The 41,716-nt window shown below is 66.3% G+C and carries 31 protein-coding genes and 1 tRNA gene; 10 read left to right on the forward strand and 22 right to left on the reverse strand.

Annotated elements, in window-relative coordinates:
* Positions 1 to 175: 175 nt before the first annotated feature.
* Positions 176 to 1,096, reverse strand: a complete 921-nt coding sequence (locus O0K41_RS12735) for a LysR family transcriptional regulator (RefSeq protein ID WP_005409044.1) — start codon at positions 1,094 to 1,096, stop codon at positions 176 to 178.
* 140 nt (positions 1,097 to 1,236) lie between these two features.
* Here O0K41_RS12735 and O0K41_RS12740 point away from each other — a divergent pair, with 140 nt between their 5' ends.
* Positions 1,237 to 1,938, forward strand: a complete 702-nt coding sequence (locus O0K41_RS12740) for a pirin family protein (RefSeq protein ID WP_005409043.1) — start codon at positions 1,237 to 1,239, stop codon at positions 1,936 to 1,938.
* A 44-nt stretch (positions 1,939 to 1,982) separates the two neighbouring features.
* Here the strand turns inward: O0K41_RS12740 and O0K41_RS12745 are convergent, their stop codons facing one another.
* The gene (locus O0K41_RS12745) at positions 1,983 to 4,187 is read right to left on the reverse strand and encodes a TonB-dependent siderophore receptor (protein WP_149500922.1); all 2,205 of its coding nucleotides are present in this window, start codon (positions 4,185 to 4,187) and stop codon (positions 1,983 to 1,985) included.
* A gap of 131 nt (positions 4,188 to 4,318) precedes the next feature.
* Positions 4,319 to 5,014 (reverse strand): alpha/beta hydrolase, encoded by a 696-nt coding sequence (locus tag O0K41_RS12750; RefSeq protein ID WP_149500921.1) that lies wholly within the window; start codon positions 5,012 to 5,014, stop codon positions 4,319 to 4,321.
* A 184-nt stretch (positions 5,015 to 5,198) separates the two neighbouring features.
* Here O0K41_RS12750 and O0K41_RS12755 point away from each other — a divergent pair, with 184 nt between their 5' ends.
* Positions 5,199 to 6,338: an MFS transporter gene (locus O0K41_RS12755; RefSeq protein ID WP_012479749.1), complete on the forward strand. Its 1,140-nt coding sequence runs from the start codon at positions 5,199 to 5,201 to the stop codon at positions 6,336 to 6,338.
* Positions 6,339 to 6,419: 81 nt separating this feature from the next.
* Here the strand turns inward: O0K41_RS12755 and O0K41_RS12760 are convergent, their stop codons facing one another.
* Positions 6,420 to 7,538 carry an alpha/beta fold hydrolase gene (locus tag O0K41_RS12760; protein ID WP_164223061.1) on the reverse strand — a complete coding sequence of 373 codons (1,119 nt, stop codon included), beginning with the start codon at positions 7,536 to 7,538 and terminating at the stop codon, positions 6,420 to 6,422.
* A gap of 184 nt (positions 7,539 to 7,722) precedes the next feature.
* On the opposite strand from O0K41_RS12760, the gene O0K41_RS12765 reads away from it, so the two are divergent.
* Together O0K41_RS12765 and O0K41_RS12770 are read left to right on the forward strand one after the other, a co-directional pair.
* Positions 7,723 to 9,069 carry a cytochrome c gene (locus tag O0K41_RS12765; RefSeq protein WP_111118522.1) on the forward strand — a complete coding sequence of 449 codons (1,347 nt, stop codon included), beginning with the start codon at positions 7,723 to 7,725 and terminating at the stop codon, positions 9,067 to 9,069.
* The gene (locus O0K41_RS12770) at positions 9,066 to 9,992 is read left to right on the forward strand and encodes a c-type cytochrome (protein WP_149500920.1); all 927 of its coding nucleotides are present in this window, start codon (positions 9,066 to 9,068) and stop codon (positions 9,990 to 9,992) included. Before O0K41_RS12765 ends, O0K41_RS12770 begins: the two co-directional genes overlap by 4 nt.
* Before the next feature lie 12 nt (positions 9,993 to 10,004).
* Here O0K41_RS12770 and O0K41_RS12775 read toward each other — a convergent pair whose 3' ends face one another.
* Entirely contained in the window at positions 10,005 to 11,531 is a 1,527-nt protein-coding gene (locus tag O0K41_RS12775) for an OmpA family protein (protein WP_149500919.1), read from the reverse strand.
* Between the two features lie 150 nt (positions 11,532 to 11,681).
* On the opposite strand from O0K41_RS12775, the gene O0K41_RS12780 reads away from it, so the two are divergent.
* Both O0K41_RS12780 and O0K41_RS12785 read left to right on the forward strand, forming a co-directional pair.
* Positions 11,682 to 14,060: a TonB-dependent receptor gene (locus O0K41_RS12780; protein ID WP_164223063.1), complete on the forward strand. Its 2,379-nt coding sequence runs from the start codon at positions 11,682 to 11,684 to the stop codon at positions 14,058 to 14,060.
* An 8-nt stretch (positions 14,061 to 14,068) separates the two neighbouring features.
* A complete protein-coding gene (locus O0K41_RS12785) occupies positions 14,069 to 16,177 on the forward strand; it encodes a phospholipase C, phosphocholine-specific (RefSeq protein ID WP_197592493.1) in 2,109 nt (702 codons plus the stop codon).
* A 23-nt stretch (positions 16,178 to 16,200) separates the two neighbouring features.
* Here O0K41_RS12785 and O0K41_RS12790 read toward each other — a convergent pair whose 3' ends face one another.
* The 4 genes from O0K41_RS12790 to O0K41_RS12805 form a co-directional block, all read right to left on the reverse strand.
* Complete coding sequence (locus tag O0K41_RS12790) at positions 16,201 to 17,796, reverse strand: alkaline phosphatase D family protein (protein ID WP_164223066.1); 1,596 nt, start codon at positions 17,794 to 17,796, stop codon at positions 16,201 to 16,203.
* 10 nt (positions 17,797 to 17,806) lie between these two features.
* Positions 17,807 to 20,740 (reverse strand): TonB-dependent receptor, encoded by a 2,934-nt coding sequence (locus tag O0K41_RS12795; protein ID WP_164223069.1) that lies wholly within the window; start codon positions 20,738 to 20,740, stop codon positions 17,807 to 17,809.
* Positions 20,741 to 20,881: 141 nt separating this feature from the next.
* Positions 20,882 to 21,904 carry a FecR domain-containing protein gene (locus tag O0K41_RS12800; protein WP_164223072.1) on the reverse strand — a complete coding sequence of 341 codons (1,023 nt, stop codon included), beginning with the start codon at positions 21,902 to 21,904 and terminating at the stop codon, positions 20,882 to 20,884.
* On the reverse strand, positions 21,901 to 22,416 hold the full coding sequence (locus O0K41_RS12805) for a sigma-70 family RNA polymerase sigma factor (protein WP_005409031.1): 516 nt from the start codon (positions 22,414 to 22,416) through the stop codon (positions 21,901 to 21,903). The genes O0K41_RS12800 and O0K41_RS12805 overlap by 4 nt, the downstream gene beginning before the upstream one ends.
* A gap of 38 nt (positions 22,417 to 22,454) precedes the next feature.
* Here O0K41_RS12805 and O0K41_RS12810 point away from each other — a divergent pair, with 38 nt between their 5' ends.
* Positions 22,455 to 22,853 carry a hypothetical protein gene (locus O0K41_RS12810; RefSeq protein WP_043035001.1) on the forward strand — a complete coding sequence of 133 codons (399 nt, stop codon included), beginning with the start codon at positions 22,455 to 22,457 and terminating at the stop codon, positions 22,851 to 22,853.
* A 245-nt stretch (positions 22,854 to 23,098) separates the two neighbouring features.
* A complete protein-coding gene (gene aceE / locus O0K41_RS12815; RefSeq protein ID WP_049449790.1) occupies positions 23,099 to 25,771 on the forward strand; it encodes a pyruvate dehydrogenase (acetyl-transferring), homodimeric type in 2,673 nt (890 codons plus the stop codon).
* A 58-nt stretch (positions 25,772 to 25,829) separates the two neighbouring features.
* Here the strand turns inward: aceE and O0K41_RS12820 are convergent, their stop codons facing one another.
* Positions 25,830 to 26,312, reverse strand: a complete 483-nt coding sequence (locus O0K41_RS12820) for a hypothetical protein (RefSeq protein WP_033834139.1) — start codon at positions 26,310 to 26,312, stop codon at positions 25,830 to 25,832.
* 226 nt (positions 26,313 to 26,538) lie between these two features.
* Between O0K41_RS12820 and O0K41_RS12825 the strand changes: the two genes are divergently transcribed.
* Positions 26,539 to 28,869 (forward strand): TonB-dependent receptor, encoded by a 2,331-nt coding sequence (locus tag O0K41_RS12825; RefSeq protein WP_049449789.1) that lies wholly within the window; start codon positions 26,539 to 26,541, stop codon positions 28,867 to 28,869.
* Positions 28,870 to 28,989: 120 nt separating this feature from the next.
* Positions 28,990 to 29,451 (forward strand): DUF4189 domain-containing protein, encoded by a 462-nt coding sequence (locus O0K41_RS12830; RefSeq protein WP_080353081.1) that lies wholly within the window; start codon positions 28,990 to 28,992, stop codon positions 29,449 to 29,451.
* Between the two features lie 74 nt (positions 29,452 to 29,525).
* Here the strand turns inward: O0K41_RS12830 and O0K41_RS12835 are convergent.
* From O0K41_RS12835 to folP, 12 genes are all read right to left on the reverse strand, one after another.
* Positions 29,526 to 29,618, reverse strand: a tRNA-Ser gene (locus tag O0K41_RS12835).
* Positions 29,619 to 29,696: 78 nt separating this feature from the next.
* Positions 29,697 to 29,900 carry a carbon storage regulator CsrA gene (gene csrA / locus O0K41_RS12840; protein WP_004152909.1) on the reverse strand — a complete coding sequence of 68 codons (204 nt, stop codon included), beginning with the start codon at positions 29,898 to 29,900 and terminating at the stop codon, positions 29,697 to 29,699.
* 147 nt (positions 29,901 to 30,047) lie between these two features.
* Positions 30,048 to 32,696 (reverse strand): alanine--tRNA ligase, encoded by a 2,649-nt coding sequence (gene alaS / locus O0K41_RS12845; protein ID WP_033834136.1) that lies wholly within the window; start codon positions 32,694 to 32,696, stop codon positions 30,048 to 30,050.
* 109 nt (positions 32,697 to 32,805) lie between these two features.
* Complete coding sequence (gene recX / locus O0K41_RS12850) at positions 32,806 to 33,297, reverse strand: recombination regulator RecX (RefSeq protein WP_005409024.1); 492 nt, start codon at positions 33,295 to 33,297, stop codon at positions 32,806 to 32,808.
* 110 nt (positions 33,298 to 33,407) lie between these two features.
* Positions 33,408 to 34,445 carry a recombinase RecA gene (recA, locus tag O0K41_RS12855; protein WP_005412937.1) on the reverse strand — a complete coding sequence of 346 codons (1,038 nt, stop codon included), beginning with the start codon at positions 34,443 to 34,445 and terminating at the stop codon, positions 33,408 to 33,410.
* A gap of 204 nt (positions 34,446 to 34,649) precedes the next feature.
* Positions 34,650 to 35,285, reverse strand: coding sequence for a transcriptional repressor LexA (lexA, locus tag O0K41_RS12860; protein ID WP_005412936.1), 636 nt, complete (start codon positions 35,283 to 35,285; stop codon positions 34,650 to 34,652).
* A 118-nt stretch (positions 35,286 to 35,403) separates the two neighbouring features.
* A complete protein-coding gene (gene ubiB / locus O0K41_RS12865) occupies positions 35,404 to 37,086 on the reverse strand; it encodes a 2-polyprenylphenol 6-hydroxylase (protein WP_108270689.1) in 1,683 nt (560 codons plus the stop codon).
* 34 nt (positions 37,087 to 37,120) lie between these two features.
* Positions 37,121 to 37,615 (reverse strand): nicotinamide-nucleotide amidohydrolase family protein, encoded by a 495-nt coding sequence (locus O0K41_RS12870; protein ID WP_005409020.1) that lies wholly within the window; start codon positions 37,613 to 37,615, stop codon positions 37,121 to 37,123.
* 120 nt (positions 37,616 to 37,735) lie between these two features.
* Entirely contained in the window at positions 37,736 to 39,046 is a 1,311-nt protein-coding gene (hflX, locus tag O0K41_RS12875) for a ribosome rescue GTPase HflX (RefSeq protein ID WP_032128411.1), read from the reverse strand.
* A 14-nt stretch (positions 39,047 to 39,060) separates the two neighbouring features.
* Positions 39,061 to 39,336, reverse strand: coding sequence for an RNA chaperone Hfq (gene hfq / locus O0K41_RS12880; RefSeq protein ID WP_004152891.1), 276 nt, complete (start codon positions 39,334 to 39,336; stop codon positions 39,061 to 39,063).
* A gap of 96 nt (positions 39,337 to 39,432) precedes the next feature.
* Entirely contained in the window at positions 39,433 to 40,386 is a 954-nt protein-coding gene (miaA, locus tag O0K41_RS12885; protein ID WP_049449787.1) for a tRNA (adenosine(37)-N6)-dimethylallyltransferase MiaA, read from the reverse strand.
* Positions 40,386 to 41,282 carry a dihydropteroate synthase gene (gene folP / locus O0K41_RS12890; protein ID WP_049449786.1) on the reverse strand — a complete coding sequence of 299 codons (897 nt, stop codon included), beginning with the start codon at positions 41,280 to 41,282 and terminating at the stop codon, positions 40,386 to 40,388. Before folP ends, miaA begins: the two co-directional genes overlap by 1 nt.
* Positions 41,283 to 41,716: the final 434 nt, after the last annotated feature.

A 41,716-nucleotide genomic window follows, 5' to 3' on the forward strand; every position in this document is an offset into this window, starting at 1 on the left:
GCATGGATGCCGCGGCCAAGCCCCCAAGGACGGGTTTACGGCGTCTCCCGCAACCGGACCCACCCCGCCATCCCTCAGGAAACCAGCTTCTGCTGTTGCTGTTGCTGTTGCTGTTGCTGTTGCTGTTGCTGTTGCTCTGGATCGTAGCGGGTGCAGGGCGCAGCCCTGCCAAACCTTACCCCCTGGCCATCGCCTGCCACCACTGCGACAACAGCTCCGGCCTGCGCAGGCGCTCGCGCCACCAGCGCAGTGCGGCGCCATCCTCTCCGGTGCGCCAGGCCAGCCAGAAGGTCTCTTCCGGCTTGTGTTCCTCCACCTCGCGGATCACCAGCTGGCCGCGCGCCACCGCAGCGCGTGCGCACGGCTCGGGCAGGAAGCCGAATCCCACGCCTTCGCACTGCAACTTCAATTTGCTGGCCATGTCCGGCACCGTCAGCATCTCCTGCCCCATCAACAAGCCGACCGTGCGCGGCAGCAGCCTGCGCGCGGAATCAGAAACCGCGATCGCGCAGTGCTCGACCAGCTGCTCGCGACCGAGCACGCCTGGCACTGCGGCCAACGGATGACCGGGCGCGACCGCGAACACGAACTCCACCGTGCCCAGCGGCTCGACCACGTAACCACCGCCACTGGGGCCCTCACCCGGCGCGCCGACCAGCAGGTCGGCACGGCGGTCCAGCAGGGCCTCCCAAGTGCCGGACAGGGCCTCGCCGATCAATCGCAGCCGGGTCGGTGCCTCGGCCTCACGAAACGCGGCGATATCCGGGCCGAGCAGCCAGGTCGGGAACACCGAATCCACCGCCAGCGTCAGTTCGGTCTCCCAGCCCGACGCCACCCGGCGCACCCGCAGTTCCAGCTCGCGGGCGGCGCGCAGCAGGTGCCGACCTTCGTCCAGCAGCGCGCGGCCAGCCTCGGTCGGCTCGGCGCGCGGACCGACCCGGTCGAACAGCTGAACGCCCAGGTCCTCCTCCAGCTTGGCCACGGTGTAGGAGATGGTCGAGGGCACCTTGTGCAGGGCCTTGCCGGCGCCGGCAAAGGAGCCGCGCCGGTCGATGGCATCCAGGATCTGCAGGGCATCGAGGCTGAGCTTGAGCATTCGAATTTTTCGATGATGACTGTCAAAACTATCCGTTTTTCAAACCCAAGGCGCAAGCGGATACTTCTCTCCAACGGGGAAACACAGCGGCTGCCAGCCCACCCCGCCCCATCGAAACCATCGAACAAGGAGATTCCATCATGCTGCAGATCCGCAAGAGCGCTACCCGTGGCCTGGCCGAGCATGGCTGGCTGTCCTCGCGCCATACCTTCTCCTTCGCCAACTACTACGACCCGCGCTACGTCAGCTTCGGCCCGCTGCGGGTGATCAACGAAGACAAGGTGATCGGCGGTCAGGGCTTCGGCACCCACGGCCACAGCAACATGGAAATCATCTCCTACGTGCTGGGCGGTGCGCTGGAACACAAGGACTCGATGGGCACCGGCTCGGTGCTGCGTTACGGCGACGTGCAGCGCATGAGCGCCGGCAGCGGCGTCACCCACAGCGAGTTCAACCACTCGGCCGACGAGACCGTGCACTTCCTGCAGATCTGGATCTTCCCGGACACCGAGAACATCACGCCGTCCTACGAGGAGACCCACTTCGCGCCGGAGACCAAGCGCGGCCAGCTGCGCCTGATCGCTTCGCCGGACGGTGCCGACGGTTCGCTGCGCATCCACCAGGATGCCCGCATCTTCGCCACCATCCTCGACGGCGGCCAGAAGCTGCACCATGCCCTTGGCAACGGTCGTGGCGCCTATGTGCAGGTGGCCCGTGGGCAGCTGCAGGTCAACGGCATCACCCTGGAAGCCGGTGATGCGCTGCAGGTCAGCGACGAAGCCCAGCTGACGCTGGAAAACGGCAACGATGCCGAAGTGCTGGTGTTCGACCTGCCGCTGTAACCACATCGCCCGCGATGCTGCAGAGCATCGCGGGCGCATCTGCGTCAGAACCTGTAATTCAAGCTCAACCGCACGTTGCGCGGCTCGCCCCAGGTGTAGGTGCTGTACCAGTTGAAGATCGTGTAGTAACGCTTGTCGAGCAGGTTGTTGACGTTGACCGTGGCCGACAGGCGATCGTTGAACTGGTAGCGCGCCATCGCATCGAGCAACCAGTACGGCTGCGTGCGATGCACCACCTTGGCCCGCGTGGCCGGGTTGGTGATCTCGCCGAAAGTCGAATCCTGCCAGCGTGCGCCACCACCCAGCGTCAGCGCCTGCCAGGCGCCACGCAGACGGTAGCGGGTGTGCAGGCTGAACTGGTTCTCCGGTTCCAGCGTGGTCACCTTGGTGCCCGCCTGGCGGGCGATCTTGTGGGAGAACCCACCCTGCACCTGCCAGCCCTCGGCCAGCTGACCCGACATTTCAAGCTCGTAACCCTTGGTGCGCACGCCCATCAAGGCGCGGTAGGCATCCTGGCCATCCGGTGTCTTGCCGCCGGTGGGCTGGGCGAAGTTGTCCTGATCAAGCTGGAACAGCGCCGCACTGGCATTGAGGCGTCCATCGAAGAACTCAGCCTTCAGGCCAACCTCGTAGCTGCGGCCCTCCAGTGGATCCAGTGCCTTGCCCTGCTCGTCACGCTCGCCCTGCGGCTTGAAGATGGTGCTGTAGCTGGCATACACCGAGTAATGCTCGCCGAGGTCGTAGACCACGCCGGCATAGGGCACATGGACACCGGTCTCTCGCGTGTCCGGCGAGCGGTAACTGGCCAGGCGGCTGCCGACGATCAGCTTCAACGGATCGGCCAGATCGAAGCGGCCAACCACGTACAGCCCATTCTCGCGGGTCACTTCATTGTTGTCATAGGTGCGCTGCCACTGCGGTTCGGCAATGTCGCCATTCCAGGTCCTGTAGTCCGGCACGGTATCCGGGAACCCCGCCTGCGGGCCGTAGCCGGTATTGGTCCAGCGCTTGCGCGAGGCACTGCCACCGACCACCAGCTCATGCTCCCGCCCGAACAGGCCGAAACGCCCGCTCACATAGAAGTCGGCGGCATTGCTGACGGTCTTGCCAACGTACTTGCCGAGCCACAGGCTGACGCCCTCGCCGGTCAACGGATCAGGATTGCCGGCGGCGGCACCGGCCAGTGCGGCGTCATAGCCGTTGACCTGGTGGTTGAGCTGAAGCTTGGCAATCCAATCGTTGGCGAACGTGTGCTCCAACGTGGTGAAACCGGTACGCACGTACTGGCGCCAGCCGGCCCATTGCGCACCATTGTTGAACGAGCGCGGCATGCGGTTGAAGTTGCCGGCGCTGTCCAGCAGCGGAATGCCGCCCCACGTCGACCCCTTCGGGTCGCTGTCCATCACGTCGCCACCAACCGACAGCAGCGTGCGTTCGCCCAGATCGGCTTCCAGCACGGCATAGCCGACCTTGCTGGTGCGCTGGTAGTTGTCCAGGTTGGAGCGCTTGTCTTCCCAGGCACCCACGGCGCGGCCACGCACGCGGCCATCGGCAGTCAGCGGGCCACCCACATCGAGCTCGGCGCGATAGTCGTCCCAGCGGCCGACACCCAGTGAGGCACTGCCGGCGAAGTCCTTGCCCGGCTTCTTGCGCACCAGGTTGATGGTCGCACCCGGATCGCCCATGCCGGTCAGCAGGCCGGTCGCGCCCTTGAGCACTTCGATGCGGTCGTAGATGGCAGTATCGCTGAGCGTGTTGCCGGCGGAGTACGCCGAATTGCGCGACATCGGAATGCCGTCGTACTGGAAGTTCTGGATCGCGAAGCCGCGCGCGTAGTACTCGGTGCGTTCGCTGTCGTAGGTGACGATGCTGATGCCGGGGGTCACCCGCATCACGTCGTCGATGCCGTGCAGGCCGAAGTCATCCATCTGTGCGCGGGTGATCACGCTGATGGTCTGCGGGGTCTGCCGTGGCGTCAGCACCAGGCGGGTAGCGGTGGCAATGGTGCCGGGCGTATAGGCGTCGCTGCCCTCGGTGATGGTACCGAGCAGGTTGGCGGTGACCTGCACGGTCTGCAGGGTCTGTGATGCAGGCGCCTGCGAATCCTTGGCTGGATCCGTACTGGACTGCGCAACAGCAATACCGCTGCTGCCCAGAGCAGCGATCAGCAAACCCCGGGCCAGCGCCTGCGGCAACGCGCGGCGACGCGGCAAGGGGGACGGCGTATGGACAACAGGCACAGGCAGCACGGCGGGACCTCCACGATAGGGTGGGATCCTCTGGCGGCGGCTGGAGGGAAGAGAGGGACGCGGCCGGACAGCCGCGGCGCAGGAGTGTACTCCCCTGCGCCGCGGCTGTCGTGCGGAGTGCTGGCGCGGGATCAGCCGCCGATGGCGGCGCAGGCCTCCAGGATCAGCGCGGTCACTTCCTTCGGCTGCGAAGCCAGCGAGGCATGGCTGGCATCCAGCTCCAGCAGGCGCCTGGGCTGCATCCTTGCGGCCATGGCCTTCTGGTTTTCCGGCGCGATCATGCGGTCCTGGCGGGACAGCTGGTACCAGCTCGGCATTTGCTTCCACGCCGGGTCGCTGACCGCATCACCGAAGGTGCTGGCCAGCGGTGCCTTCTGGGTAACGGCCATCACCCGGCCTTCGTCTTCGCTCAGATCCTGGCAGAAGCTCTCATGGAACTTGTCCGCACGCAGCCACAGGTAGCCATCGCTGTCTGGTGCCAGGTTCGGCGCCGCCTCCGGCAGGTGCTGCTGGGTGATCCCACCGGGGCTTTCGCCTGCATCAGGCGCGAAGGCAGCGATGTAGACCAGGCCCTTCACGTTGGGCTCGTTGCCGGCCTGGCTGATTACCGCGCCGCCATAGGAGTGGCCGACCAGCAGCACCGGCCCGTCGATCTGCCGGATCATTTTCCGGGTGCGCCCTGCGTCGTCGGCCAGCGAGGTCAGTGGCAGTTCCACCGCCTGCACACGGTCGTGGCCCTTGCGATGCAGTTCCAGGATCACCTTGGCCCAGTGTGCGGCCCCGCCCCAGAAGCCGTGGACGAGGAGGATGGTCGGTGTCGTGCTCATGTACAGGTCTCCGGCAGCGGCCGGCGGAATGCAGACCGTGCAGCCACTGTCCGCGCGTGGCGTTAATCGCTGGTGACGCAATCGGGTCACTGCAATCGTATGCGTCGCCCGATGTCGCGCATGGCACTTGCCGAGTCAGTCTGAAATCGTTTTCATGACTGTTCCCTGGAGCTTCGCATCGCGCATGACGCCTTCATCCCCCCGTGCCCAGCAGCACGCCACCCGCGCCGCCTTCTTCATTCCCGGATTCGCCACCGCCGCATGGGCGCCGATGGTGCCCTACGCCAAGGCCAAGGCCGGGCTGTCCGACGCCAGCCTCGGCGCCGTGCTGCTGTGCCTTGGGCTCGGCTCGCTGCTGGCGATGCCGTTGGCGGGCGCGCTGACCGGGCGGCTGGGCTGCCGCCGGGTGATGGTGATCACCTGCGCGATGATGCTGTGCGCCCTGCCCTTGCTGGTGCTGGCGCCCTCGCCGGTGGCGCTGGGTGCGGCGCTGTTCGTGTTCGGCGCCGGCGTCGGTGCGCTGGATTGTGCGATGAACATGCAGGCGGTCGCGGTCGAGCGCGACGCCGGGCGCGCGATGATGTCCGGCTTCCACGCCTTCTACAGCATCGGTGGCTTCGTCGGCGCCGGCTGCATGACCGGCCTGCTGATCCTGGGTACACCGCTGTGGCTGGCCGCGCTGGTTTCGGTGGCGGCACTGCTGCTGGTCGCGGTGCTGTCGGCGCCGCACTGGCGCCCGCAACGGATCCTGCACGACGGCCCACTGCTGGCGCTGCCGCACGGCGTGGTGCTGTTCATCGGCGTGCTGGCCTTCGTGGTGTTCCTCGCCGAGGGCTCGATGCTGGACTGGAGCGCGGTGTTCCTGGCCGAAGTGCGGCAGGTGCCGCGTGACCAGGCCGGCGCCGGCTTCGCGCTGTTCACCCTGGCGATGACCGCGATGCGCCTGTTCGGCGACGGCATCGTCGAGCGCCTCGGCCGCACCCGCACCCTGGTCTTCGGCGGCATCACCGCCGCAGCAGGCTTCACCCTGGCCACGCTGGTGCCCTCGTTCCCGGTGGCGCTGGCGGGCTATGTACTGGTCGGGCTGGGCTGCGCCAACATCGTGCCGGCACTGTTCTCGATGGCCGGCCAGCAGCGGGTGATGCCGGAGAGCATCGCCATCACCGCAGTCACCACGCTGGGTTACGCCGGCATCCTCGCCGGCCCGGCAGCGATCGGTGCACTGGCACACGGCACCAGCCTCGGCTTCGCCTTCCTGTGCGTGGCCGCGCTGCTGCTGGGCGTCGCGGCGTCTGCCCGCTCGCTGGCACGACGCGTGGCCTGACAGAAAAAGGGGACGGAGGGGATTAAGTCGTTCATGGCCCAGCTGTGCGGGAAACGACTTAATCCCCTCCGTCCCCTTTTTTCAGCGGTGGGCCAGCCACTCGGCCTGGGCCGGCAGCTGTGGGGCCGGGCAGGCGCTCTTCGGGTGGTGCTCATCGCGCGCCATCCAGTCATCGACCACGCCGGCCAGCAGGTCCAGCCGCAGCGGCAGTGTAATGTGGTCCTCGCCGCGCATCTCGATGTAGTGCGCGCGCGGGTTGGCCTGGGCCAGTTCGCGGCCCTGGCTGACCGGAATGTGCTGGTCGCCCTGGCCATGCAGCAGCAGCACGCAGGCGCGGGTATCGGCCAGCGCGCGCGCTACATCCACGCGGTCCAGATCGACGTCGATACGGCGGCTGGCGGCGGCGATCACCTGGTTGATGTCCTGGCCGCCGTAGCGCCAGCGCGCGTACGACGCCATCGCCTGCGCCTTCAGGCCTTCCGGCTGCAGTCCCATCAGGTGCGGAATCATCGTGCGGATCGCCACACCGGCATTGGCGAACGATTCCATCGCCACCACCCCTTCCACCTGGTCGCCGAGCTTGTCGGCGGTGAATACCGCTGTGGCGGCGCCATAGGACACGCCGAACAGGTACAGCGGGCCGGTTACTTCACCACGGGCGCGCAGCTCGCCGATCACATCCACCACATCGTCGGATTCATAGGTGCCATAACCCGACGGCCCGGTACCGGACTGTCCATGGTTGCGCAGGTCGAGCGTGACCACGCGGTAGCCGGATTCGGCCAACTGCAACGACCACGGCAGCATCGAATCACCATTCATCATCCAGCCGTGCAGCACCACCACGGTGCCGCGCGGCGCCTGCGCGCGGAACGGCTGCGGTACTGCCAGGCTCAGGCCGGTATCCAGCGGCAGGCCGTTCTCGTGGCGCTGCGGCAGGTAGTGGTAACGCGCGCCGTAATCGCCAGGATCGAACACACGCCAGAAGATCGGCACGCCATCGCGGCCCGGCGCGAAGCCGTGGCGATTGGGCAGTTCGGCAATGGCCGCGGCAATGCGCGGACGATCGAGCAGGGTCGATACGCCACCCGGCGCGATCAGCCGATCGGCGAGCGAGGTGGACGAGGCATTGATCGAGGACGAGCATGCAGCCAGCCACAGGCCGGCGCACGCCAGCAACAACAGCAGCAGGCGCTTCATGGGCAATCGGGGAAAAAGGTGCGACAGCGTGGCAGGTTAGCGACGCGCGCGTGGGCCATCTATCGCGCGTGGATGACGACTTGATGACAACGCAGGAACGATTCAGCTTGGTGTACAAGCTGTATCTGTTCAGTCATTGATCCGGATCAATGAACGCCCGCGCGGGATTGCCCACAGTGCCGTCATGCGCACCTCGTTCAAGCTCGCCATTGCCCTGGCCGCCACGCTGGCCGCCGCCTACGGCGTCGCCCGCACCACGCCCTACTGGTTCGCACCGCGACAGGCCGCGCAGGTCGACATCCACGATCCGGCATTGATCGCGCAGGGACAATACCTGTCGCGCGCGGCCGACTGCGCGGCCTGCCACACCGCGCCCGGCGGCAAGCCGTTCGCCGGTGGCCTCGGCATGCAGACGCCGATGGGCACGATCTACTCGACCAACATCACGCCCGATCCGGACACCGGCATTGGCGCCTACGACTACGCCGACTTCGAGCGCGCGGTACGTCGCGGCATCCGTCACGATGGGCAGCCGTTGTATCCGGCCATGCCGTACGCCTCGTACGTGATCGCCAGCGACGCCGAGATCAAGGCGCTGTACGCCTACTTCATGGGCTCGGTGCAACCGGTGAAGCAGGACAACGCCGACAGCACGATCCCGTGGCCGGCCAACATGCGCTGGCCACTGGCCTGGTGGCAGCTGCTGTTCGCACGCCCGCGCACGTTCAACCCGGATCCGTCGCTGGATGCCAGCCAGCAACGCGGCGCCGAACTGGTGGAAGGCCTGGCCCACTGCGGCGCCTGCCACACGCCACGCGGGTTGGCGTTCCAGGAAAAGGCGATGGCCGATGATGGCAGCCGCCAGTTCCTGTCCGGCTCGGTGCTGGAAGGCTGGTATGCGAAGAACCTGCGCAATGAATCGACCGGCCTGGCCAGCTGGAGCGAGGGCGAGATCGTCGATTTCCTGCGTACCGGCCGCACCGATCGATCGGCGGCCTTCGGCGGCATGGCCGACGTGGTCGAGCACAGCACGCAGTACCTGTCCGATGCCGACCTGCTGGCGATGGCCCGCTACCTGAAGCAGCTGCCCGCCCGCGAAGGACGCAGCGCACAGTGGTCGCCCGGTACCGACACCACCACCGCCGCACTGCGCAGCGGCGACTACCGCGTGGCCGGTTCGCTGGCCTATGCCGAGCACTGCCAGGCCTGCCACCGCGCCGACGGGCGCGGCATGCCGCGCGTCTATCCAGCCCTGGCCGGCAACTCGATCGTGTTCGCCGATGACCCCAGCTCGCTGGTGCAGGTGACCTTGATCGGCGGCCGCACGCCGCATACCCCGCATGACCGCATGGCCTTCACCATGCCCGGCTTCGAGCAGCTGCCGAACGCGCAGCTGGCACAGATCCTGACCTTCATCCGCAGCAGCTGGGGCAACCAGGCCAGTGCCGTGAGCGAGGTCGACGTGGCGCGCATTCGCCGGGTGGTGCGCGACAAGCCGGTGCACTACGTTCCGCAGGAGGCAGCACGATGAAACGTTCGCGCAAACGCTCCCGCCTGCTGATCGCCAGTGCGATCACCCTCGTGCTGCTGGCCGGCGCCGGTACCCTCGCTTACCGTCATCTGTACCCGGACCTGGATGCCGCCGTGGCCAGCACGATCGATATCCTCGATGCGCAGGGCAAGGTGGTCGGGCACTACCATGCGCCCAGCGCCGAAGAAATCGCCGGGCTCGGCAATGCCGAATCGGTGATGCTCGGCCGCCGTATCCTCAACGAGACCGCACGGCTGCTGCCGGACAATGTCGGCAACGATCTGAACTGCAACTCGTGCCACATGGCCGAGGGCAAGCGGCCTTTCGGCAATCACTACTTCAATACCGGCGGCGGCGCCTATCCGCGCTACATGCCGCGTCCGGGCAAGGTGATCGGGCTGACCGAGCGCATCAACGGCTGCCTGCAGCGTTCGATGAACGGCAAGCCGCTGCCGAAGGACTCGCCGCAGATGCGCGCGATGCTCGATTACATGGCGTGGCTGAGCAGTCCGGTGCCAGAGGGTGCAAAGGTGGCCGCCCCCAGTGAGGGGCCGATCGACAGCACGCTGACCCCGGACCCGGTCCGCGGCCAGGCGCTGTACGCCGTGCAGTGCGCCGCCTGCCATGGCGACAACGGCGAAGGTCGGCGCGACGCCAGCGGTGACATCGCCTTCCCGCCGCTATGGGGCGACCACAGCTTCAACATCGGCGCGGGCATGGCGCGCCTGTACAAGGCCGCCGGCTTCGTCAAGCACAACATGCCACCGGCGGTGACCCGCAAGCCCCCGCTTGGGCAGCAGGTGATGCCCGACCAGGATGCGGTGGACATCGCCAGCTACTTCATCAACCAGCCACGCCCGGACTTCGCCAACAAGGCCAAGGACTGGCCGCGCGACCCGAAACCCAAGGACGCGCGGTACTGAGCACCCCGTGGGTCAGCGCTTGACCAGCTCGACCCGCCGGTTGCGTGCCTTGCCTTCTCCGCTGCCGTTGTCAGCCACCGGCCTGTCGGCGCCGAATCCGACCGCCTGCAGGCGGTCGGCGGCGATGCCCTTTGCGGTGAGCGCGGCCACCACCGACCGCGCCCGATCCTCGGACAAGCTGCGGTTGTGCGCGGCCGCACCGCTGTTGTCGGTGTGGCCTTCGATCGACAGTTTCAGCGACGGGTCGGCGCGCAGCAGGTCCAGCACCTGCGCCAGCTGTGGTTCGGACGCCGGCAGGATCTGCGCCTTGTCGGTGGCGAAGTTGACCTGGATCGCCACGCGGCCATCGCTGTCCAACTTCTTCCTCAACGCATCGGCCGGCAACAGCGCCGCGGTCTGGGTGAAGCCCTTGCGCTCGGCCACCACCCAGCCTGCGCTGAGGTATTCCAGGCGCGCGTGCACCCACACCTGGCGACCATCAGCCAGATCCACGCGGTAGACCACGGTGTCGTAGTTGTCCCAGCTGTAGCTGGCCGCATTGCCGTAGGACGACTGCACCTGCTTCGGTACGTCCTCGGCCGCTTCGTGCGGGATGCGCCCCTCGAACAGCTTGGTGCCGTTGACCTGGGCCATCATCGCCTCAAGATTGCGACGGACTTCCTGCATCGAGTACTCGCGCTCGCCCTTGTCGAAATCGGCAGCGAAGGTGCGGCCCTCAACCTGTTCGAACTGATCGCCGGTCCAGAACGGGAAGGCATCGAAATCACGCTGCTCGGGCTTGTTCCGGTCACGATAACCGGCCGGCAGGGACAGGTGCGGGAAGCTGTCCGACCACTGCGCGGTGGCCTTGAACGGCACTTCGTCCACGACCACAAGTCCAGCGCCATTGCTGTCCACTGCCAGCTGCAACCACACGGTGCGATTGGCCTGGCGTAGCACGTACACCGTGGTGGGAGCCTCCTGCTCGCCGTTCACCGCATCGATGAAACCACCTCCGATCTCACCTTCCAGCTGCGGGCCGTAGTAGATGTCGCGCAGCAGCGCGCCTTCGAAGACCTTGCGGCCACCGGCGGCGGTGATCACGCCGTCGAAGTTGCGCTGTACTTCCAGTGCGGAAAACGCTTTGTCCGGTGCGCCATCGCCGTCGGTCACGATACGTGCCGACCAGCTCGGGCCTTCCACCCAATGCACGCCGTTGCCCATCCGGAACGGGAAGCGCGCCCAGGCGCGTGGGTGGGCGTTCTGCGACGCATAGCCCGGCGGCAGGCTGAAGAACGGCAGTTTGCCCAGCGGGGCGTCGCTCAGCGGCACGCTGGCTGGGTCGAAGGGCACCAGCGGCACAGCCTTGCCCTCGCGGTCGGTGAGTGCGGCGCCATCGGCGGCGGCTGTTGAACCGGCTGGGGCGGCGGCCGGTGCTGCGGTCTCGTCCGCCGTAGCTGGCACAGGCGGTACCACCTCTCCATCCGAGGGCGTCCGGTTGCATCCTGCCAGCAGCACCAGGGCTGCGCCGCCCAGCCAGATCGTCGATCGCTTCTGCATCGCCACCACCTCAGGTCCATTGAAGCGCCGAGCATACCCGAAGGTCGTGACAGCCCCCACAGTGCCATCGTTCCTGCGCTGGCACGTCATGCCGATGTCATTGGCGCTGCCGACACTCCGGGGTTTCCTCCCTCTGAAGGTCCGGTTTCGATGCGAACGATTGCGCGCTTTCCCCGTGTTTCGCTGCTTGCCCTGCTGATCGCCCCCACCCTGGACGCCCTCGCAGAAGCACCGCAGGGCGATACGGGCGAAGCGCGCAGCAGCGATGCGCGTACCCTCGACCAGGTGCAGGTGATCGGCCAGGCCACCAGCTACGCCAAGACGTCGGTGCGCGCAGAAACACTGAACAGGCAGACCGTGATGAGCAGCGTCAACGATGCGCTGAACGAAGTACCCGGCGTGGTGGTCAGCGAGGCCGACGCCACCGGCTCGTCGGTGTGGGGCACGCAGATCAGCATGCGCGGGTTCGTCACCAATCGTGATACCCAGCAGATCGGCACCACCATCGACGGCCTGCCCAACGGCGGCTCCGGCTACGGCGGCGGCTCGCTGGCCAACCGCTACATCGACACCCTCGACCTGGAGACGGTGGAAGTCAGCCAAGGCACCGCTGACATCTCCTCGCGCTCGAACGAAGCCCTCGGCGGCACGCTCAACTTCCTCACCAGCGATCCGCTGCAGGACAGCCGCCTGCGCTTCGTGGTCGGTGCCGGTGACAACGAGGCGCGCAAGTACTACGTGCGCTACGACACCGGCCTGCTCGGCGGCCACACCCGCGCGTGGATCAGCGCCTCCTCGTCGAAGGTGCACGACTGGATCGACGGCACCGGCCACGCCAGCAACGACCACATCGCCGGCAAGTTCATCACCGAACTGGATCGCTGGACCCTGACCGGCTACCTGTCCTACAACGATGCCGACGAGCCGGAATACACCAGCGTCTCGCCGAAGGGCTTTGCCACCAATCCGGATCGCGACAACCTGGTCGGCACCCTCACCGGCATTCCGTATCTGGACCAGAACTTCCGTTCCGGCTCGCGTGCACTGCGCGAGAACACCTTCGGTTACCTGCGTGCGGCCTTCGACGGCGGCAACGGGTTCAAGGCCTCGGTGGCCGCCTACGGGCACCGCATGCAAGGTCGTGGCGACTGGCTGCCACCCTACCTGGCGCAGGTCAGCGATGAGGGTGCGGGCCGCCCCGAATCGGAATATCTCGGTGGCAAGACCGTGTACGGCGGCAGCAACCGTGGCCAGATCTTCTTCGTCAATCCCGATGGCAGCGCCGCGCAGCGCCTGGCCAGCTGCACCCCGCGCCTGGGCTTCACCGCCGAGTACGATCCGAACTGCTACGCGGGCAACGTGCTGGGCGCGCAGTCCTACCGCCACACCCACTACGACAACGACCGCATGGGCGTGACCGCCGACGTCGAATGGCGGCAGACCTTCGGTGCGATCGACAACACGATCCGTGGCGGCCTGTGGGTGGAGAAGCTGGACCGTTCGGCACGCCGTGACTGGCACCGCCTGCTCAATGTCGGCCAGGACATCGCCTTCGACCATCAGCCGTACTGGGTGCAGTTCGAGGACAAGTACAAGGTTGACGAGCAGATGTACTACGTCGAGGACGTGGCCCGCTTCGGGCCGTTCAGTGCCCGCCTGGGCGTGAAGCAGTTCTTCGTCGACCAGTCGCGCCGCCGCGTGATCGGTGCCAGCGAGCACGTCAAATCCGATTCCAGGTCCGATCCGCTGCTGTCCACCGGCTTCACCTGGGCACCGGGCGTGGAAGGCATGGAGCTGTTCGCCGGCTTCTCGCAGAATTTCGCCGCCATTCCTTCAGGCGTACTTGGCGAAACCGACCCGCAGCGCTTCCGCAATGTCGAACCGGAGACCGCCGACAACATCGAAGTGGGCATGCGCATCAGCCGCTGGCCGCTGACCGCCTCGGTGACCCTGTACAACATCAAGTTCGACAACCGCATCGTCTACCTGCCGGCGGGCTTCGTCAGCGGCATCGACTACCTGGGCGAGACCGACGGCGTCTACGAGAACTTCGGTGGCGTGGAAAGCAACGGCCTGGAAGCGGCGTTCGGCTATGGTTGGGACAATGGCTGGCGGATCAACGCGGCCTACACCTACAACCGCTCCAAATACCTGGGCAGTGGCAATGCCGCCCGCGATACCCAGCTGGGCATCGTCGATGGCGCCAAGGTGATCGGCCAGCCCGAACAGACCCTGGTGCTGTCGGCCGACTGGCAGGGCGCCAACTGGAACTTCGGCCTGTCCGGCCGTTACCTGGGCACGCGCTACCTCGACGCCGCCAACGTCAACAAGCTGCCCTCGGCCACCGTGTTCAATGCCAACATCGGCTTCGACCTGCAGGGCCTGTCGCCGCGCCTGAAGGGCATGGGTGCCAACCTGGTGGTGAGCAACCTCACCGATAAGCGGTATCTTGCGGGGGTGGACGGCCGCGACAACGCCTTCATCGGCGCCCCGCGCACCGTCGGCATCTCCTTCCGCGTGGACCTGTGAGTGAGCCCGTGACCGATATCGGCCGACGCCGGTTGTTGCAGGCCGGCGTTGCCGCCGGCCTTGCCCCGCTGCTGCCCAGCATCGCACGGGCCGCAGCGATCGCCCCCGCCGCGCAGACGCGCAGCCTCGAAGACCTGCAGCACATCGTGGTGTTCATGCAGGAGAACCGTTCGTTCGACCACTACTTCGGCACGCTGCCGGGGGTACGTGGTTTCGGTGACCGCTTCGTGGCCCCGGCCGCCGCGCTGCAGGCCGGTGGCCGCGCGCGCAGCCTGTGGCTGCAGCCCGACGCGAGTGGCACGCGGGCGATCGCACCGTTTCCGCTGGATACCGCCGCGCACTTCGGCTACATGCGGGTGGAAGGCACGCCGCACACCTGGCCAGACGCCCAGCGTGCCTGGGATCACGGCCGCATGGGGCACTGGCCGAAGGCCAAGCAGAACCACTCCATGGGCTACTTCCAGCGCAGCGACATGCCGTTCCAGTTCGCGCTGGCCGATGCGTTCACGATCTGCGACGCCTACCACTGCGCGATGCAGGCCGGCACCAATCCGAACCGGGTGTTCCTGTGGACCGGCCACAATGATGCACAGGCCCGCGCCGGCGGCCCGGTGATCGCCAACTCGCATGACAACTTCCCCGAACACGGCGGGCATCCGGCGTCATACCGCTGGACCAGCTATGTCGAGCGCCTGCAGACGGCCGGCGTGTCCTGGCAGATCTACCAGGACATGGCGGACAACTTCACCGACAACCCGCTGGCCGGCTTCGAGGCGTTCCGTCGGGCGTACAGTGCTGCACCCGGGCATGACCCGCAACTGCGCGCACGCGGGGTCAGTACCCGTGGCCTGCCACAGCTGCGCCAGGACGTACTCGACGGGCGCCTGCCGCAGGTCAGCTTCATCATCGCCGACGCGGCCGGCAGCGAGCACCCCGGACCCTCCAGTCCGGCGCAGGGCGCGGCCTATACCGCGCGCGTGCTGGATGCGCTGACTGCTGATCCGGAAGTCTGGAGCCGCACCGCCCTGCTGCTGATGTTCGATGAGAACGACGGCTTCTTCGACCACATGCCGCCACCGGCACCGCCTTCGCCGGTGGATGGCGGCTGGGCGGGTGCGTCCTCGGTCAGTACCGAGGGCGAGTACCACCGCCATCCCGCGCCGGGCGACGAGAAGTACGATGCCGCCGAACTGCGCGGCCGCCCGTATGGACTGGGCCCGCGCGTGCCGCTGTATGTGATCTCGCCGTGGAGTCGGGGCGGCTGGGTCGACTCGCAGGTGTACGACCACACCTCGGTCATTCGACTGATCGAACGCCGCTTCGGTGTGGTGGCACCGGACATCTCGCCGTGGCGCCGCGCGGTCTGCGGCGACCTCAGCAACGCCTTCGACTTCGCCCAGCGCGATACCCGCCCGTTCGTACGCGGCCTGCCCGACGTGAGCGCGGTGGCCGCACGCGCCGCTGCGTTGCCAGGGCGAACCGTGCCGGCGCTGCCGGAGGGGCTGAAACCAGCGAAGCAGGAAGTCGGCATACGCCCGGCGCGCGCCCTGCCCTATCGGCCGCAGGCATCGATGGCTGCGGTGGACGCCTCGGGCGTGGATCTGGCGTTATCCTGCGAAGGCGCGGCGGCAGTGCTGCATGTCTACGACCGGCTGCGGCTGGATGCGGTGCCGCGCCGCTACACGCTGCTCCCGGGCATGGCGCTGCGCGAGCGCTGGCCGCTTGATGCCCAGGGCCGCTATGACCTGTGGCTGCTCGGTCCGAACGGCTTCCACCGCCACTTCCAGGGGGCGGCCAAGGATCCTGCGCTGCAGGCTTCAATTGATCGCACGGATGGCCAACTGCGGCTGCGGCTGCGCAACCTGGGTGACGGCGCGCAGCAGGTGCGTGTGCAGCCTGGTGCCTATGCCGGGCACATGCCCGATCAGGCGCTGGTACTACCCGCACACGCAGAAACCGCGTTGGCGTGGGACGCAACGCCCACGGCGGGCTGGTATGACCTGCAGATCGGCGCGGGCGAGAGCATGCTGCGCCTGGCCGGTCGCGCCGAGGATGGGCGCCCCGGCACGAGTGACCCGGCGATGGGCAGCGAACCACTGCGGTTCGAGCAGGATTGAAGGATCTCTGTAGAGCGGTAGATTCAGGCCTCCTGCAGCCCCGGCCGGCCGTGCTCCACCGCATAGCGCTTCCAGCTCTGCACCGCGCCATTCGGCTGCATCACTGTATCCAGCGTCTTCATGTCGCCGATCCACGCATCGCGGGTGACATCGCACAGCACGTAGCCACGCTTGTCGGTGGTCGCCTTCAGATAGGGGCTGTGCGCAAGCTGGTTCCTGGCATACGCGTCCACACCCTGGCCATCGGCGCCGGAGGTGATCGACGTGGCGAGGAACTCGCTGGAGACCACGCCCGAGTCACGGTGGTCCTGCACCAGATCGCTGGCATAGTGGCGATGCGCGTCGCCGCAGGCGGTCACCACGTTGCCGAAGCCCACCTTCTGGATGTGGTCGAGCAGGCGCCGGCGGCTGTCCAGATAGCCCGACCACTGGTCGTCGGACGACTGCACCACCCCATCCTTCTCGCGCATGTAGTTGCCCAGCGCCACCTGGTGGGCGATGGTGTGCCAGCGCGGTGCGGCATCGGCCAGGCCGTCGAACAGCCAGCGCTCCTGCTTCGCCCCCACAATGCTGCGCTCCGGCGATTCCACCTCGTCACGCAGCGCCATGTTCACCTGCTTGCTGCGGTACTGGCGGGTGTCGAGCAGGTGCAGGTCCATCAGCGTGCCGTAGCGTGCACGTCGGTACATCTGCATGTGGCCATCGCGCGGGAATGCCGAACGGCGCAACGGCATGTTCTCGTAGTAGGCCTGGAACGCCTGTGCGCGGCGCAGCAGGAATACTTCGCTGGGCGTGTCATCCTGGTCTTCGGCGCCGGCCCAGTTGTTGTCCACTTCGTGGTCGTCAAAGGTGACGAACCACGGTGCCGCCGCATGCGCGGCCTGCAGGTCCGCATCGCTCTTGTACTGGGCGTAGCGGCGGCGGTAATCATCCAGCGTGTAGATCTGCGGGCCGACGTGGTTGCGCAGGTTGGTGAACGGCTGGCCGTTCATCTTCCGCAGGCCCGGCTGGCTTTCGCCTTCGTAGATGTAATCACCATAGTGGAAGACGAAATCGAGCGGTTCCTCGGCAATGCGCCGCCACGCGGTGTAGTGGCCTTCTTCGTAGTGCTGGCAACCGGCCACCGCAAAGCGAACGCGATCCACCGCGGCCGTGGCTGCGGGCAGCGTGCGGGTGCAACCGACCGCACTGGCGTGGCCACCGACGCTGAAGCGGTACCAGTAGGGCCGTCCGGGCGCCAACCCGTCCAGCTCCACGTGCACGGCGTGGCCGAGTTCGGGATGCGCCATCGCCGTCCCCTGGCGTACCACCCTGCGCATGCCTTCGTCTGCGGCCAGTTGCCACTCGACCAGCATCGGCCGGGTCGGCATGCCGCCGCCGAACACCAGCGGTTCGGTCGCCAGGCGCGTCCACAGCACAATGCCATCGGCCGAGGGATCACCCGAGGCCACGCCCAAGGTGAAGGGTGTGCTGGCAAAGCGCGGCTTGGCCAGCAGGTTGCGCGGGTTCAGCGCGGTGGCATCGGCCTGCGCGGCCAGCGCGTGTGCCGTGCCCATCCAGGCACCGGCAGCGGACAGGCCGGCCAGGGCCAGGAATCGCCTGCGATTGATCGTCTCCACGGCTGTGCCCTCAGTTGTAGATGATGTGGAAGTAGAAGAAGCGGCCGTAGTCGTCGATCTCGGTACGGAAGCGCCCGTTCGGGCCGGTGCTGTAGGTCGGCTGGGTGTTGAACAGGTTCTTGGCCTCGTACTTCAGCGTCACGTGCTTGCTGACCTTGTGGCTGAAGCCCATGTTGAAGGTCATGTACGTGTCGTAGTACGAATCCAGCCACTGGGTGTCGCCGAAGTCGACCAGCATCCGGCTGCGGTAGGTGCCGGACAGGCGCAGTTGCGCGCTCTTCCACGGCATGCGCCAGATCACCGAACCGTTGAGCGACCAGTCCGGCTGGTACAGCAGCCGGTCCAGGCGGCGCTCGGTGCCATCACTGATGCGGTAGTTGGTCTGGCCTTCCAGCCGCGTGGCGTTGAAGTACATGTCGAAGCGCTGGCGGCCCCACTGCAGGTTGCGGTTGGCCACCGCGAACTCGACACCGCGCAGCTTGGACTCATCGGTGTTCATCGGCTGGGTCACCCGGTAGCGGGTATCACCTACGTTCTCGAAGGTGGTCAGGGTGTAGATGTCGTCCTTGATCACCTTGTCGAACAGCGCCACCGAGACCAGGCCGTTGTTGCCGTTGAAATACAGGTCCCACGCCAGGTCGATGTTGGTGGAACGGCGCGGCTGCAGGGCGGCATTGCCCTGCTTGATGCTGCAGAAGCCCCTGCCCTCCTCGTCATCGCCACAGCTGGTGCTGGTGGCCTGGGCGATGTTGCTCGGGGTCGGCCGGCCCAGCGTACGGCTGGCGGAGAAGCGCAGGCGCTGGTCCTCGGTGAGCTTGAAGGTTGCGTTCAACGAGGGCAGCAGATTGTTGTAGCCACCGCTCGTGTTGCGGAACGCAGAGGTATAGGTAGTGCCGCCGTCATCGCTGAACGGACTGTAGGCATCGAAGCGGGTGTGGTCGTAGCGCAGGCCGCCGATCAGCAGCAGCCGGTCCCAGGCGTAGTGCGCGGACACATAGGCATTGGTGATGTCCTCCACGTACTTGTAGTCGCTGGTGAAGTTGGCATTCGGATACGCCGCATTGTTGCTGCCCAGTTTCGGCAGCAGTTCCTCGTTCCACTTGCGGTTGTCGATCAGCGGGAAGCCCGGCACGCTGCCCAGCAGCGTCGAACCCGGATACAGGTAGTCGTTGAGCGTGGCACTGCTCTTGAAATAGTCGAAGTCGATGTCCTGCCAGATCTTCAGGTGGCGGTACTCGGCGCCGGCGGCCAGGCCGAAACCTCTCGCATCGGCGTCGATGTTGTAGCTGAAGTCGGCGCGCAGGTTGTCGATGCTCTCCTTGGCATCGCGCGGGGAGACGTAGGCCTGCGCCGGATTGAGCTTGAATGCGGAACTGGTCAGCAGGCTGGAATCGGAAACGGCCACCGCGTTGGGGAAACCGTGGCTGTCGTTCTCGTAGTCGACGAACAGGTTGCTCGGGTAGGCGCGTACCCCCCAGTAGACCTGGCTGTTGTGGAAGGTCTCTTCGGTATGGCCACCGCGCAGGGTCAGCCGCGAACGGTCACCCATGTCCCAGTTGAAGCTGGCGATGGCGCCACGGTTGCTGCGGTCCCAGCGGTCGTGGCGGTTCTTGATGTAGATGCTGTTGATCTGGGTGGTGCCGCTGTCTTCGGTCTGGTTGCGGACCGGAAACTTGGCGTTGCCGTACAGATCCGTCTTGTTCATCGTCGAGTTCTCGTAGAACCGGTACGAATACAGCAGCAACGATGCGTAGAACGGATCATCCGACGGCTTCCACTCAAGCTTGGCGGAGCCACCGAAGTTGGTGATGAAGTTGGTATAGGTGCCAGTGCTGAAGTTGCCAGGCGCACGCAGCCCGTTCCAGCCCTTGGCCTCGTCCGGACCCGTGGTACCGTCGGTGAGGTATTTGCCAGCGTCGTTGTAGTAGTAGTTCGACTCCACCCAGCGCTTGACGCTGTTGCGCGAACGCTGCTCGTAGCGTGCCACCGCAACGATGCCGAACTGCTGGTCGACACCAAACTGGTTGGAGAACACCATCTTGGCGCTCTTGCCGAAGTGACCCAGGGTCTCGTGGTTGCCGCCAGCGCTGCGCTCGACGTTGGTCTCGGCGGTGGAATAGATGCCTGCCACATCGGCAAACACGTACTTGCCTGACCGGTCGAAGGCACTGCGGCTGATGATGTCGATCACGCCGCCGATCGCATCCGGTGCCTGCTCGGCACTGAAGCTCTTGTAGATGTCGGTACGGGTGCCGATGTCGCTGGGAATCAGCTGCAGGTTGTTCATGCGCTCGCCGGAGCCACTGCCCCCCACGCTGGCAATCGCGATGCCATCGATGGTGGTGTAGTTGAGGTTGGCCTGCACGCCGCGCACGGTCACGTAACGTGGCTCGCCGGCATCCTCCACCGCACTCAGCCCTGGAGCGGCCATCAGGCTCTCGGCCAGGGTCTCGTCGCCGTAGCTGTCCATCTCGTCATACACCACCGAATCCTTGATCACCGGCGACGACTTCTTCTGGTCGATGACCTCATGTGCGGCAATCACCTTCACCGTGTCCAGGGTCGGCGCCACCATTGCCTCGGCCTCGCGCGGCTTCGGCGCGGCCGGCTTCGGTTGGTTGCGAGCTGGCGCCGGATCGATGGCGATGACATTGCCATCCACCACGGTGTACCCCAGGCCGGTACCGGCCAGCAGCGCGTCCAGCGCCTGCCTGACGGTGGCACCGCGCGGCACCGCACCGGCCATGCGGGCATCGCCGCCGGCCGAGTACAGGAACTGCACCCCGGAACCGCGCGACAGCTGCTCCAGCGCACGCGCCAACGGCTGCGCCGCGATCGGCGTGGATACACGCGCCTCCAGGCCATCGGCACCGGCGGCGAAGGCCAGCGGCACGCTGCAGGGAGACAGGGCGAGGATGATCGACAGGTAGAGCGTGTTGCGCATCACGGGTCCTTGGAAGAGAGAAGGCAGCAGGCGCCGCTGCGTGGCTCGGCAGCGGCTTCTCCCAAGTAAGAGCCCGCATCCGCCGAAGTGGAGAACGCGGATTCGATGAATTTTTTCTGACAGTCCACGACCACGTCGGCCTCAGCGACTGCCAACCCGCACGGTGTCGCCTTCGCGCCTCACCACGAAGCGCGGGTCGCGTTCGAGGAAGACCTGCAGCGCACCGATGCGATGCGCATCGAGACTGCCCGACAACCGTGCCGATGCCGCACCTTCGTCCAGCACGCGTACCTGCACCTGGTTGTGCCGGTTGAAGGCAGCGGCTACCTCGTCCAGCCGCTCGTCGAGGAAGGACACCTTGCGCTGCTGCCAATCCAGCAGCATCGACAATGGCAGGTCCAAGGACTCGACCGCATGGCTGCGCGCGTCGACCTGCACCACCCGGCCTTCGCCCAGCTGCGCAAGACGCCGGGGGTCCGCACCCTGGCTCCATACCTCCACCTCGCCGGAGACCACGCCGATGCGCGTGCTCTGCAGCCGTCGCGATACATCGAACACCGTGCCGATGTCGCGGATCTCCAGGCCGTTCACCGCCACCTCGAACGGACGGCGGTCGCGGGCGATGTCGAACGTTGCCTCACCCTGCAGCAGCTCCACCTTGCGGCTGAACCAGCCCATGCGTACCCGCAGGCGGCTGTCCGCGTTGAGCCGCACCTGGGTCTGGTCGGGCAGCACCAGGTCGCGAAGTTCACCCTGTCCGGCACTGTAAAGCTGCTCGGTGGGCATCACCTGCGGAACCAGGCCCACGCCGAGCAGAGTGATACAGGCTGCGGCCGCCGCCACCCACCAGCGCGCACGACCGCGACGCGGCACAGCGCGCGGCGGCGCGTGCACGCTACCGAACAGCGGCACCACCTTGGCGGCGACCTGCCGCGGTGGAACCGCCGCGTCGTCAGGCAACGGCGATTGCAGCGCCTCGCCCACCTGCCGGTGCAAGGCAAGGGCGTGCATGTAGGCGCGCACGTGCTCCGGCGAGCGCTTCATCCAGTCCAGGAACGCGAGGCGCCCGGCCTCATCCAGCGCCCCCTCGCGATTGCGCAGGAACCAGTCCATGGCCTCGCAGGCGATCGTGTCGTCGGCCACGGGCGATGAGGTCCGGTTCATGTGAGCTCCCTGGCGCCCAGCGCCTTCCTGCAGGCCTCCAGCCCCTTGCCGATGTGCTTGCGCACCATGTGCACCGACACCTGCAGCTGCTGGCTGATTCGCGGGCAGTCCAGCCCGTCGCGGTAGTGCAGCTCCATCACCCGCCGCGTGGTCGCCGGCAGTCGTGCGATGGTGCTGCGGATATCGTTCCAGCGCTGCGCACGCTCGAATTCACCTTCGATGTCTTCTTCGCTTTTCAGCACTTCGGCCAGCAGGTCGACGTCTTCCAGCGGCGGCAGCGACGACCGCGCGCGCGCATGCTCGCGCGCCAGGTTGGCCGCCACGGTGAACAGGTAGGCTTCCGGGTTCTCGACAGCATCGGCATCCTCGCCGGTGCTGCGCAGCAGGCGCAGGTAGACCTCCTGCGCCAGGTCTTCGGCATCCTCGCTGGCCGAACCGCGACGCAGGAAGAAGCCACGCAGCAGCCGGCGCCGCAGTTCGTAGCTCTTCTCCCAGATCCTCACGCTGTTCACGGCCGGCCAACCACCCCGAGGCTGGAAAGCCACGCAGGGTGACCGCCATCGATGACAGTGGCGTTTCAACGACCGGCAGGCAGCCGCTAGAATGCGGCCCCTGCAATGTCCCGGCAGCCCGCACAAGGAGTGCTCCCATCAACGCACGCACCGCCATCAACACCCTCAGCAGCCTGCTGTTCCTGCTGCTGGTCGCCCACACCACCGCCTACCAGCAGCAGATGTGGCCGCCCAGCCGGGTCATCCATGTGCATCCGGTGATCGTCGTCCTCGCCTATGCGCTGGGTGTGCTCACGCTGCTGTTGTGGATCGGCGGTCGTCGTGCACCGGAACCCGCCCAACGCCTGGCGCGCTGGTTGCCCATCGTCGCCTGGTGCCTGCTGGGCGTCGGCGTGGCGATCATCCCGGTGTTCCTGCCGGGGCTGTCCCCGGCCTGATCAGCGGCCGCGCCCAACGCATCGGCCCATGATACGGCGCGCGGCACCAACCCTTGCTTGCCAGAGACCCAAGCCCCGCCCGCCTACCGAAGCGTGGGGGGCAGGCCTACGCTTGTCTTCTCGGTGGCCGCCACGGTCGCCCTTCGCGTCACGGCGCCCGCCGTTGCGACCCCGCTCCAGTGCTGTGCGCCCTGCCGGTGTTGTCGCCCAGGCAGACGTCCGACCGGCGCCCTCTGGAGACAGCCATGAACCAAGCCCTCATTCCCTTCGATACCGATCCACTGGAAACCCAGGAGTGGCGTGAATCGCTGGAGGCGGTGATGCAGGCCGGCGGCCGGCCGCGCGCGCACTACCTGATCGACCAGCTGAGCGATCTGGACGCCCGGCAGCACGGCGACCTGCATACCCGTGCCTGGACCGCCTACGTCAACACCATCCCGCCCGAGCGCCAGCCGGCCTACCCGGGTGACCTGGCCATCGAGCGCCGCCTGAACGCGATGATCCGCTGGAACGCGATGGTGATGGTGCTGCGTGCCGGCAAGCACTCCAACGTCGGCGGCCACATCGCCACCTACCAGTCGGCGGCTGTGCTGTACGACGTGGGCTTCGATCATTTCTTCCGTGGCCGTACTGACACCTTCGACGGCGACATGATCTACATCCAGGGCCACTCCGCGCCGGGGATCTACGGCCGCGCGTACGTGGAAGGCCGCATCGATCCAGCGCGCATGGACAACTTCCGCCGCGAAGCCGGTCGCGAAGGCCTGTCCTCGTATCCGCACCCGCGCCTGATGCCGGAGTTCTGGCAGTTCCCCACCGTGTCGATGGGGCTGGGCCCGCTGACCGCCGCCTACCAGGCGCGCTACATGCGCTACCTGGAATACCGCGGCCTGAAAGAACACCAGGGCCGCAAGGTCTGGGCCTTCCTCGGCGACGGCGAGATGGACCAGCCCGAATCGCTGGCGGCAATTTCCCTGGCCGGCCGCGAGCGGCTGGACAACATCGTGTTCGTGGTCAACTGCAACCTGCAGCGCCTGGACGGTCCGGTACGCGGCAACGCCAAGGTCATCCAGGAACTGGAAGGCACCTTCCGCGCGGCCGGCTGGAACGTGATCAAGCTGATATGGGGCAGTGGCTGGGACGACCTGCTGGCCCGCGACCACAGCGGCCTGCTGCGCCAGCGCATGATGGAATGCGTGGACGGCGACTACCAGACCTTCAAGTCGCAGAGCGGCGCCTACGTGCGCGAGCATTTCTTCGGCCGCTACCCCGAGCTGCTGGAGCTGGTCGCGCACATGAGCGACGACGACATCTGGGCGCTGGCACGTGGTGGCCACGATCCGCAGAAGGTGTACGCCGCCTACCAGCAGGCGGTGAACACCAGCGGCCGGCCGACGGTGATCCTGGCCAAGACGGTCAAGGGTTTCGGCATGGGCGAAGCCGGCGAAGGCCAGAACATCAACCACCAGCTGAAGAAGATGAGCGCCGACGCGGTGCGCGCCTTCCGTGACCGCTTCAACCTGCCGGTCAGCGACGAGCAGCTGGAGGAGATGCCCTATCTGCGCCCGGAACCGGGCAGCGCCGAAGCAGTCTACTTCGCCGAGCGCCGCCGCATCCAGGGCGGGCAGCTGCCGGCGCGCCTGGCCAAGGTCGATCCGCTGCCGCTGCCGCCGCTGTCGATCTTCAACACCCAGCTGCAGGGCAGCGGCGATCGCGGTCAGTCCACCACCATGGGCTTCGTGCGCATCCTCACCAGCCTGCTGAAGGACCCGGAACTGGGCAAGCTGGTGATTCCGATCGTGCCCGATGAATCGCGCACCTTCGGCATGGAAGGCCTGTTCCGCCAGATCGGCATCCACTCCTACCTGGGTCAGCTGTACACCCCGCAGGACGCCGGCCAGCTGAGCTATTACAAGGAAGCCAAGGACGGCCAGATCCTGCAGGAAGGCATCAATGAATCCGGTGCGATCTGTTCGTGGATCGCCGCCGGTACCGCCTACAGCAACCACGGCCTGGCCACGATCCCGTTCTACATCTTCTATTCGATGTTCGGCCTGCAGCGCGTCGGAGACCTGGCCTGGGCCGCTGCCGATGCGCGTACCCGCGGCTTCCTGCTCGGTGCCACGTCGGGCCGCACCACGCTGATGGGCGAAGGCCTGCAGCACGATGACGGCCACAGCCACGTGCTGTCGTCGGTGATTCCCAGCTGCGTGTCCTACGACCCGACCTACAACTACGAGCTGGCGGTGATCATCCATGACGGCCTGCGCCGCATGTATGTCGACCAGGAAGACATCTACTACTACATCACCGTACTCAACGAGAACTACCCGCAGCCGGCACTGCCCGAAGGCGCCGAGGCTGGCATCCTGAAGGGCCTCTACCTGCTGCACCCGGCGGCCGCCGACAGCGACTCGCAGCCACGCGTGCAGCTGATGGGCAGCGGTTCGATACTGCGCGAAGTGGAAGCTGCGGCAGAACTGCTGTTGCAGGACTTTGGCATCGCCAGCGATGTGTGGAGCGCGACCAGCCTGACCGAACTGCGCCGCGATGGCCTGGCTGCCGAACGCTGGAACCTGCTGCACCCGGCTGAGGAACCGCGCGTACCCTACGTGCAGGAGTGCCTGCAGGGCCATGATGGCCCGGTGGTGGTGGCCACCGACTACATGAAGATCGTCGGCGACCAGATCCGTCCCTTCATCAACGACCGCCGCTTCATCGCACTCGGTACCGATGGCTTCGGCCGTTCCGACACGCGTGAGTCGCTGCGCACGTTCTTCGAAGTGGATCGCCACTTCATCGTGCTGGCCGCCCTGAAGTCGCTGGCCGACGAAGGCCGCATCGAGCGCTCGCGGATGCAGGAGGCCATCGACAAGTACGGCATCGACACCGGCAAGCGCGACCCGGCCTCGGTGTAAGGCTGCCGGTGCCATGCCCGCGGATTCCCTCCCCGTGGGCATGGCGCAGGCGGCGCCGCTACGGTATCCGCTTGAACAGGTTGGTCTGCAGGATCGGCGTGCCGTCGTGGCCGTAGAACGCCTTGGTCTCGGTCATCGTCGTACGGTCGGCCGCCACGGTATAGATGCGGGTGGAGGCCGGCGTACCGTGGTCCACCAGCTGCATCACCAGGGTATTCGGCGCCGGCAGTTTCAGGTTGGCCTTGTCCGCGCCGTAGGTGCCGGACAAGGGCCCCGGCGTACCGTCGAGCGCCAACGTGCCGTCGGATTTCATGGTCTTGCCGTCGTGCAGGACGATGTCGACGTGTGAACTCCACCGACCCGCACCGGCGTCCTTGAACTCCAGCACCACCTGCTTCGGGCGCTGTGCTTCGGGTAACGCAGACGTGGCGATATCCAGCGACCAGCGCCCCAGCAGCGGCGAGGGCGAAGCTTCCACCGCCAGCGCCGGAACGGCGGAGAGCGAAAGCGCAGACAACAACACAGCGGACAACAGCTTCATACGGGGCTCCGTTTGAATGAGGAAGCTCTGCGTGGGGCGTTGCGGGGCAGTGCCCAGATCGTGCCGGTCGCCAGCAGCACGCGCAAGGCGGTGCGCTGAACGAGGGAGACTCCGTCCCATCCCGAGAGGCCAAAGCACCCTGCCCCATTGAATCGAGGCGGTTTCCGCTCTTGTTGACCTGAATAGTTACGTTATAACATTTCACGTCAATTTCACGGACCGTGCCATGCGTCGCCATCTCCTTGCTACCGCCCTTCTGTTCGCCGTCCACAGCGCCCAGGCCGCGGACGAACCCACCCTCCCCACCCTCCAGGTCCAGGCCAGCCAGCCCTCCCGTATCGACAGCCGGGTCACCGTCGACAACCCACAGGCGCAGAACCGCACCCTGGGCGGCCTGCTCGAACACGTCTCCGGCGTGCAGAACAGTGCTTTCGGGCCGAACGCGGGTGCCCCGGTCATCCGCAGCCTCAGTGGCAACCGCGTGCAGATCCTGCAGGACGGCCAGTCCATCCTCGGGATGAACGCGATCAGCGGCGACATCAACATCCCGTTCGATCCGCTGTTCGTACGCAGCGTCACCGTCAACAAGTCTTCCGACACCGTGCGCTACGGCGGCAATGCGATCGGCGGCAGCGTGGAGATCGATTCGGGCCTGATCTCGCGCCGCATGGAAGACAAGGACCAGTCGATGGAACTGGTCCTGCGCAAGGGCTTCAACGCCGCCGACGCGCAGGGCTTCCGCATGAACTTCAACAACCAGCGCAACTTCTCGACCAACCTGCAGGTCTCGCGTCAGCGCATCTCGCACTACGATATTCCAGGCAACAGCAAGGCCAGTGTCTGCAACACGCGCCTGTTCCCGCCGACCGGTGGCGTGAACTCTGCGCTGGCCGACAGCTGCCAGAAGGAAGCGCGCGTCCAGCAGATCTACAACAAGGCGTCGCAGCCCTACATCGACCAGTTCATGACCGAAAACCCGGACTGGGCCGACGGCGATTTCTCCTTCTACACCAACAATCCGACTTCGGTCTGGCAGCGCCGCACCTACATCAATCCGGTCAACCCGGCCTACGTCCCCGGCACGCCTTCGTACGTGCAGAAGCAGATCAACAACGACGTGACGCCCGATTACCATCACCGGTTGGGCAACAGCTACGCGAGAAATTCGCAGGTGGCGCTCGGGTCGACCCTGTTCTTCGACCGTGGTTACGTGGGTATCAGCATTGATGCCAAGGACAGCGAGTACGGCGTGCCGGGGTTCTCGATGCAGAACCTGTCGTTCGGTTCCAACTATGCCAACGGGCTGCCGGTGGGGGTGGTGATCAAGCAGGAACGCTATGCACTGGAAGCCCTGCTGCGCGATCCGCTGCCGTGGTTCGAGCGCGCCGAACTGCGCGTTTCCAAGCTGGACAACACCTCGGGCGAGCGGCTGGGTGCCACCCGCGCCAACGACTACGATTTCGAGAGCACCCAGGCCGAGCTGCTGCTCAGCCATCAGCGCGTAGGTCCGCTCAGCGGCATGCTGGGTTTCAGCCACCAGTCGCGTGATGTCACCGGCAGTGGCTCGCTGCGCTACCTGCCTGACGTCGACACCCGCAGCAACGCGGTGTTCCTGAAGGAGACGCTGGACTTCGGCTGGGCCAGTTTCGACGCTGGCGTGCGCCACGAGCGGGTTGACCATGACCTGCAACCAAGCCGCTTCAAGACCGCGCGCAATGCCGCCAACGCGAAACTGCAGGACCGCGACTACCGGCTCAACAGCTACAGCCTGGGATCGTATGTCGAGCTCGGTCCGTTGTTCGCCGCCAAGGTGCGCTACTCGTCCTCGCAGCGCGCACCGGAGATCAACGAGTTGTATGCGAGCAATGCCCACTATTCGGTGATGACCCAGGAAGAAGGCAACCAGAACCTCCAGCCGGAACGCGCGAAGAACCTGGAACTGACCGGCCTGTTCCACCTTGGTGGTTTCGAACTGTCGGCCACCGCGTACCGGATGAAGTACGAGAACTATCTGTACCTGGGTTACTCGGGCATGCAGACCGCCAACCGCCTGCCGCTGAAGTACTGGAAGCAGACCGACACCACGGTGAAGGGCTTCGAGATCGATGCCTCGCAGGCATTGGACCTGGGCCGCTACGGCACGTTGAACGTCTCCGCCTTCGCCGACCTGGTGAAGAACAAGGCCGACCGCCCCGATTCGTTGCGTGCCCACAATGACGGCGAGTACCTGCCGAACATGCCGACCAACCGCTACGGTGCCACCCTGCAGTGGCAGCGCGAAGGCTGGAAGGCGCAGCTGTCCAGCACCTACTACGACACGCAGAAGTACCTGGGCCGCAATGTCAGCGAGGAAGTGCCGCTGGATGCGTTCAACCTGGTCGACCTGCAGGTCAGCCGTGAGCTGCCGGTACGCAGCAGCTACATCGCCGGCATGGAGGTGTTCGTCAACGGCAGCAACCTGCTCAATCAAGAAGCACGGCCGCACAACTCGCCGCTGAAGTACATCGCGCCGCTCCCCGGGCGCGGTTTCCAGGTGGGCGTGACGGTGAAGCTCTGACGATCGAACGCGTCGGTACGCGCCTGCGGGCAAATTGCCTGCAGGCGTTCTCCCCCGTCCCCCTGCGGGGTTGCGCCACATTCACCGGTTGATTCACCATCGGCAAAAGAGGAGAGCGTGATGAACTGGAAGCATGCAGTTTCACTGGCGCTGTTGTTGTCCGTTTCATCAGCCGCAAGTGCTGCGTCTGCGATCACCTACGACAAGGATGGCCGCTACGGCTATTCGATGAACCAGTCTTCCCTCACCACTGCGATGCAGCAGTCGCTGCACTACTGCGCAGCGCGATCGCGCAATTGCGGTCAGTCCGCCAGCACCACCAGCGAAGGCTATTCGGCCATAGCGACCGGCACGATTGCGTTGGGCTTTGCACTGGGCGAGAAGACTGCGGACGCCGCGCAGCGGAAGGCCGAAAGAATGTGCAGGGAACGTGCCAACGACTGCACGCTTGCGTTGCTGTGGCGGGAAATTCCACCTCGCCACATTGAACCCCCACAGCTGCCGGGTACACCCGCTCCGGCACCGGCGACGACACCCGCGCCCATGCCAACGCCTGCCTCCCGCACCGATCAGCCAGGATAGTCAGCTCCACGCTGCGAGTGTCGGATAAAGAAAAACGCCTGCAGATCGAGGATCTGCAGGCGCTTCTTTGTATCTGGCGGAGTGAGAGGGATTCGAACCCTCGATAGAGCTTTTGACCCTATACTCCCTTAGCAGGGGAGCCCCTTCGGCCACTCGGGCATCACTCCGGGGTTTTCTCCGCGTCTGGTGCGTTGCACCTCAGCGGGGCGTGAATCATAACGTTAATCGAGTGCGAAGGTAAAGCGTTATTCGGCAGAATTTTCGCTACCGGTGCCACCGGCTTCGTCACCGCGCTGGATGCGCTGATAGATCTCTTCGCGATGCACAGCAACGTCCTTCGGCGCGGTGATGCCGATACGCACCTGGTTACCCTTGACGCCAAGCACGGTGACGCTCACCGAGTCTCCGATCATCAGGGTTTCGCCGACGCGGCGAGTCAGGATCAACATTTTTGTAAGTCTCCATGGAACCGTGTGGAAGGGTATCCCCCACCGGCTTGACGCTCCGTCAAGAAGCGCTACCACGACAAAGGGAAAAGATTCGCAATGGTACCGTCAGCCGTCCCGCTCCTACAAGGAGGGGGACGGCCAGGTTCATCACAGGCGGGGGCTGACCCATTCGACGACTGCAGCCAGCGCAGTGGCAAGGGCGGGCCCGTCCTCGCCACCACCCTGGGCGAGGTCCGGGCGTCCGCCGCCCTTGCCCCCGATCTGACTGGCGATATGGGACAACAGTTCCCCGGCCTTGACCTTGCCCATTGCACTGCCGTTCACACCCGCGACCAAGGCGGCCTTGCCGTCCTGGGCGCCGGCCAGCACGATCACCGCGTCGCCCAGCTGCTGCTTGAGGCGGTCCATGGCGTCACGCAGGGCCTTGGCGTCGAAGCCCTCCAGGCGGGCAGCCAGTACCTTCACGCCAGCAACCTCGACGGCCTGGCCGGACAGATCGGCCGTGGCACCGGCGGCGACCTTGGCCTTCACGGCCTCCAGTTCGCGCTCCAGCTGCTTCTGGCGCTGGCCGAGGGCACGGATCTTCTCGACCACGTCGGCAGCGCTGCCACCGAGCAGTTCAGCGGCCTCGGCCAGGCGGGCCTCTTCGGCGTCCACGTAATCCAGCGCCCCCTGGCCGGTAACAGCCTCGATGCGGCGCACGCCCGCAGAGACGCCGCCCTCGGAGGTGATCTTGAACAGGCCGATGTCACCGGTACGGTTGACGTGGGTACCACCGCACAGCTCGGTGGAGTAGTCACCCATCTTCAACACGCGCACGTGCTCGCCGTACTTCTCGCCGAACAGGGCCATCGCGCCGAAGTCCAGCGCTTCCTGCATGCCCATGTTGTGTACTTCGGCGGCGTTGTTGGCGCGCACCTGCTGGTTGACCTTGCGCTCGATCACGGCAAGCTCTTCCGCGCTGATCGGCTGGAAGTGCGAGAAGTCGAAACGCAGGCGGTCCGGAGCGACCAGCGAGCCCTTCTGCTGCACGTGGGTGCCCAGCACTTCGCGCAGGGCGGCGTGCAGCAGGTGGGTGGCCGAGTGGTTGAGGATGGTGGCGCCACGGCGCTCGCCATCGACCTGGCCGGAGAGCACGTCGCCGACCTTCAGGCCGCCTTCGGACAGGGTGCCGACATGGCCATGGAACTGGCCGGCGAACTTCTGGGTGTCGTCCACCGCCAGGCGCACGCCGTTGCCGGTCAGTACGCCGGTGTCACCGACCTGGCCGCCGGACTCGGCGTAGAACGGGGTCTGGTTGGTGATGACGATGACTGCGTCACCGGCATCGGCCGACTGCACCGGACGGCCGTCCTTGAGCAGGGCCAGCACGGTCAGGCCGTCAGCCTGCAGGCGGTCGTAGCCCAGGAACAGGGTCGGGCTCAGGGTCGCCACCAGCTCAGCGGGCAGGGTCACGCCACCACCGAACTTGCCGGCCGCGCGCGCGGTCTCGCGCTGCTGCTCCATCGCGGCATCGAATCCGGCAATGTCGACGGTCAGGTCGCGCTCGCGGGCGATGTCCTGGGTCAGGTCGAGCGGGAAACCATAGGTGTCGTACAGGCGGAAGGCGTCAACGCCCGGGATCACGCCATTGCTGGCCTTGCCCGCGACGTCCTCGAAGATCTTCATGCCGGCATCGAGGGTTTCGGCGAAACGCTCTTCTTCGGCCTGCAGCGCACGGGTGACGGTGTCCACCGCAGCCGGCAGTTCCGGATAGGCTTCGCCCATCTGCTCGACCAGGGTCGGCACCAGCTTGCTGAAGAACGGCTGGCGCACGCCCAGCATCCAGCCGTGGCGCAGTGCGCGGCGGATGATACGGCGCAGCACGTAACCGCGGCCTTCGTTGGACGGCAGCACGCCATCGACGATCAGGAACGAACAGGCACGGATGTGGTCGGCGATCACGCGCAGCGACTTGTTTTCCAGGTCGGCGGTGCCGGTCAGCTCGGAGGCCTTGCGGATCAGGGCCTGGAACAGGTCGATCTCATAGTTGGTGTGCACGTGCTGCAGGATCGCCGCCAGGCGCTCCAGGCCCATGCCGGTATCCACGCACGGCGCCGGCAGTGGCACCAGGGTGCCGTCGGGCTGGCGGTCGAACTGCATGAAAACCAGGTTCCAGATTTCGATGAAGCGGTCGCCGTCTTCATCCGGGGAACCCGGGGGGCCACCGGCAATATGGTCACCGTGGTCGTAGAAGATCTCGGTGCACGGGCCGCACGGGCCGGTGTCGGCCATCTGCCAGAAGTTGTCCGAGGCGAACGGTGCGCCCTTGTTATCGCCGATGCGCACGATGCGCTCTTCCGGCACGCCGACCATGTCGCGCCACAGCGCGTAGGCTTCGTCATCGGTCTGGTAGACGGTGACCAGCAGGCGTTCGGCCGGCAGCTTCCAGACCTGGGTCAGCAGTTCCCAGGCCCAGGCGATCGCGTCCTTCTTGAAGTAGTCGCCGAACGACCAGTTGCCCAGCATTTCGAAGAAAGTGTGGTGGCGCGCGGTGTAGCCGACCTGGTCGAGGTCGTTGTGCTTACCGCCCGCGCGCAGGCAGCGCTGGACGTCGGCCGCGCGCACGTAGCTGCGCTTTTCCGCGCCAAGGAACACGTCCTTGAACTGCACCATGCCGGAGTTGGTGAACAGCAGGGTCGGATCATTGCCCGGCACCAGCGGCGCCGACGGCACGATGGTGTGGCCTTTGCCCTTGAAGAATTCAAGGAAGTCGCTGCGGATCTGGGAAGTCGTGAATTTGGCGGATGCGTTCATTGGGGGCTGGCAGTCTGCGGGCCGGCGGACCCGGACCACCGGCCGCGTTGGCCAGGGTCGCGAGGGACCGCCGAAAACCTAAAGGGTATCAGGCCCGACGCCGCCAGTCTCAGTCATCCGGGTCGTAGCGGGTCGCGCGGCGGATGCTGTCGCCGTCGAAGCCCCGTCGGGCCAGCAGATCGGCAGCCTTGCGCCGCTGTGTCAGGTCCTGCGGGCCGGCCTCGCCAAAGCGTCGGCGGACCAGATCACGGGCGTTTTCCTGCCAGTCGCCTTCGTAGCTGTCCATCGCTGCGGCAATCGCGGCACTGTCCAGGCCGTGGGTCCCCAGCTCGGCGCGGACATGGATCGGCCCATAACCGGTGTTGGCGCGCATCCTCACCAGGTTCTCGGCAAAACGGGTGTCGTCCTGCCAGCCGGCCTCGGTCAACTTGGCGACAGCGGCCTGCGCGGCTTCGTCTTCGATGCCACGGGCGGTCAGCTTGCGGGTGAGTTCCTTGCGCGAGTGCTCGCGGCGGACCAGCAGGCCCAGTGCCCGTTGCACGGGGGTCTGCTCACGCGGCCGGCGCTTGCGGCCGGTCGGAATGTCTTCGGCGTCGGACATGGGTACTCCAAGGGTGGCGCCATCCGTGGCGCCCAGCCCATCCTTGGGCGATTCGAACCTGCGGGACAGGGCGACGTCACTGACGGCGCCACCCTGCCCCACAGCAAGCCTTATTCGTCTTCGCCTTCGTCGTCGCCTTCCTCGCGGGCCGCTTCGGCCGGCTGGAATTTCTCGCGCAGCTCGGCCTCGAGCTTGGCGGCGACAGTCGGGTTGTCGCGCAGGTAGCCGCGGGCGTTGTCCTTGCCCTGGCCAATGCGTTCTTCACCGTAGCTGTACCAGGCGCCAGCCTTCTCGACCAGCTTGGCATCCACACCCATGTCGATCAGCTCGCCTTCACGGCTGATGCCTTCGCCATACAGGATCTCGGTGATGACCTGCTTGAACGGAGGTGCCAGCTTGTTCTTGACGACCTTGATCTTGGTCTGGTTACCGATGATCTCGTCACCCTTCTTGATCGCGCCGATACGGCGGATGTCCAGGCGGACCGAGGCGTAGAACTTCAGCGCGTTGCCACCCGTGGTGGTTTCCGGGCTCTGGCCCGGCATCATCACGCCGATCTTCATGCGCAGCTGGTTGATGAAGATCACCAGGGTGTTGGAGCGCTTGATGTTGCCGGTCAGCTTGCGCAGCGCCTGGCTCATCAGGCGGGCCTGCAGGCCTGGCAGCTGGTCGCCCATCTCGCCTTCGATTTCGGCCTTCGGGGTCAGCGCGGCAACCGAGTCGATCACCAGGATGTCGACCGAACCCGAACGGACCAGCATGTCGGCGATTTCCAGCGCCTGCTCACCGGTGTCCGGCTGCGACAGCAGCAGGTCGTCCACGTTCACGCCCAGCTTGGCGGCGTAGATCGGGTCCAGCGCGTGCTCGGCGTCGATGAAGGCCGCGGTACCGCCCATCTTCTGGCATTCGGCGATGGCCTGCAGGGTCAAGGTGGTCTTGCCCGAGGATTCCGGCCCGTAGATCTCAACGACACGGCCCTTCGGCAGACCACCAATGCCCAGCGCGATGTCGAGCATCAGCGAACCGGTCGGGATGGCTTCGACGGGTTCGACCACGCGGTCGCCCATGCGCATCACCGAGCCCTTGCCGAACTGCTTTTCGATCTGGCCCAGAGCTGCAGCGAGGGCGCGCTTCTTGTTCTCGTCCATCGGATTGGTCCTTGCAGAGGTCGTGTCGTTGGAGGTGCTGTCTTTGGGGGTCTTCTTTGCCATGGGTTCACTTTAAGTCGGACGTATCGCACAGGCTGAGATTCTGCCCGGCGCTCTGAAAAGAATTATCGGACATCCGTACCAACCTCAGTGGAACCAGAGAATCGCCACAAAAGACCGCGGGGTAATGCGCTATGGAACGGGTCAACGGTTGGGCCGCAGCAGGCCGCAATAGAGGCCCTCGATCGCGAAGTCCTGATCCGGCAGTACCTCGATCGGCTTGTAATCAGGATTGCGCGGCAGCAGGCGGATGCGATCCTTGGCGATCTTCAGCAGCTTGACCGTGATCTCGTCATCGATGCGGGCCACCACGATCTGCCCGGAATGGGCGTCGCGGGTGCGATGCACGCCGATCAGGTCACCGTCGAAGATGCCCTCGTCGATCATCGAATCGCCCTGCACCTTCAGCAGGTAGTCCGGCGCGGGCGAGAAGAACACCCGGTCCAGCACCACGAAATCGTCCGAGCCGATGTCGGCGCCGATCGGCAGGCCGGCCGCAACCCGGCCCAGCACCGGCAGGCGCAGCACACTGTCGGGCAGGCCCGGCTCGGCCAGCTTCTCGACCGGCGGTGCCTGCACCAGGCGGATGCCGCGGGCCTGACCGGGGATGCGACGGATCGCACCGGCCTGCTCCAGGGCTTCCAGGTGGTACTGGGCCGCGCGCACGCCCTTGAAGCCGAACGCACGTGCGATTTCAGTCTGCGAGGGCGGCGCGCCTTCGCTCTCGATACGCTCGGCGATCAACTGCAGGATCGCCTGCTGGGTGTCGGTCAGGTCCATGGTTAGTAGTATTACTACTAATATCCGGGACTGCAAGTGCCGGGGGCGACAAAAGCAAATGCAGCCGACTAACAGTCGGCTCTACAGGAATCGCTGCGCGATTCCGCGGTAAACACACTCACGTGTGTTTACCGCTTCTCCATATCGAGAACAGGATCCACACGCCGCAGAAGCCGGCGCCGATGAAGCCACACACGCCCAGTGCCAGCAGCCAGCGGCTGGAGACGCCGCCGACGCTGTGCATCACGATCGAGGAACCGATGATCAGCGCAGCAGTGACGATGCCCATCACCAACCGGTTCGCTGCGCGGTTCACCTGTTCGCCGAAGCCCTGCAGCGCCGTGGTTTCCACCTTCAACTGCAGGCGTCCCCGGCGCGCCGCCTGCACCAGCTTGCGCAGGTCGCGGGGAAGCTCACCGGCGAAGTCGACCAGGCCCAGCAGGCTGCGGCGGCCGCGCTTGAGCAGCGCCTTGGGCGCATAGCGCTGCAGCACCACCCGCTCCAGGAACGGGCGCGCGGCACTGGCCATGTCGAAATCCGGGTCCAGCTGCCGGCCCATGCCTTCCAGGGTCAGGAACGCCTTGATCATCAGCGCCAGGTCAGCCGGCAGGGTCAGGCTGTAGCTGCGCAGCAGCTGGGTGATGTCGCCCAGCATCAGGCCGATGTGCAGGTCCTTCAGCGGCACGCCACGGTATTGATCTACGAACTGGCTGATGTCGTGCTGCAGCCGGTTCTCGTCCACCTCAACACCGCCGGCCCAGTCCAGCAGCACGTCGGCCACGCCCTGCGGGTCCTGCTCGACCAGCCCGTGCAGCAGCTGAGCCACCTGGAAACGCCGCACTTCCGACAAGGCGCCGACCATGCCGAAATCGATCACGCCGATGCGGCCGTCACGCAGGTAGATGATGTTGCCGGGGTGTGGATCGGCGTGGAAGCTGCCGTCCTCCAGCACCATCTTCAGCACAATGCCGGCGCCACGCCGTGCCAGCTCGCGCCGGTCCAGGCCCGCCGCATCGACGCCGGCCAGGTCTCGGCCAGGAATGCCGTCGACGAAGTCCTGCACGTTCAGGCTCTCGCAGGTCCACTGCCAGTGCACCTTCGGAATCAGTATGTCATCACGGCCGCTGAAGTTGCGCGCGATGCGCTCGGCATTGCGGCATTCCGCCGCGAAATCCAGTTCGCGGCGCAGCGACACGGTGAACTGCTGCACGACCTCGGCCGGGCGGTAACGACGCAGGTCCGGCAGTCGCGCCTCGACGATCTCCGCCAGGCGGGCCAGCAGCCGCAGGTCGGCCTCAACCACATCGCGGATGCCGGGGCGACGCACCTTCAGCACCACCTCGCGACCGTCATGCAGGCGCGCGCGGTGGGCCTGCGCCAGCGAAGCGGCGGCCATCGGGGTTTCATCGAGGAAGGCGAACACTTCTGACGGCGATGCACCAAGGTCGGCCTCGAGCTGCTCGCGGATATCCGCGTACGGCAGCGCCGGCACTGCGTTCTGCAGTTCAGAGAGCTCGGCGATCCATTCCGGTGGCAGCAGGTCGACACGCGTCGCCAGCACCTGACCGAGCTTGACGAAGGTCGGGCCGAGATCCTGCATCGCGCTGCGCACGCGCACCGGCGCGGTCATCCGCAGCAGTTCCTGCCGCTCCTCGTTCCAGTGCAGCAGGCGCCCTGCCCGCTCCAGCGTGCTGGCCAGGCCGATGCGCCGCACCACGTCGCCGAAGCCATAGCGGATCAGGACGACAGCGATTTCCTGCAGTCGGCCCAGGTCACGGACCGTGCCCAGCGTTTCCCACATCATGCGTGCTCCGGACGATTACCGGAGCAGCATGTCACAGCTGGGCGTCGATACCGCGCAATGCCGCCGCCACGGTTTGCCGGCGGATGGCTTCGCGGTCGCCATCGAACTGGAACAGTTCGGCGCGGGCGTAGCCGCCACGGCGCTTCCAGCCGATCCAGACACTGCCGACCGGCTTGTCCGGGCTGCCACCGCCAGGACCCGCGATGCCGGTCACCGCCACGGCGATGCCGGCACCGGAATTGACCAGTGCGCCGGACACCATCTCCAGCACGGTTTCGCGGCTGACCGCACCGAACTGCTCCAGGGTCTGCGCGCGCACACCCAGCAGGCGCTGCTTGGCTTCGTAGCTGTAGACCACCATGCCGCAGTCGAAGAAGGCCGAGGAACCGGCGATATCGGTCATGCACTTGGCGATCCAGCCACCACTGCAGCTTTCAGCGGTCACCAACTGCAGCGAAGCCTGCTGCAGGCGCTGCCCGAGCGCGGCGGACTGGGCGTTGAGGTCAGCGTCGGTGGGAATGGACATCGGCATGACGGTGGGGTGAAGAACCTGCACGTTGTACCGCAGATGACAGGCGGATGTCGCGCCCCTCCAGCACGGTCGCTGCCGGCCAACGGCCGGCACTACCGGGGATTGGCCGCTACCTCACCACTCCGGCAGCTTCTCCGGCAGCAGCGCCCGGATCGGCGCGCCGTCGGCGCTGGCGGCCAGCTTTTCGGCTTCGGCGATCGGCAGGTCGACCTGCAGCAGCCAGCCGTCTTCATCGGCCTGCTCGCTGCGGATCACTTCCAGCTGGTGCAGGCGCGCACGCAGGCGGCCGGCATCCGGCGGCAGGCGCAGTTCGCCGGTGACGTGCTGCAGGCCCAGGCGCTTGCCCAGCACCGCCTGCAGCAGCTCCAGGCCCTGCCCGTCGCGTGCGGAAATCCACACCCGCTCGCGGCGCGATTCGTCCGGGATGCCATCCTGGCCGTCGTGGCGGACGTCGGCACCCTCGATGCGGTCGATCTTGTTGAACACCAGCAGCTGCGGCAGGTCGCCGGCACCGACCGCGGTCAGCACCTCGTCGACCTGGGCGATGCGCTCCTCGCGATGCGGATCGGCGGCGTCGACCACGTGCAGCAGGAAATCGGCCTCGCGCGCTTCGGACAGGGTCGAACGGAACGCGGCGACCAGGTCATGTGGCAGGTCGCGGACGAAACCGACGGTGTCGGCCAGCACCACGTTGCCCCCCGGCACCGCAATGCGGCGCACGGTTGGGTCCAGCGTCGCGAACAGCTGGTCGGCGGCATAAGCCTCGGCGCCGGTCATGGCGTTGAACAGGGTCGACTTGCCTGCGTTGGTGTAGCCCACCAGGGCGACGCGCGGCAGTTCGCTGCGCACGCGCGCACGGCGCATCTGGGTGCGCTGCACCTCCACCTTTTCCAGGCGTTTCTGCAGCTGTTCGACCCGCTTCTGCAGCAGGCGGCGGTCGGTTTCCAGCTGGGTTTCACCCGGGCCGCGCAGGCCGATCGAACCACCGCGCTGGCGTTCCAGGTGGGTCCAGCCGCGCACCAGCCGCGTGGCCAGGTGGCGCAGCTGCGCCAGCTCGACCTGCAGCTTGCCCTCGTGGCTGTGCGCACGCTGGGCGAAGATGTCCAGGATCAGGCCGGTACGGTCGATCACACGGCGCTCGAGGAAACGTTCCAGGTTGCGCTCCTGGCCCGGGCTCAACGCATGGTTGACCAGGATCAGGTCGGCACCGCTGGCATCGGCCGCGGCCTTGATCTCGTCCAGCTTGCCGCTGCCGATCAGGGTCGACGGATTCGGACGGTCCAGGCGCGCAGTGATCGTCGCGGCGATGCTGGCCCCAGCCGAGCGGGCCAGATCACCGAATTCTTCCAGCACATCGTCTTCCAGCTTGCCGAAATGGGGCTGGATCAACAGGGCGTGTTCGCCCTTTTTCGAGCGGTCAAACATTCACCGCTCCGGTCTTACTCGTCTGCTTCATCACCTGCCTGACCACCTTCACCCGACTGCACGTAACCACCGCCCGGGCCGACCTTCACGTTGCGTGCCGGAACAACCGTGGAAATGGCGTGCTTGTAGACCATCTGACTGACCGTGTTGCGCAGCAGGACCACGAACTGGTCGAACGACTCGATCGTGCCCTGCAGCTTGATGCCGTTGACCAGGTACACCGAAACCGGCACGCGTTCGCGCCGCAGTGCGTTCAAGAAAGGATCCTGCAGCGATTGCCCCTTGGACATTGCACACTCCTGATTATTGTTCTTATTGGGTTGCCGACGGTTGCCACGGCCCCCGAGCCGCCCGCCGACCGATGATGTTACACGGCTGGCGGGGGTTCAGCGTGCGACGAAGGTCGACACCGCGCCGGCAAGACGCTCGTGGTCGATATGGGGGTCGAACCAGCGCGCATCAAGCTCACCGCGCAGCCAGGTCAGCTGGCGCTTGGCCAGCTGCCGGGTGGCGAAGATGGCCTTGTCACGGAAGCGGGCAGCATCGCCCTCCCCGTCCAGGTACTCCCAGGCCTGGCGATAGCCGACCGCGCGCACTGCCGGCAGGTCCAGCGGCGCCTCCACGGCAGCCATTTCCGGCATCGCGCGCAACGCCCGCACCTCGTCGAGAAAGCCCTGTGCCAGCATGGCGTCGAAGCGCGCCTCGATACGCTGGTGCAGCACCGCGCGATCACGCGGCGCCAGGACCAGCTTGAGGGTGCGCACCGGCAAGGGCGCTACGCCCGGCCGGCGCTGCCATTCAGTGATGGGGGTGCCGGTCAGGCGATAGACCTCCAGCGCCCGCTGGATGCGCTGCGGGTCGGTAGCATGGATGCGTGCGGCCGCCGCCGGATCGACCTTGGCCAGCTCTGCGTGCAGTGCCGCCCAGCCACGCTCGGCCGCCTCGGCGCTGAGCGCCTCGCGCGTCGCCGGATCGGCCTCCGGCATCGGCGACAGACCCTGCAGCAGCGCCCGGAAATAAAGACCCGTGCCGCCGGCCAGGATCGGCATCTTGCCGCGCCCCACGATGTCGGCCACGACCCGGCCGGCATCGGCGGCGAATTCGGCTGCCGAGTAGGTCTGCCACGGATCGCGCAGGTCCAGCAGATGGTGCGGCGCCTGCGCACGCTCGGCCGCATCCGGCTTGGCCGAGCCGATATCCAGGTGGCGATATACCAGCGCCGAATCGACGCTGACGATTTCGCCATCCAGCTGCTGTGCCAGAGCGATCGCGGTGGCGGTCTTGCCACTGGCGGTCGGCCCCATCACGGCGATCGCCAGTGGCCGCCGGTCGATGCCCATCAGTCTTCGTCCGGCCAGCGGATCGTCGGCGTGGCGTCGGCGCGCGGCGTCGGCACGGCCTCGACCGCCTGCCAGATCTTCAGCGCATCGACGGTGGCCGCCACGTCATGCACGCGCACGATGCGCGCACCACGCTGCACCGCAATCAGGTGCGCGGCCACCGAGGCGGCCACGCGCTCGGACGGTGTGTCGCGACCGGTCAGTTCGCCCAGGCTGCGCTTGCGCGACAGGCCCGCCAGCATCGGCACGCCCAGCTCCAGGAACTGCTCGGAGCGTGCCAGCAGGGTCATGTTGTGGGCGGTGGTTTTGCCGAAACCGAAACCGAGATCGATCAGCAGGTTCTTCTTCGCAATGCCCGCCATCTCGGCAGCGAACAGGCGCTGGACCAGGAAGCCGTGCACCTCGGCGACCACGTCGTCGTAATGTGGATCGGCCTGCATGTGGCCTGGCTCGCCCTGCATGTGCATCAGCACCACCGGCACGCCGGTTGCAGCGGCGGCGTCGAGCGCCCCTTCCTGACGCAGGCCGTAGATGTCATTGATCATGCCGGCGCCAGCCGCCACGGCCGCGCGCATCACTTCCGGCTTGAAGGTGTCGATGCTGATCGGCACCCGGGTGCGTGCGGCCAGCTGCTCGATCACCGGAATCACCCGGCGCAGTTCCTCCTCCACCGATACCGGCGCAGCGCCCGGCCGGGTCGATTCGCCGCCGATGTCCAGCAGGTCCGCGCCCTCCTCGACCAGCTTCAGGCCATGGGCGACCGCAGCCTCGGTGGTGTCGTGCGCGCCGCCATCGGAGAACGAGTCCGGGGTGACGTTGACGATGCCCATGACCCGGGCACGGTCGAGGCGCAGGATGCGGCCGGCGCAATCGAGCTGGGGCGAGGTATCGAACATGGGCAATCCTGCAGGGACAACGGCGGGTAGTTTAGTTCGGCAGGGCGGCGCCCTGCACCCGCTGCAATCAACGTCAACGTCAGAAGCTGGTTCTCCGTGGGGTGGCGGGGTGGGTCAGTTTGCGGGGGACGCCGCAAGTACGTCCGTGTAGGCTCGGTCGCCGCATCCATGCGGCTCACGCCCCCGCAACCGGACCCACCCCGCCTTCGACAGATCTCCGCGATCTGCAGTAGATCCACGCCATGCGTGGATGAATCTCCATCGGAATCGAATATTTCGAATTGGAATCGAAATGCATCACGCATGGCGTGGATCTACCGTGTCGACCAAGGTCGACACCTACCAACAGCAGCAGGAATCTGTCAGAGGTGGGGCGGTGTCGGAGTGCGGGGTGTCAGCCGCATGGATGCGGCTGCCAAGCTTACAGGGACGTA

Source organism: Stenotrophomonas sp. Sm2128 (assembly GCF_030985535.1).
GTDB lineage: Bacteria > Pseudomonadota > Gammaproteobacteria > Xanthomonadales > Xanthomonadaceae > Stenotrophomonas > Stenotrophomonas maltophilia.

Excerpts from the sequence above, each read along its gene's own strand:
- O0K41_RS12735 (WP_005409044.1), bottom strand. The coding sequence starts at position 1,096 with ATGCTCAAGCTCAGCCTCGATGCCCTGCAGATCCTGGATGCCATCGAC.
- O0K41_RS12740 (WP_005409043.1), top strand. The coding sequence starts at position 1,237 with ATGCTGCAGATCCGCAAGAGCGCTACCCGTGGCCTGGCCGAGCATGGC.
- O0K41_RS12750 (WP_149500921.1), bottom strand. The coding sequence starts at position 5,014 with ATGAGCACGACACCGACCATCCTCCTCGTCCACGGCTTCTGGGGCGGG.
- O0K41_RS12755 (WP_012479749.1), top strand. The coding sequence starts at position 5,199 with ATGACGCCTTCATCCCCCCGTGCCCAGCAGCACGCCACCCGCGCCGCC.
- O0K41_RS12760 (WP_164223061.1), bottom strand. The coding sequence starts at position 7,538 with ATGAAGCGCCTGCTGCTGTTGTTGCTGGCGTGCGCCGGCCTGTGGCTG.
- O0K41_RS12765 (WP_111118522.1), top strand. The coding sequence starts at position 7,723 with ATGCGCACCTCGTTCAAGCTCGCCATTGCCCTGGCCGCCACGCTGGCC.
- O0K41_RS12770 (WP_149500920.1), top strand. The coding sequence starts at position 9,066 with ATGAAACGTTCGCGCAAACGCTCCCGCCTGCTGATCGCCAGTGCGATC.
- O0K41_RS12775 (WP_149500919.1), bottom strand. The coding sequence starts at position 11,531 with ATGCAGAAGCGATCGACGATCTGGCTGGGCGGCGCAGCCCTGGTGCTG.
- O0K41_RS12780 (WP_164223063.1), top strand. The coding sequence starts at position 11,682 with ATGCGAACGATTGCGCGCTTTCCCCGTGTTTCGCTGCTTGCCCTGCTG.
- O0K41_RS12795 (WP_164223069.1), bottom strand. The coding sequence starts at position 20,740 with ATGCGCAACACGCTCTACCTGTCGATCATCCTCGCCCTGTCTCCCTGC.
- O0K41_RS12800 (WP_164223072.1), bottom strand. The coding sequence starts at position 21,904 with ATGAACCGGACCTCATCGCCCGTGGCCGACGACACGATCGCCTGCGAG.
- aceE (WP_049449790.1), top strand. The coding sequence starts at position 23,099 with ATGAACCAAGCCCTCATTCCCTTCGATACCGATCCACTGGAAACCCAG.
- O0K41_RS12820 (WP_033834139.1), bottom strand. The coding sequence starts at position 26,312 with ATGAAGCTGTTGTCCGCTGTGTTGTTGTCTGCGCTTTCGCTCTCCGCC.
- O0K41_RS12825 (WP_049449789.1), top strand. The coding sequence starts at position 26,539 with ATGCGTCGCCATCTCCTTGCTACCGCCCTTCTGTTCGCCGTCCACAGC.
- O0K41_RS12830 (WP_080353081.1), top strand. The coding sequence starts at position 28,990 with ATGAACTGGAAGCATGCAGTTTCACTGGCGCTGTTGTTGTCCGTTTCA.
- csrA (WP_004152909.1), bottom strand. The coding sequence starts at position 29,900 with ATGTTGATCCTGACTCGCCGCGTCGGCGAAACCCTGATGATCGGAGAC.
- alaS (WP_033834136.1), bottom strand. The coding sequence starts at position 32,696 with ATGAACGCATCCGCCAAATTCACGACTTCCCAGATCCGCAGCGACTTC.
- recX (WP_005409024.1), bottom strand. The coding sequence starts at position 33,297 with ATGTCCGACGCCGAAGACATTCCGACCGGCCGCAAGCGCCGGCCGCGT.
- recA (WP_005412937.1), bottom strand. The coding sequence starts at position 34,445 with ATGGACGAGAACAAGAAGCGCGCCCTCGCTGCAGCTCTGGGCCAGATC.
- lexA (WP_005412936.1), bottom strand. The coding sequence starts at position 35,285 with ATGGACCTGACCGACACCCAGCAGGCGATCCTGCAGTTGATCGCCGAG.
- ubiB (WP_108270689.1), bottom strand. The coding sequence starts at position 37,086 with ATGTGGGAAACGCTGGGCACGGTCCGTGACCTGGGCCGACTGCAGGAA.
- O0K41_RS12870 (WP_005409020.1), bottom strand. The coding sequence starts at position 37,615 with ATGTCCATTCCCACCGACGCTGACCTCAACGCCCAGTCCGCCGCGCTC.
- hflX (WP_032128411.1), bottom strand. The coding sequence starts at position 39,046 with ATGTTTGACCGCTCGAAAAAGGGCGAACACGCCCTGTTGATCCAGCCC.
- hfq (WP_004152891.1), bottom strand. The coding sequence starts at position 39,336 with ATGTCCAAGGGGCAATCGCTGCAGGATCCTTTCTTGAACGCACTGCGG.
- miaA (WP_049449787.1), bottom strand. The coding sequence starts at position 40,386 with ATGGGCATCGACCGGCGGCCACTGGCGATCGCCGTGATGGGGCCGACC.
- folP (WP_049449786.1), bottom strand. The coding sequence starts at position 41,282 with ATGTTCGATACCTCGCCCCAGCTCGATTGCGCCGGCCGCATCCTGCGC.